The organism is Maritalea mobilis, assembly GCF_019800885.1.
Classification (GTDB): Bacteria; Pseudomonadota; Alphaproteobacteria; order Rhodobacterales; family Rhodobacteraceae; genus Roseibacterium; species Roseibacterium beibuensis.
Window position 1 is genome coordinate 1 of the sequence record NZ_JAHVKE010000005.1, and the last position, 55,785, is coordinate 55,785.

The following is a 55,785-nucleotide window of genomic DNA, read 5'->3' on the forward strand; positions in this document are numbered from 1 at the left end:
TGTCAGACCCCCAGCCGCCGATCAGCACATCGTCGCCCGCCCCGCCACGCAGCAGGTTGCCATTGCCACCCGTCGCATTCAACGTGTCAGAGCCGGTGCCACCCTCCAGCGTGTCGGTCCCGTTGCCGCCTTCCAGCGTGTCGTTGCCGTCGCCGCCGAAAATATAATCGTCGCCGGCCTCTCCGACCAAGGTGTCGTCGTATTCACCGCCTTCCAGCCAATCGTTCCCGGTTGTTCCGAAGATGGTTTTCCCTTCGCTTTCAAGCGGAAGATTGACTGTTGGGATCCTGTTGGGAGCAAAAAGGAATGCGTCGTAGATGTCGCCCTTTGTCAAACCCTGGCCGGTGGCCGTCAGGATTTCCAGACGTTCGTCGCGCCACTCGATCAATGCGCCTGACATGGTTTGTGTCACGCTCAATTGTGTTGGGTCATAGAGCATCGCCCAACCGGAAAGATCGATACGGTCGATGCCCGGTTCAAAGTCGGCAATGACGTCAAGGTCATCATCGGCGCGCAAAATGAAGGTGTCCGTTCCGGCGCCGCCGTATAGCGTATCGCGGCCTGCGCCATCTTCTATCAGGTCGCGCCCACCCTCGCCGAAAAGACTGTCGTGGCCGTTTCCGCCCAGAATAATATCGTCCGCGGCGGTCCCGGTCAGGGTGCAGCCGATATTCGTTGCGATCAATTGCGCCCCTTGGGCTGACAGGTCGACGGCGAGTTCGGTCACTCCGGCTTCGCTTTGCGAGGCGACGAAGATCTCCAAGGTGTAGCCATCGACGGCCGCGGCCATGGCGGTCACGTTCTGCAAACCGATGTCGTACGTGTCGCTGATAACGTCGAGCAGCTGCAATCGCCCGTTTGGCAGCAGGGCAAAAAGGGTCAGCCCATCATCCCCGCCCCCCGCCAGGACATAGAAATGCCCATCTGATTCGATCACTTCGAGGCTGTTGACCATCCCGAAGCGGGTATGAAGCGTGTCCAGGACATGATCCGTGGGCGTCAGGGACCCGTCGGCCGCCAACTCCAGAACGCTGATTGCACCGGATTGCCCTTGGCCATCCCCGGGGGCCGAGGCGACGATGACGAAGCTCCGCCCGCCTAGGGTGACCACCTCCATCCCGGTCGGCACCATGATGCCCAGACCTTCGGCGACGCCCACGCTATCGGTGGCCTCAACCCCGCCAGCCACCATTCTGAAGGCGGTCACGCCGTGCTCGGATTGGCTGGCCGAGATCAGGAAGCTGGTGCCGGCATGCTCGACCGTATCGAGTTTGAAGACATCGGCCGCATAGGTCGTGTCGGTATCTTCGATGTGGACCAGTTGCGTCAGTCCGCCGTCCGCGGCCATCGCATAGACCTGGATCGAGTGCGTTCCGGTGTTCGACAGCACCAAGGTCTCGTCATCCCATTGGTCGATATCGAGGATCTGAGCCGTCGTGGCGTCGAGGCCGGTGTATTGCGCCTGCCCAAGGATGGCACCGTCGCCTGACAGGGTCAGGGCGGTCAACTGGTCTTCGCCATTCCCCGCCACCAGCAACTCGGCGCCGTCGGCGGTCTCGATCAGGGTCAGTTCATGCAGGGCGCCATCGGCCCATTCGGTATCAAAAAGGGTGAAGTCCGCTAAGCTTGGGGTGACGCCTTCAAGTGCGAAGGCGCCGACCCCGCCGGTGGGGCCGGATGTCGTGTAGAGCATCCGGCTCCCGTCGAGCGCGGTTGTTACCATGAGGTCGGTAATGCCGTGATCCAACGCAGCCTGGCCGGTCACGACCGTGCCCCGGACGGTGAAATAGGACATTGATGTTCTCGCGTCGCTCGCGCTCGTGGCGATGACGCCACGCCGCTGATCCACACCCAGGGGTCGACCGGTGAGGGAAGTGCCGACCGACGCCCGTTACCCACCAAGGACTTTCAGGGGAGGGGGGAGCATCTCGGCGGAAACACCGGGGCCAAACCTTGGAGAAAACCCGCAATTGCAGCGGATGCGTTAACGACGTGTCGCCTGTGGCTCAGGTCATCATGTTCGCGGTGTGAACGGCGATCGCTTCGTCGATATCCTTGAAATACGTCATGTGGCCATGCTCCAGCACGATGGCCTCGTCACAGAATTCACGAAGTTCGTTCAGGTTGTGGTTCACCATGATGGCGCCAGATTTGGACATCCGGTCTTCGAAGAGCGCTTTGCTCTTGGCCTTGAAGGCGGCGTCGCCAGCGCTTGTCACCTCGTCCACGAGATATGTGTCGAACTCGATTCCCATCGAGATGCCAAAGGTCAGTCGGCTTCTCATCCCGGAGGAATAGGTGCGCACGGGCATGAAGAAATGCTGCCCGATATCGGCGAAATCCCGTACGAAATCGATCAGCTCCTCGGTGTCGACGCCGTAGACGCGCGCAATGAAGCGGGTGTTTTGTGCGCCGGTCAATTCCGGGTGAAACGACCCGCCAAAGCCAACAGGCCAGGAAATCGTGCCGTCCGTCACGATCTGTCCATAGTCCGGCCGCAGATTGCCTGCGATCATGTTCATCAGCGTCGATTTCCCGGCCCCATTGCGGCCCAGCAACGCCAGCGAAGCGCCCGTTGGAAGGGTCAGGTTCAAGTTGTCGATCACAACCTTGCGCCGACCGTTGACCATGAAGCTCTTTGTCAGGTTCTCGAAGCGGATCATGCCGCACTCACCCTTGGTCGCGCTATTGCCGGTCTCGGATCGAATAGTAGACCAACGCCATGATCGACCACCCCAGCAAAAGAAACAGAGCCGCCACACCTATCGTGACCCAGCGGCGCGGGAATTCCGCGCTTTCCGGCAGGGTGGGCCGGATATAGACGGCGAGATAGCGGCTTTGACGCACGGCATTGGTGCGGGCGACATCGAGCGCAGTCAGCGCGGCGGTGTAGCTTTGCTCTGCAAATTCGCGATCGACGATCAAACCTTCGTATTCCGCCATCAAGGTCGGGTAGTCTTCACCGGCGCTGCCGATGTCATCCAGCGTGAAATTCTCGCGCTCCTGCTGGATGCGGTCCTGGATGACCTCGATGCGACGAGAGGCCTGCAACAGGCGCGGATCGGTCGGGTTCGACGTGTTCTCGGTCAAGAGATCGTATTCGATCAGGGCCTCGGCAAGCTGCTGCTGCAGGTTGTTCAGCACGCCCATGCGCCCTTGCAGATCCGACTCGGGATCGACGATCTGGGTGGTGGTGCGGAAGGTCGTCAAGGCCTCGCGCGCGGCGCGCAGGCGGTCGACCGCCGCCGCAACATCCGCCTCGGCAAAGGTCATCGCATCGGACCGGGCGTTGGCGTTCAACTCGTTCACTAGGGCCGTGCTCTCCTCGATGATCGCGAGGGCGAGCGTCTGGGCCATTTCGGGCGTGAAGGCGAGAACCCGTAGTTCCAGCAGGCCGGACCCGGATTCGAACGATATCCGCACCACCCGGCCCCAGTAATCGGTGAGATCCTCGATGGTGGAATCCGGCGCCAGGCTGAAGAAAGGGTCACGACCGTGCGGTTCCGAGTAGTGGGCGACAAGATCGAGTTCTTCGTTCAGGCGCTGAACCAGCTGCTGGCTGACGATGAATTCATAGAGGATGTCGGCGTCTGTGGCTGCCCCACCCCCGGTGATCTGGGACAATCCGCCCAACAGATCGGTCGCGGCGCCGGTTTCGTTCTGCCGCACCGTGAACCCGGTGGACGACGCGTATTGGTCTTCCGCGAAGACGAACATGTAAAACGCGATGGCGAAAAGTGGAAGCAGGACCACGACCCCCAGAGACGCAAGAAGGCCGAAATGCCTGGGCTTCAACGTCGCGGGTTTCGCGGCCGGTTTGATGCGTGCCTGGAAGGCCTGTTTCGCCTGCCGGCCCATCTGGCCCTGAGGCCGTCCCGCGCCGCCGCCTTTACGCTGTCCTGCACCTTTTCCCGGGCCACCGTCAGCCGTGACCGAGGCCGGGTGTGCCGGCTGGCCAGAGCCTTGGCTTGCGTTTTCGTTGCCTTCTGGAAGCGGTTTGCCGTCCGCTCGCTCGTTTGCGTCGGCGTTTGCCGGGCGTTCTTGTTTCATCTTTGGGGGAAGACTATCGTCCAAGGTGTGGATCGCCAGTGCAGTTGCGTTTGAACCTGCTGGTCCTGTCATACATAAACGCGTCTTTTGACGCCAGCATGATGGTAGCCATAGCTCTGTGACAGTCAGTCCCGACATTCCACCAGCCGTCGGCCGCCCATGCTCGACGAAACGCCGTTTCGCCAGCGGTCGGGCCATCGCGGCCTTGATGCTGAGGGAAATGTCCACGCGCTACGGACGTTCGCCGGGGGGATATGTCTGGGCCATTGCCGAACCGCTCGGGGCATTGGTGTTCATGGCATTCGCATTTTCACTGCTCCTGCGTACACCTTCCCTCGGCAATAGCTTCATCCTGTTCTACGCGTCGGGCTTCCTGCCCTTTCAGGTCATGGCGCAGATCGAAACCGCGGTCACGGGGGCTTTGCGCTTCTCTCGGCCGCTCCTGATCTATCCTGCCGTCTCATGGTTCGACGCCATCGCGGCAAGGTTCCTGCTGAACTTCCTGACCAGCGTGACGGTGATGATCATCGTGCTCGCCGGACTTCTCCAGTTCACCGATACAACGGTCGTTCTCGAATTCGGGCCGATGATCGAAGCCACCATCCTGGCCGGGTTTCTCGGGCTGGGGCTGGGCACGTTGAATGCCGTCCTGACCGGTCTCTATCCTGTCTGGGGAAGCTTTTACGGGATTCTGAACCGCCCGAGGATCATTTATGCCGGCGTCATCTTTATCTACGAGGATCTGAGCGGCATCGTGCAGGACATCATCTGGTACATCCCGTTCGTGCATATCACCGGCTTGTTCCGCGACGGCGTCTACCCAACCTATTCGCCGCAATATATCAGCGAACTGCTTGTCCTGATCTGGGCGGTCGTGACCCTGTTCTTCGGCCTGCTGCTGATGCGACGCTACCGGCAAGACATCCTGATGCGCTAGACGCGGTGATACGGGCTCCCGGCCAGGATCGAGGCGGCGCGATAAAGCTGTTCCGACAGCATGACGCGGGCCAGCATATGCGGCCAGACCATCCGACCAAGGGATATGGCCTTGTCCGCCTCGGACCGCAGCGCAGGATCCAGACCGTCCGCCCCCCCGATCACCAGGGCAAGGTCGCCCCTCCCCTGGTCGCGCAGGCGTGCGATGGCATCGGCGAAGTCGGGGCTTGTTGGCGTCTCTCCGCGCTCGTCCAGAACCCAGGTGGCGGCGCCCTGCGGGATGGCGCGGCGCAGCAGGTCGGCCTCGGCGCCCATGCCGCCGCCCTTGCGATCCTCGACCTCGATCACGCCGCCAAGGGTCAACCCAAGGCCGCGGCCTGTCTTTTCGAAACGTGAGAGATAATCGTCGATCAGGTCCCGTTCGGGCCCCTTCCTGAGGCGCCCGACGGCACAGATATGCACCCGCATGACAGGACGCGCGTTATTGCGCGGTGCCGCTTGCGGGCATCCACATCTTCTCGAGCTGGTAGAAGTCGCGCACTTCGGGGCGGAAAACGTGGACGAGCACATCGCCCGCGTCGATCAGCACCCAATCGCCCGCATCCTTGCCTTCTACCTTGCAGATCAGGCCCATCTCCTGCTTCAGCCGGTCCACCAGCTTCTCGGAAATGGCCGCGACCTGGCGCGACGACCGGCCCGAGGCGATCACCATGAAATCGGCGATCGAAGATTTGCCGCGCAGGTCGATCTGCACGATATCCTCGGCCTTGTCGTCATCGAGAGAGGTCAGAACACGCTCCAGCAGGGCATCGCCTGCGAGGGGTTCGGGGTGTTGCGCAACTTGCGCGTTGGGGGCGGCCGTATGAGCCACCGCTTGGGTCGGTCCGGTCAGGACACTGTCCTCCTTACTGTTTGACGCCACCACGTGGCGCGTACGTTGCAAAGATAGCATTGCAAGGGGCCATTCTCAACGGGGCGGCGTTTTCAAATGTGGAACCGCCCCCCGGTGTGGCCAGGGGGCGGCTCGAGGCGCATCTGAAGGGAGGAGCGATGCGCGATGAATGTCGTCCGGATCAGGCCGCCGCGACAGCGCCTTGCGGCAGCGGACGGAAGTGCTTGGTGGCCAGCATCCACACCAGAACGATCATGGCGATCTGGAAGCCGACGGCCACGGCAGAGATGGCCCAGTAGGCGACCGAGAACTGGGCGACGAGGCCGGCAGCGACGAGGCCCTTGTTCAGCCAGAAGTGGGTCATCACCGAGAGGGCAACACCGGGGCAGACCAGGGCGTAGGACCCGGCCGAGGTTTCGCGCCCCGTGACAAAGCGGGCGAGGTAGCCGACCCGCGACATCACGGCCAGACCGAAGAGGCCGAACAGAACCTGCACCGACAACAGCCGCGTCAGCGTCATCATCGTGGCGGCATCGGTGGTATGGCTGTCAAAATTGACATGCAGGCCGTGACCCTGACGCAGCAGGGCGATCCCGATGACGGTCATGATCGGAATGACAACCATCAGCGTCGGGGCGGCCTCGACATTCACGCCATGCTCCAGCATGGGGCGGATGCTCATCACCAGGACCACCAGCGCGAGAAGCACCGCTGCGGTAATGAAGAAGGTCGACAGCACAAGGCCGATACCGGAGGTGACGACAGTGGTCGACATCGCCGCCGGTGCGGCAAGGCCAACGCCGATCATCGACAGGGCAAAGGCCGGCAGCATCTGCGCAAAGCTGTTGTTGGCCGAGCAGTTGAACCCACCCGAATGCAGCCGCGAGGCGATGAAATGACCCAACTGGCGCAGGGCGATGTAGCCGATTGCCAGGAAGGCGACGATGGCGGCGGGGAACATGTATTCCACGATGCTCCACAGCCCCGGCACGAAGGTCAGGCCAAGGATGAAGCCCACGTTGACCGTCATGGCCAGCGCCAGCGGCATGGCCAGAACCTGGCTGCCCGCGTTCGACTGGGCAAACGCCTCGAACCCTTCCGAGCGCTTGAACTCGGCATATTTGCGCAGGTTGAAGATCAGCAGCTTGATGTTGTGAAACGCGAAGAAGGCGATGCCAGCCCATGCGATCAGGACCATCGCCTGTTGCAGCAGCGTGCCGTCCGTCAGGACCGGCCACACGTCTTCGAAAACCGGGACAGGCTGGCCGGGATGCGGCACCCAGAAGAACAGGTACATGAAGAAGGTGACGGAAAGGCCACCCATTCCCAGCGAAGCAAGGAAATAGAGCGGCGAATACTTCGTAGCTGCATGTGACATGTTTTGCACCTCGGATATTTAACCTTGCAAACTAAATGTCACGGCGCGGGGAGAAATGCAATGCACAATGCGTCGCAGGGGGCAGTGCTATCGTGCGCGGCTGCAGAGCTATCGGCGTAAGCCGACGCCATATTTGGTGAAAAACCACATATCTTGGGGATAAGCGGCCGATATCCGCCATATCCAGTGGGCGCTGATTGACTCAACCGCCTCGCAGCCCGGAAACTGCAAGACCAACGGAATCAGACTTGGCAGGCGGACCCCCGTGCGCTTTTCGCGACTCAGGCTCAATGGCTTCAAATCCTTCGTGGACCCGACGGACCTCGTGATTGCGCAGGGTCTGACGGGGGTCGTGGGGCCGAACGGCTGCGGGAAATCCAACCTCCTCGAAGCGCTGCGCTGGGTGATGGGTGAAAATCGCCCGACCGCGATGCGTGGCGACGGCATGGAAGACGTGATCTTCGCCGGGGCAGCCACGCGCCCGGCTCGCAATTTCGCGGAAGTCTCGGTTCAGATCGACAACACTGACCGTCTCGCGCCTGCGGGGTTCAACGATGCCGACCAGATCGACATCGTGCGCCGCATCACGCGTGACGCAGGCTCGGCCTACAAGCTGAACGGCAAGGATGTGCGCGCCCGCGACGTCCAGATGTTGTTCGCCGATGCCTCGACCGGTGCCCATTCGCCCGCGCTGGTGCGGCAGGGGCAGATCAGCGAGCTGATCAACGCCAAGCCCAAGAACCGCCGCCGCATCCTTGAAGAGGCCGCGGGCATCTCGGGCCTTTATCAACGCCGCCACGAAGCGGAATTGAAGCTGCGCGGGGCCGAGACGAACCTTGCCCGCGTCGAGGATGTTCTGGAGCAGTTGAGCGCACAGCTGTCCACCTTGGCCCGGCAGGCCCGGCAGGCGGCGCGCTATCGCGAGATCAACGCGGAGTTGCGCCATGCCGAGGGGCTGCTTTTGTTCCTGCGCTGGCGCGACGCCGAACAGGGCCGGGCCCGCGCCGAGGAGGTGCTGCGCGAAAGCCTGACCGCGGCCGCCCGCGCCGAGACCGCTGCACGCGAAGCCGCCAAGGCGCGAGAAACGGCCGAGGCCGCGCTGCCCCCTCTGCGCGAGGAAGACTCCATCGCCGCCGCGATCCTCCAGCGGCTTGTGATCGAACGCGACACGCTGGATGACGAGGCGACTCGCGCCGCGCAGGCCGTCGATACGCTGACCGCGCGGATCAGCCAGCTGACACGGGACATCGAACGCGAAACCGCGCTGAACGCGGATGCGGGTGACAGCATCGCCGCCCTGGAAAGCGAACGCACCACCCTGATCGCCGAGAGTGACGGCCATGACGACGCGCTGGCCGCCGCCGCCGCCGCCGCGACAGAGGCCGCCGATATCCTGGGCGAACGAGAAGGCGCGCTGGCCGAGGCGACCGAGCAGGCCGCCGCCCTGTCGGCCCAGCACCAGCAGGCCGAGCGCCGTGTGTCGGAAGCCGAGAAATCCGCTCGCCGCAACACCGAGGACGCGGCCCGCGCAGGTCAGGCCGCGGACGAAGCCGCCACGCGGCTGTCCACCTTGGAGCGCGAACAGCAGGAAGCCGCCGATGCCTTGGCCGCCGCGCAGGACCTCGCGGGTCGCGCCGAGGAAACCCTGGCCGAGACCGAAGCTGCCCGTGCCGCTGTCTTGACCGAGGAAAGCGCGGCCCGTGCCGCCCGGGCCGAGGCCGAGGGGCGCGCCGGAACGCTTGCATCCGAAGTCGCGGCCTTGTCGAAATTGCTCGACCGCGAACGCGGCAAAGGCGACCAGCTTCTCGACCAGATTACCGTTGCGCCGGGGTTCGAGGCCGCCGTCGGCGCGGCGCTGTCCGATGATCTCGAAGCGCCCATGGCGGCGATGCCCGGTGGCACTGGGTGGACGGGCCTCGACCCCTACGCGGCGCCTGCGCCTCTGCCTGGCGGGGCCATGCCGATCACCGATCATGCGCAGGGCCCCGCCGCGCTTGTCCGGCGCTTCTCGCAGATCGGGGTGGTGGAGGCGGCGGACGGCCCGCGCCTGCAAGCCGATCTTCAGCCGGGCCAGCGGCTTGTGTCCCGCGCGGGTGATCTGTGGCGGTGGGATGGCTATTCCGTCGCCGCCGCCGATGCCGTCTCGACCGCCGCACGCCGTCTTGAACAGCAGAACAAGCTGACGGGCCTGCGGGCCGAGGCCGATCGCGCCCGCGCGCAAGCCGATGAGGCCAAGGCGGCGCACGAGGCGCTGGCCGCCCGCCTCGCCGACCTGACCGAAGCGGATCGCGCGGCCCGAAACGCCCGGCGCGATTCCGAAACCCGGCTGGCGCAGGCAAGCCGCGCCCTGTCCAAGGCCGAGGCCGATCGCTCGGTTCTGGAAGGCAAGCTGCAAACCTTGCGCGCCACCGCCGCCCGCCATGGGGACGAAGCCGGCAAGGCGCAGGAGGAATTGCAGGCTGCCCGCAGCGCGCGCGAAGCTCTGGATGATCTGGAGCACGTCCGCGCCCGCCTGAACGACACGCGCACCACGGTCGAGGCCGCGCGCATGGCCATGATGGCCCGCCGGACGGCCCATGACGAGTTGAAGCGCGAGGGCGAATTGCGCGCGGCACGCATCCAGAAGATCGGGCAGGAAATCGAAGGCTGGAAAACCCGCCTCGACAGCGCCACCACCCGGCTTTCCGAACTGGAAAAGCGTCGGGAAGAGGCCGCGTCTCAACTCGACGAGGCAAAAAAGAGGCCCGACCAGATCGCCGAGAAACGCGAAGGTTTGGCCGGCAAGATCACCGACGCCGAGAAACGCCGCGCGATGGCGTCGGATGCCCTGTCAGGGGCCGAACGTGCCCTGCGCGACGCCATCACCGCCGAGCGCGATGCTGAACGGAGCGCCTCCGACGCGCGCGAGGCCCGCGCGGCCGCCGAGGCCCGCCGCGACGCCGCCGCCGAGGCGGTGACCGTAGCCGCCGAGCGCATCATGGAGGAGCAGGAGGTCACGCCCGATGCCCTCCTCGAAAGTCTTGGGGACCTGCCGGACCCGATGCCCTCCGCCGACCGGATCGAGGGCGATGTCGCGCGCCTGCGCCGTCAGCGGGATGCGTTGGGGGCGGTGAACCTGCGCGCCGAAGAGGACTCGCGCGAGGTGCAGGAAGAGCATGATACCCTCGCCACCGAAAAGGCCGACCTGGAAGAGGCGATTGCCAAGCTGCGCTCCGGCATCGCCTCGCTCAATCGCGAGGGGCGTGAACGGTTGCTCAAGGCGTTTGACGAGGTGAATGGCAACTTCTCGCGCCTGTTCACTCATCTGTTCGGCGGCGGCGAGGCGCGGCTGGTACTGGTGGAATCCGACGACCCGCTTGAGGCTGGCCTTGAAATCCTTTGCCAGCCTCCGGGCAAGAAGCTGTCCACGCTCTCGTTGCTGTCGGGCGGCGAACAGACGCTGACCGCGCTGGCGCTGATCTTTGCCGTGTTCCTCGCCAACCCCGCGCCGATCTGCGTGCTGGACGAGGTCGATGCGCCGCTGGACGATGCCAACGTCACCCGGTTCTGCGATCTGCTGGACGAGATGACGCGCCAGACCGACACCCGTTTCCTCATCATCACGCACCACGCAGTGACGATGGCCCGGATGGATCGCCTGTTTGGTGTGACCATGGCCGAACAGGGCGTGTCGCAGCTTGTCAGTGTCGACCTGAAAAAGGCCGAGCAGCTCGTCGCCTGACCCTCAGTCCGGGCAGCGCATTCGGACGGACGCTCCGGCGGTCGATCACCAGACCATTCGTGCTACGGCCTCGATCCGCAAGATCTACGCGCCGCAGAACCGCCCATCAGCTCGGCCAGATACGGGGCTGGCCGCCCAAGGCCAGTCCCGCAAGCGCGGCGGAGGGGGGCGGCTTACAGCGCGTTCAGCAATTGCCAGGTGGGCCAGGCGTCCGCGGGCAAGCCGAGGCGGCGTTGTTCCTCGCGCACGGCCATGCGCGTGCCAGCGCCAAGGATGCCGTCGATCCCGCCGACGTCATGCCCGCGCGCCTGCAAGCGGCGCTGCAAGTCGCGCATCGCGTTGCCGTCCAGGCCGGCATCGGGGTTGCGCGCGTCCATGACCGGTGCGCCTTCCAGCCTCGTGCCGAAATAGGCCGCGGTCAGCACGTAGGTGAAGCTTTCGTTCCATTCGAACAGGACGTTGAAATTCGGGTAGGCAAGGAAAGCGGGCCCGTTGCGCCCCTGCGGCAGCACGACCGAGGCCTGCGCGTTGCGCAGCGGCAGCGCGCCACCGTTGCGCGCCCTTACGCCATCGGCCTCCCACTCGGCCACGCTGCGCGAGGTGTGGATGCCCGTCTGGTACCAATCCAGATCGCCCGGCACGGTGATCTCCACGATCCACGGCTCGCCCGCGCGCCAGCCCAAGGACCGCAGAACGTTCGCCCCGGACATCAGCGCATCGGCGGCAGAGGTTTGCAGGTAGACATGCCCGTCGCCATCCCCGTCGATCCCGTTTTCAAGGATATCCTCGGGCAGCATCTGGACCATGCCGATCTCACCCGCCCATGCGCCCATCGTGTTGACCGGGTCAAAATCGCCATGCTCGTACAGTTCGAGCGCGGCAAAGATCTGCGGGCGGAAGATATGCGGACGGCGGCAGTCATGGGCCAAGGTCACGAGGCTGTCGAGCGTGTTGTAATCGCCCTGGAAGGCCCCGAAATCCGTTTCGAACGCCCAGAAGGACAAGAGGATACCGCGGCTCACACCAAAGCGCCGCTCGATCTCGTCGAAGACAGAGGCATAGCGCTGTCCGTTGGCGCGCCCGTTATCCAGCCTGTTCTGGGAAATCAGCCGCCGCGCGAACTCGGTGAAGGGCACGGTGAAGATGCCCTGCCGCCGGTCCGCGTCGAGCGCGCGTTGGTAATAGTTCGCCTGCGCGAAAAAGCTGTTCACGGCGTCGGGCGAATGGCCCCGGCTCAGCGCCTCGTCCCGCAGGCCTTGCACGAATTGACCGAAATCGCCGCCGCATTGCTGTGCCGATGCCGCCCCGGTCGAAATTCCCAGCGCGCAAAGCCCGGCCATCATCAAACGCTTCATGTTGAAATACCCTGTTGGTCCAGTTTGCCGGCAGAGTATCAAGGTGGCCCTATCCCGCAAGCCTTGTCAGAAGCGCCAGGAGCAGGACGCTGCCCACCATGGCGGCACAGACCCGCCACAGGATCTTGCAGGCCGTCTCGATGTCTTCGGGTGTCGCCGCGCGCCGTCCGGTCGGGTTCAGGATTGGATCATCCGTCATCTGCCCGCCATAGCTGCGGGGGCCCGACAGGGCGAGGTCCAGCGCGCGCGCCATGGCCGCCTCGGGCCAGCCCGCGTTGACCGACCGGTGCAGCGGCCCCTCGCGGCGCGCTGCTTGCCACGCGCCCGGCACGCCAGACACCAGCGCGATGAAGGCGGCTGTCAGGCGGGCGGGGATCCAGTTCAGCACATCATCCAGACGGGCCGCGGCCCAGCCGAATTCCTCGTGGCGTTCGGTCCGGTGCCCGATCATCGAGTCCGCCGTATTCGTGATCTTGTACAAGAAGATACCGGGCAAGCCACCGATCAGGAACCAGAAGGCCGGCGCGACGACCCCGTCCGACAGGTTCTCGGCCGCGCTTTCGATGGCTGCACGGGCGATGGCGCTTTCGTCCAGGTCAGCGGTATCGCGACCGACAAGCATCCTGACTTCGCGCCGCCCCGCGTCCAGCGACTGTCGCAGCCCGTCGGCCACCGCCCGCACATGGTCGACAAGACTTTTCTGCGCCAACAGGATCGCGGCGATCACGATCTCGAACACCGAGCCAAGGGGCAGAGAGGCCACGATCCAGCCAAGGGCCATTGCCAATCCGCCAAGCACCACGATAACGTAAAGCCCATGCGCGCGCCGCAAATCCCCGGTGTTGAAACGCCGGTCGCACCAGTCGATCAACCACCCCATCAGCACCGCAGGATGCGGCGCCCGGTCCCACAGCCAGCGCGGTTCGCCCAAGGCCGCGTCCAGCAGCAATGCGCAGAGCAGGAGAAACGCGTGCTCCGTCATGGAAGCGCTCGCCAAAGTCGGTGCCAGTCGTCTTCTCCGCCCGGAAGGCCGAGACGCAGCCACGTGCCGGAATAGGGAAAGATCCGGGTCCAGATCTGCGCTTGCGCAAGCCTGTCCTGCCATTCGGCGGCATCGGGGACGGCATAGGTTCGGAACAGGGATGTGCCGCCGATCAGCGTGGCCCCTTTTGCCTCCAGCATCGCGTCCAGCCGCGTCGCGTCACGGGCCAGCCGCACACGGGTCATCTCGGCCCAGGCGCGGTCTTCCAGGGCGACGGCTCCGATCTGCAAGGCAGGTCCCGAGACGGACCACGGCCCCAGCGCTTCGGACAGGCTGGCGCAGGTTTCGGGGCGCGCGATCGCGAAGCCAAGGCGCAGCCCGGCCAAACCCCAGAACTTGCCGAAGCTCTTCAGCACCACGACCCCCGGCTCGGTTGCGCGGTCAATGTGGCTTTCCTCAGGGCAGGTGTCGCAAAAGCTTTCGTCGATGATCGTCAGATCCGCACCGGTCAGCTCCGCATCGGTCCATAGCCGCCCGTCGGGATTGTTCGGATGCACGGCCACCCGGGCATTGGCATCGTTGTCCCCCACGTTCCAACCCGCAGCGCGAAAGGCGGCGGCGTGTTCGTTGTAGGTCGGACCTGGGATCGAAACGCGTCCGCGCTGGGCCAAACGTGGCATCTGCGCGATCAGGGCACTCGCCCCGTTCGCAGCGATAATCCCCGCGCCCGCGGGCACGTCCCAGAAGGACCGCGCCGCGGACAAGAGGCGATCCAGCGCCGCCTGATCGGGCAGGGAGGTCCAGGCATGCTCGGGGATGTGGCCGATGGGGTAAGGCACCGGGTTGATGCCGGTCGACAGGTCCAGCCAATCCGCGCGCGCCCCGCCATAGCGGGCGGCGGCGGCATCGATCCCGCCGCCATGGTCGCGCGATTTGTGGGTGTCCTGCATCGGGCGAACTCCGTCTCTCCCGATGCATGAACCCTATTCTCAGGCGGCCTTCAATGCCTCGCGGCCATGTGGCGCCCACCAATCGATCTCGGGATTGATCGGAATGATCCTGTGCGGATTGATGCTGTCGTGGCTGTAGTGGTAATGGCGCACGATATGATCGAAGTGGATGGTGTCCGCCACCCCCGGCCACTGGTAAAGCTCCCGTGCATAGGCCCAGAGGTTCGGATAATCGATGATCCGCGCCCGGTTGCACTTGAAATGCAGGTGATAGACTGCATCGAAGCGCGCCAGCGTCGTGAACAGGCGCCAGTCGGCTTCGGTGATGTGATCCCCGGCGAGATAGCGGCTGTCGGCGAGGATCCCCTCGACCCAGTCCAGCGCGTCGAACAGCGCATGCACGGCCTCGTCATAGGCCGCTTGCGTGGTCGCAAAGCCCGACTTGTAGACGCCGTTGTTGATCTCGTCGTAGACGCGCGCATTGATCGCGTCGACCCGGTCGCGCAACGCCTCGGGGTAGTAGTCGTCGCGGTTGCCGGTGATCCCGTCGAAGGCCGAGTTGAACATGCGGATGATCTCGGCTGACTCGTTCGACACGATGGTGTTTGTTTCCTTGTCCCAAAGGACCGGCACCGTCACACGCCCCGTCATGTCGGGCATGGCGCGCAGGTAGACATCGCGCATGAACGCTGACCCGAACAGCCGGTCGCCCGTCGCCCCGTCGAAATCCGTGTCGAAGGTCCAGCCATCGCCAAGCATGTCGGGATGCACCACCGACACGTCGATATGGTCTTCAAGCCCCTTGAGGGCGCGGAAGATCAGCGTGCGATTGGCCCAGGGGCAGGCGTGGCTGACATAGAGGTGATAGCGTCCGCTTTCGGCCTTGTAGCCCGCATCGCCGGTCGGCCCGGCGCTTCCGTCCGCCGTCACCCAGTTGCGAAAGGCCGCTTCCGAGCGTTCGAATTTGCCGCCGCTTTTCTTGGTGTCATACCATTTGTCGTGCCATTCGCCGTCGATGAGCAGGCCCATGAAACCCTCCAATCACCTGTGAAAAATTCATGGCGATAGATAGCCGAGGGTTCTGTGCGGAAAACCGGCACCGGCGCAGGCCATATCTCGCATCATCGCACAGGCGCGCGTCAGCCTGTGGCGTCCCCGGCGCGTTTGCGGGCACGGAAGCTTTCGGCCTTGGCCCGGTTTCCGCAGCGCGACATGGCGCACCAACGCCGCCCGGGGCCGCGCCCATGATCGAGGAACAGCCGCGTGCAGCGTTTGCATTCCTTCAGGCGCGTCAGGTCGGCCCGCGTCAGCAGATCCAGCGCCGACAAGGCGACGACGTCATGCAGCCCGCCCAAGGGACCGGGGCGAAAACTAGCCCCCGAGACGCGGTCGAGGGTCAAGGTGGCATCTGCCGTCGCCGATTTGATCGCGGATTCCAGCATCAGCGCCTCTTCCCGTCCGGGGCGCCGCTTGGCGGCCATCGCGCCCAGCACTGCATGCGCGGCTTCGCGCAACGACATCAGACTCGCCATCTGCCCGCGCGACGGCGGGGTTTCGTCCGCAGGAATCGGCATGCCGGCCGTGCGGAGGAGGCTCAACAGCTCCGCCCCATCGGCAAAACTGTTTTGCGCGCGGGTCTTGCCGTCATCAGAGACCGTGTTGACGAAATCGAGAAAGGGATGGCCCGTGTCCTCGCCGCTGCGAACGGTTTGGATGCGGCCCGCATCGGGCCCGGGTGGATCGAATGCCATAATGCCTGCCTTTTTTGTTATTTCTTTTGGTGCAAGAGGTTTGGCGAACCCCTTAACCGAAATCTGGCAAATATCGGTTTGCGTCGCAAGCGTTCGGATCAGCGTTGGCGAACTGTTGCCCAAGTGGCACCGGCCCGTGGCTGATCAGCCACGGTTGCACCTGCGGCGAAGGTCATGCGTTGACGGAATCGGGGTAAGCACCATTTCTTCCGACATATCGACCATTTGCAGGTTTTGCGTGCTGCCATGACCGACTTCTTGCCAAAGGAATTGCAGGACGAGCTTGCGCAGGCTCAGCGCCGCGATCGCCGCAAGCGCGCCACGCGTTTCGTCCATGTCGGGGACGAAGCCTTTGCCATCCTCGAATACAGCGACCATGGCTTTGCGGTTGATTCCGAAGAGGCGCCGCGCCTGCGGGGGCTGATCGACATTTTCGACGGGCCGCGCCACCTCTACCAAGCCCTGATCGTGGCGTCGGAAGAAGACGGCGACCTGATGCGCTACGAGTTCAAGCGCAACACCGCGGCCTCGGCGACCGCCCCGGTTGATTTCGAGCGCAGCGCCACCGCGCCGGCGGGTCTTCTTCCCTCGAGCTGAGCTGCTCCGCGCACGGATCTTGTGCGTAACCCTCGCTGCGCGCAAAAATTTCCGTCAAAGCCCCGGTCAGGTGGTGCATTTCCCGAAACACTCGCGTGCGGGCTGTCCTAACCTGCGCCCGACCCGCAAATCGCAGCCCGGAGGCCGCCATGATCGAAACCCCCTATCTCCTTTTCCTCGGTGACGCGCCCGACCAGTTGGCCGCCAAGGTTGCCCAAGGCATCCGCGACTGGCGCCCGGACAATGCTGTCGGCCAGTTCCGGATGGAGGGGTGCAAGGCGAATGTCGGTCTGCCGGACATGGACCTCGAGGCCGCAAAGGCCGCCGGCGCCAAGACGCTGGTGATTGGCGTCGCCAACCGGGGTGGCGTGATTTCGGCCGCCTGGAAAAAGGTGCTGGTGCAGGCGCTTGAGGAAGGGTTCGACCTTGCCAGCGGGTTGCATAACCTGCTGCGCGATGAAGAAGACCTTGCCGCCGTCGCGCGCGCCACGGGGCGGCAGCTCCATGATGTGCGGGTGCCGGACGTGAAGTACCCGATTGCCAATGGTGTGAAGCGCACGGGAAAACGCTGCCTTGCCGTCGGCACGGATTGCTCGGTTGGCAAGATGTATACCTCTCTCGCCGTGGATCGCGAGATGAAGGCGCGCGGGCTGAAATCCAGCTTCCGCGCCACGGGGCAGACCGGCATCCTGATCACCGGCAATGGCGTGCCGCTGGACGCCGTGATCGCCGATTTCATGGCCGGGTCCATCGAATGGCTGACGCCGGACAACGATGACGACCACTGGGATCATATCGAGGGGCAGGGAAGCCTGTTCCACGTCAGCTATTCCGGCGTCACCATGGCGCTGATCCATGGCGGCCAACCCGACGCCCTGATCCTCAGCCATGAACCCACCCGCGAGCACATGCGCGGGCTGCCGGGCTATGACCTTCCAACGCTTGAGGCGCTGCGCGACACCGCCCTGCCGCTGGCCCGCATCGCCAACCCGGCCTGCCAGGTCGTCGGCGTGTCGATCAACACCGCCGCAATGGGCGAGGACGAGGCGCTGTCCTACCTCGCCGAGGTCGAGAAGCGCATGGGCCTGCCCACGGTCGACCCGTTCCGCCAAGGGGCCGCCCGCCTTGCCGACGCGTTGGAGGCGCTATGATCCGGGTCACGCGCGACAGCTTCCCGTTCCGAGAAACCTTCACCATCTCGCGCGGCTCGCGCACGGTGGCCGAGGTTCTGACCGTGACCGTCACCCGCGACGGGGTGACGGGGCATGGCGAATGCGTGCCCTATGCCCGCTACGGTGAAAGCCTAGACAGCGTGACGGACCAAATCCAAGGTTTGCCCGCCGACATCACGCGGGACGCGCTGCAAGATGCCCTGCCAGCCGGGGCGGCGCGCAACGCCTTGGATTGCGCGTTATGGGACCTGGAGGCGAAGGCCGCTGGCAAACCCGCATGGGACCTTGCCGGCCTCTCCGCCCTCGGTCCGGTTACCACCGCCTTCACCCTGTCTCTCGACAGCCCCGAGAACATGCGTGCCGCGGCGGCGAAAAACGCGCAGCGTCCCCTTCTCAAGATCAAGCTTGGCACACCCGATGACATGCCCCGGCTGGAAGCGGTGCGCGCAGGTGCTCCCAAGTCCCGCATCATCGTCGATGCCAACGAGGGCTGGACGGCCGAGGTCTATGCCGAGCTTGCCCCGCACCTGGTGGCGCTGGGCGTCGAACTGGTGGAACAGCCGCTACCTGCGGGCGACGATGATCTTCTACAAGAAATCGAACGCCCCTTGCCCGTCTGCGCCGATGAATCCTGCCATGATCGTGCGACCCTTGCCGGGCTCAAGGGCAAGTATGACATGGTGAACATCAAGCTCGACAAGACCGGCGGCCTGACCGAGGCGCTCGCGCTCAAGTCCGAGGCCGAGGCGCAGGGCTTCGGCATCATGGTCGGCTGCATGGTCGGTTCGTCGCTGGCCATGGCCCCCGCCGTTCTGGTGGCGCAGGGCGCGGCGATCACCGATCTGGACGGCCCCCTGCTGCTGGGCGCCGACCGGGACACGCCCCTCAGGTTCGAGGGCTCCACCGTCTACCCGCCCGATCCCGCGCTTTGGGGCTAACCCTGCGGCGCGCCGTCCCTTGACGTGGGCGCGCCAACCCCCGAAAGCGATGACAGCTTGATAGGAGATCCGCCCATGTCCCGCACCGTCTATGTCAACGGCCAATACCTCCCCGAGGAAGAGGCCAAGGTCTCGATCTTCGACCGTGGGTTCCTGTTTGCCGACGGCGTCTACGAGGTCACCAGCGTGCTTGGCGGCAAGCTGGTCGATTTCGCGGGTCACGCGCGGCGTCTGGAACGCTCCTTGACCGAACTCGACATGGCTTCCCCGGTGGACATGGACGAGTTGCTGGAGATCCATCGCCAGCTTGTCGAAAAGAACGAGATCGACGAGGGGCTGATCTACCTCCAGATCACGCGCGGGGCCGCGGCGGATCGCGACTTCGCCTTCCCGCCCGAAGATACGCCGCCGACCATTGTGTTGTTCACCCAATCCAAGCCCGGCCTTGCCGACAGCCCTGCGGCCAAGACCGGCATCAAGGTCATCTCGATCGAGGATCAGCGCTGGGGCCGCCGCGACATCAAGACGGTGCAGCTGCTCTACCCGTCGATGGGCAAGATGATGGCCAAGGCCGCGGGCGCCGATGATGCGTGGATGGTCGAGGACGGGTTCGTGACCGAGGGCACGTCGAACAACGCCTATATCGTCAAGAACGGGACCATCATCACCCGCCACCTCGGCAACGAGATCCTGCACGGCATCACGCGCGCCGCCGTCCTGCGCTTTGCCCGCGAGGCACAGATGACGGTCGAGGAACGCCCCTTCACCATCGACGAGGCGAAAGATGCGGACGAGGCCTTCATCACCTCGGCGTCCAGCTTCGTCATGCCGGTCGTCGACATGGATGGGCAGGCCATCGGGTCGGGCGCACCGGGCCCCGTCAGCGCCCGCCTGCGCGAGATCTACCTCGACGAGATGCGCAAGGCCGCCGTCTGAAGCTGGCCGCATCGGGTCGCGCGCGCATGGCGCGTTAGGGTTGGCCGGGGCCTGTCGCGCCTCGGGCCATCCCGTCACCGCCCGACACCGTTGGCCGCGCTACACGCCGATCAATCGAAATTTCCCTGCGCGAACCACCCGCCCGAGGCTGCACCGCCATGGGCGTAGAACAGCCATAAACCGGCCCCCTCTGCGGTGGTGATGCGCCAGTAATCCCGCACGCCCGTGCGCCAGTCGGGCTCGTCCAGCCACCATTCCGGGGCGATCCGTTCGGGGCCGCTGGCGGCCTGCATCTTGAATGTCCGGCCACGCCAGCGAAAGGTTTCGGGCGGGGTGGGGCAGTCGGGCGCCATGACGGGTTCGGGGCGAAACAGGGTCAGGGGCCGGGGCCGGGCAGGGCGGGGCCAGTCCCCGGCCGGCTCCGACCATGCGGCGGCCAGGGTCACGCTGGTTTTCTCGGGGATATGGCTGTCGGCGGGGCGCTCGCGGGTGATCGCCTCCAGCCCCACGCGCGCGCCCAGCCGGGCGATCAGGTCTGCCATCGCCTGCGCCTCGCCCCGGGGGGCGTGAGCCTCGGCGCTGACGGCCCATCCGCCCTTGTGCTGGCTGGCATGAAGCGGCTCGGTCACCGTCGCCACCAGCCGCAGCCGGTCGATGCCAAAGCCCGCATCCACCTCGTCCAGCTTCATCGCCAGCAGCGGGCGCAACCGGTCGGGATGATCGGCAGGCCGCGCCAGGCCCACCTCGACCACCTGCGTGCCGCCATCCACCCGCGACAATTCCAACCGCACCCGGCGCGCGCCGCGCCCCGCCCCGCGCAGCTTTTCGCAAAGCGGCGGAAGCAGCCGGTCCAGCCCGGCCAGGATATCCGCCTCCAGCCCGATCGGGTCGGGCAGGCTCAGCCGCAGCGCGAAATGCAGCGGCGCGCGGGCGGGAGAGATCGGCTCGGGCGCCACCCCAAGCGCCTGGTCCAGCCGATGCACCAGTTCGGACCCGAAGCGCCGGGTCAGTCCCGCGCGCGGCATCCCCCAAAGATCGCCCACGCGCCGCAGACCCAGCCGCGCCAGCCCCGTGACCGTCTCTTGCGGCACCCGCAGCGCCGCGATGGGCAGGGGCGCCAAGGCCTGCCGCGTGGCGCCGGGGGGCGCGATGCGCGCGGCCTCTCCCCCGATGACCTGGGCCGCCGGGGCCACGCCGCCGCGCGTCCAGTGCCGCTTTTGCGCGCGGGATCGGGTTGCCCGCGCCTCCTGGTCGATGGCATCGCCCGTGCGCGGCGCGGCAGGCCCGCCCCCGCCAGCATAGCGCGCCAAGGCCCAGGCCGCGCCCGCGGTATCGGCGATGCCCGCCCGCACGCTTAGCCCCAGGTCGGCACAATCCGCGAGGGCGGTGCGAAACAGCGCCTCTTCCCCGCCGAACAGATGCGCGCAGCCGGTCAGGTCCACCATCAGCCCTTCGGGCGCATCCTCGGCCACCCAGGGGCTGAACTTGCCCGCCCACCGCCGCAGCGCCGACAGGAATGCCGCCTCGCCCGCCGGATCGGCGGGCCGCGTGATCAGGCCCGGGCACAGCGTCACCGCCTCGCTCAGGGGCTGGCCCCGTGCCGCGCCCTGTGCCTCGGCCGCCGCACTCAGCGCCGCCACCTTGCGGATGTTCCCCGTTTCACGGATCACGGCCAGCGGCGCCTCGGCCAACCCCGGCTCGGCCCGCAAGAGGCGCTCGGCGGCCAGCCGGGGAAACCACAGCGACAGGATGCGCCGGGTCTTTTTCGGGTCATGCGACGGGGTCGGGGCGGACATGGCAGGGCAGCTCTGCATATGTTCCTGTTTTGTTCACATCTAGCGCCCGTGCGGGTGGGAGTCGAGTCTCCCCCGTCCTATCTTCGGGTCATGGACACGCTTGCCGACCTCATTGCCCGCCACGCGCAGCCCGGCCGCCTCGACTGGATCGGCCTGCGCCCGGACCGGCTGGCACCTCTGACACCCGTCTCCAGCGCGACGCTGACCGAGGCTGGCCTGACGGGCGACCACGCGCGCCCCGGCAAGCGCGCGGTCACCCTGATCCAGGCGGAACACCTGCCGGTCATCGCAGCCCTTGTGGGGCTGGAGGCCCTCACGCCCGAAACGCTCCGCCGCAACCTCGTGATCTCGCGCCTCAACCTCGCGGCCCTGCGCGGCAGGACCATCGCCATCGGCACATCCCGCCTGCGCCTGACCGGCCCCTGCGCTCCCTGTTCCCGGATGGAGCGTGCGCTGGGGCCCGGCGGCTACACCGCCATGCGCGGACACGGCGGCTGGTGTGCCACCGTCGAAACGCCCGGCGAGATCGCCCTCGGAGACGAGGTCATCCCAACCTGACCCGATCTTTATCCTCGAAATATGCTCGGGGGAGCGCGAGGGGGCAGACAGCCCCCTCGCACGGGTCGACCGGCGCAGCCGGGCGAAACCCCTCAGGACCCGCGCAGCTGTTCAAGAACCCGGAGCGAGGCATAACCATCGGGCGTATCGCCGATGGATTGCTGGTAACGGCGCACGGCGTCGATCGTGTTCGGCCCGATGATCCCGTCCACGCCATAGGTGGCGAAGCCCGCAGCGGTCAGCAGGCGCTGCAATTCCCGCCGCTCGTCGCCGCTCAGCACCCGGTCCCCGCGCGGCCATTCGGCGCGAAAACGGGGGCCGCCCATGATCCGGTCGCCCAGATGCCCCACCGCGATGACATAGGCGTCCGCCGGGTTGTAGCGCTCGATCACCCGGAAATTGTCGAAGATCATCAGCGCCACGCCATGCGACCCGGCGGGCAACAGGATCGACGCGTCGCCATGATCCGGCACCTCGCCGCCATCGGCCAGCGTCACGCCGCGGTCCCGCCAGAAGGCGGCGTTGCGCCGGGTCCGCTCGCCCGTCAGGCTGTAGTCGAAGCCGTCGGGCAGGCGGATCTCGACGCCCCAGGGCTGGCCCCGCTCCCACCCGAAATGCGCCAGGTACGCAGCGGTCGAGGCCAAGGCGTCCACCGGGTTGTCCGACCAGATATCGCGCCGCCCGTCGCCGTTGAAATCCTGTGCGTGGTCGAGGTAGCTCGTCGGCATGAACTGCGTATGGCCCATGGCCCCGGCCCAGCTGCCGCGCATGTTGCGCGGGCGCACGTCGCCCGATTGCAGGATGCGCAGCGCCGCGATCAGTTGGTCCTCGAAGAAGTCCCGGCGCCGCCCCTCGTAGGCCAGGCTCGCCATCGCCTCGATGATGTCGGTCGAGCCGCGCATCGCGCCATAGGCACTTTCCAGCCCCCAGATCGCCACGACCACACGCGCATCCACGTCGTAGCGCGCTTCGATCTCGGCCAGCTCGTCGGCATATTCCTCGTAGGCCGCGCGCCCGTTCGAGACACGTTCTGACGATACGGCGGAGTCGAGGTAATCCCACAATGCGCGGGAAAATTCGGATTGGTTCGCATCGCGTTCCAGCACGCGCGTATTCAGTTGCACGCCGGTAAAGGCCGCCTCGAGCGTGCCTTGCGTGATCCCTTGCGCGCGGGCGCGGGCGAAGAACCCGTCGATCCAGCGGCGAAACTCCGGGTCTTCGACCCGGCCCATCCGTTCGGCGGCCATGCGCTCGGTCTCCTCGACGAAACCCTCGGGCGGGGTGCCGCGATATTCCGGCCGCATCGAGGACGCGACGGCCAGCAGGCTCACCGGTTCATCGGGCTCGACCGCCCGTGTCACTTCGGGCTCCGCGACGGGTCGGGCCTGGGCCGGGATTACTGCATCCGGGCCGGGGCGGGGGATGGGCACCAGCGACACCCGCGGCGGTGCGGCAAGTGCCATTCCGGCCCAAAGGGCCAGCGTCAGGGTCGATATCGTTAAGGTGTGCCGCATGCTGGGCCTGTCAGTCTTCGCTCAAGGTCTGCCCGGTTTTGTGGATAATATAGCGGATTCCAAGCGCACTTACATCAACCGCGCGTCAATGCGCGGTCTCTTGCCGTTGCGGTAAGGCGATGTGGTGAAGGGCCGGTTAACGCTGCCGCGCGGTTTTCTTGCGCAGCTTGACCTTTTTCTTGGCCGCTTTCCCTGCCTTCCGGCGTGGCGGAGCGCCCCGCTTGCCCCGTTGCGGACGGCGCGGCAGGCTTCTCCCGTCCAACTCGACAAGGTCCAGCGTCAAACCGCCCGTGACCGGCACGGCCTCGGCCAGTTTGACGGTGACCCGGTCGCCGATCCCGATGGTCAGGCCCGAGTCTGCGCCCATCAGCGTCTGCGTCTCGGCGTCGAAATGGAAATACTCGTGCCCGATCGCCCGCATGGGCAGCAACCCGTCCGCCCCCGTCTCGTCCAGACGCACGAAGGCGCCGAAGCGCTGGATGCCCGAGATGCGCCCCGTGAAGGTCGCGCCCACCCGGTCCGACAGGTAGGCGGCGAGGTAGCGGTCATTGGTGTCGCGTTCCGCGGTCATCGACCGCCGCTCGGTGTCCGAGATATGCTTGGCGGTCTCGTCCAGCCGCTCGATTTCCTCAGGTGACAGCCCGTCACGCCCCCATCCATGGGCCGAGATCAGCGAGCGATGCACCACGAGGTCGGAGTAGCGCCGGATGGGCGAGGTGAAATGCGCGTAATTCTTCAGCGCCAGCCCGAAATGCCCGAAATTCTCGGGGCTGTAATAGGCCTGCGTCATCGACCGCAGCGTGGTCATGTTGATCAGCTCGTCGAACTCGCTCCCCTCGGCCTGGGCCAGCAGCGCGTTCAACTGCCGGGTTTGCAGGACCTGCCCCTTGGCCAGCGAAAACCCCGAGGCCTCGGCGGTTTCGCGCAAGGCCTCGATCTTTTCGGGGTTCGGCTCCTCGTGCACGCGGAACAGCAGGGGGGAGCGTTTCTCGATCAAGGTCTCGGCGGCGGCGACATTGGCCAGCACCATGAATTCCTCGATCATGCGATGCGCATCGAGCCGATCCTTGTAGGCGACCGAGGTGACGTGCCCGTCCTCGGACAGTTCGATCCGCCGCTCCGGCAGGTCGAGGTCCAGCGGCTGGCGCCGGTTGCGCGCATCGCGCAGCGCGCGGTAGGCGGCGTAAAGCGGGGCGATGATCGGCTCGACCAGGGGCGCGGTCTTGTCGTTCGGGCTGCCATCCTCGGCGGCCTGAACCTCCTGGTAGTTGAGCGACGCGGTCGAGCGCATCAGCCCCCGGACAAATCGGTGGCCGATCTTGTTGCCCTGGGCGTCGATGACCATGCGCACGGCGATACAGGCGCGCGGCACGCCTTCGTGCAGGGAACACAGGTCCCCTGACAGGCGGTCGGGCAGCATCGGCACCACGCGGTCGGGGAAATAGGTGGAATTGCCCCGCTTCTTCGCCTCGCGGTCCAGCGCGCTGCCCGCCGGCACGTAATGGGCGACATCGGCAATGGCGACCCAGATGACATGGCCGCCCCTGTTCTTCGGGTCGTCATCGGCGTGGGCATAGCAGGCGTCGTCATGGTCGCGCGCATCGGCCGGGTCGATGGTGACAAGGTCCATGTCGCGCAGATCCTCGCGCCCCGACAGGCCCGCGGGCTTCTTGCTGTCGGCCTCGGCGATGACGGCATCGGGGAACGCGTCGGGAATGCCGTGTTCGTGGATCGCGATCAGGCTGACGGATTTCGGCGCGCCGGGGTCGCCCAGACGGTCGGTGATCCGCGCCCGCGGCAGGCCCATGCGCCCCTTGGGGCCGGCCTGTTCGGCCTCGACCAACTCGCCGTCCTTGGCGCCATGCGTGTCGCTGGCGCGCACCTGCCATTCCTTGTCGGCCCCCTTGGCGATGGGCACGATGCGCCCGCCCTCGGCCCCCTTGCGGTAGATGCCGAGGATCTTTTTAGGGTTCGTCCCGATCCTCCGGATCAGGCGGGCGATATACTGGTGATCCTCGCCCTGAACCTCTTGCAGGCGGGCAAGGATGCGGTCGCCCGCGCCGATGGCCGGGTCGGTCGCGCGGGCGGAAAACAGGATGCGCGGCTCGGCCCCTTCGCCCTGCCATTCCAGCGGGCGGCAGAACACGTCGCCCAGATCGTCCGGCCCGATGACCTGCAACACCGCCACGGGCGGCAGCTTGTCGGGGTCGCGATAGGTTTTCTTGCGCTTCTCGAGGTGGCCCTCGTCCTCCAGCTCCTTGAGCATGCGCTTGAGGTCGATCCGGTCGGCCCCCTTGATCCCGAAGACGCGGGCGATGTCGCGTTTCGAGGTGCTGGCGGGGTTGTCCGAGATCCAGGCGAGGATCTGGTCCTTGGTGGGAAGCGTGCTCATGCGATTGGCGTAACACGGGGCTGGGCGCGCGTCATGCGGGAAGTTGGGCAGGTGTTGCGCCGCGCCTGCGCGCGTCGCCCGGGGAAGCGCGACAAGGGGCATTGAGCCCCTTGTCGCACTGATGCCTCCGGCGGGAGTTTTTGGCCAAGATGAAGGGGCGGCTCAGCCCGTGAAATAGTCGGTCAGGATCTGGGTGTAGATGCGTTTCAGGTCGTGGATGTCCTGCACCCAGACGCGTTCATCGACCTCGTGCATGCGGTGTCCGACAAGGCCGAACTCGACCACCGGGCAATGCGACTTGACGAAACGCGCGTCGGACGTGCCCCCGGTCGTGGACAGCACGGGCTGACGGTTCGTGGCCTTGGCCACCGCCCCCGACACCAGATCGGACAGATCGCCGGGGGGCGTAAGGAAGGCTTCGCCCGAGATATGGGGACGCATCTCGATCCGCGTACCGGTTTCCTCGGCGACCTTGTCAGCCTCGGCGCGCAGCCAGTCGGTCAGGCTGGCGCCGGTGTGCAGGTCGTTGAAGCGCAGGTTGACCGTCATCCGGGTGCGCGCGGGGATGACGTTCGAGGCCGGGTTGCCCGTGTCGATGGTGGTCACCGACAGGGTGGACGGGTCGAAATGGTCGGTGCCCTCGTCCAGCGTGTGACTGGACAGCCGATGCGCCAGCAGCGCCACCGCCGGCATCGGGTTCAGCGTCTTGTGCAGGTAGGCGGAATGGCCCTGCTTGCCGATCACCTCGAAATGCGCGGTCATGGACCCGCGCCGGCCGATCTTGATCATGTCGCCGATCACCTCGGGGCAGGTGGGTTCACCCACGATGCAGACATCCATGCTTTCGCCCGCCTGCTCCATCCAGTCGAGGATGGCGATGGTGCCGTCGCGGCCCGGCCCTTCCTCGTCGCCGGTGATGGTCAGGATGATCGCGCCGTTCGGCGGCGTGTCCTTGACGAAATCCATAGCGGCGGCGGCAAAGGCGGCGACGCCCGATTTCATGTCGGTGGCCCCGCGCCCGTAAAGCCAGCCGTCTTCGAGATGCGCCGAAAAGGGCGGATGCGTCCACGCGCCTTCATCGCCCACGGGCACGACATCGGTGTGACCATTGAAGCCAAAGGTCTTCTCCGCCCCCTTGGCGCCCCAGCGGGCGAACAGGTTTGGCGTGCCGTTCCGATCCACCCGGGTGCAGTCGAAGCCCGCCGCGCCTAGCGTCGCTTCCAGCAGTTGCAGCGCGCCGCCTTCTTCGGGCGTGACCGAGGGGCATTTGACGAGGGCGGCGGTCAGGGCGGCGGGATCGGTGGGCATGGGGGCTCCGTCATGGGCAGGGGTTTCGCCTTGGGTAGCGCCGTGGCGGGAAAGGCACAATGGCGGGCCAAGCAGGCGTGATCGGCGGGCGGGGGATACCAATTCGGATCAGGCCGATCTAATCTTCTGAAAAATTGAATAAAAACCGTCGAGGCAGGCGCGGCAACGACCGTGGGACGGATCACAGGCATGAAAACACCCCCACCCGAGCAGAGGGGGCAATCGCCCGTGCATGACCCCTGCCTCGCCGATACGAGCGAGGGCAGACATGGCGACCGGGCAGGAACTGAACTACGATACGGGCGCAACCGCGACCGAGATGGCCGAAACCATCATGGGCGAGGGCGTCACCGTGGTGGACGCGGATTACGACGGGTGGTCGCAATCCTCGGCAATCTATTCCGGAGGGGACACGATCGCGCCGGGCGCAACACCGTCGGACAGCGGCGTCATACTCTCGACCGGACGGGCGACGAATTTCACGCAATCCTCTGGCGACCCGAACCAGAGTGGCAGCACCTCCACCAATACCCCCGGCGACACCAACAACCCGCTTCTGAACGATGCCGCGAATGCCTCGACCTTTGACGCGTCGATTCTGACGATCGATTTCATTCCGGAAGGCGACACGATGACGATGCAGTTCGTCTTCGCCTCGGAGGAATACCCGGAATACACCGGCACCCAGTTCAACGATGTCGTCGCCGTCTACATCAACGGTGAGCTTGTGACGTCGCCCGTGATCGACGTGACGCAGATCAACTCGGTCAACCAGAACGAGAACGCGAACCTTTTCGTAGACAACACCGGTGACGACTACAACACCGAGATGGACGGGTTCACCGTCACCCTGTCGTTGCAGATGGACGTGAACCCGAACGAGGTGAACGAGCTGATCATCGCCATCGCCGACGTGGCCGACAGCTCTTACGACTCGAACATCCTGATCGCGGCGGACAGCGCGCAGACCGCTTTTGTGGCCAATGACGACGCCATCACGCATTTCGAGGGCCAGACCGCCATCGTCGACGCGCTCGCCAATGACGACTCGGCCGGGGTGATGACCATCACCCATGTGAACGGCCAGGAAATCTCCGTCGGTGAAACCATCACGCTGCCCAGCGGGCACGAGGTGACGCTGCTCGCGGATGGCACCTTGCAGGTGGTGCCGCCCGCCGACCAGACCAACCTGCTGGCCGATGAAACGGTAAACTTCACCTATACCGTCGAGAACGAGGACGGGATCACCGACACCGCCTTTGTCACCGTGACGGCGATCCCCTGTTTCGCGCGCGGGACACTCATTCGCACGCCCGATGGCGATGTTCCGATCGAAACACTCGCCGCGGGCGATCTGGTCGAGACGCGCGACAACGGCCCACAGCCCCTGCGCTGGATCGGATCGCGCCGTGTACCGGCCGAGGGGCGTTTTCGCCCGGTCGTGATCGAGGCCGGAACCTTCGGCCTGCACGCACGCCTCGTGGTGTCGCCGCAGCACCGGGTCCTGCTGCGCCACTGGATGGCCGACTTGATGTTCGGCGAGGACGAAGTGCTGGTCGCCGCGAAGGACCTTGTGAACGAGTGTTCGGTCCGGTTCTGGGACGCGGGCGGCGAGGTCGAGTATTTCCACCTGCTCTTCGACCGTCACCAGATCGTCTGGTCCGAGGGGCTCGAGACCGAAAGCTTCCAGCCCGGGCCATATGTCATGGATGACCTTGAAGCCGCGGTGCGGGACGAGGTTTTGGCGCTGTTCCCGCAGATCGACCCGGAGAATCTGTCGGGGTATGGGCCAGCCGCCCGAACCACGCTCAAGGCACATGAAGCGCGGCTGCTGGCGGGATAGTCGGCATGGTGTGGTCGGCGATCTGGAACGAGGGGAAGGCGGTCCCCATCGGGTACCCCTTCGCGGCCAAGGCCGATGATGGACGGTCGCGCGATGCCTTGACCTTCTGGCTGGAGCTGCCGGTGCCTGCGCCCGGCCGGCGGCCTGTGCGCCTATGGCGGGGGCAGGGGGACGTGGCCTGCGCCTTGTCGATCTACCTGATGCCGGATGGTGCGCTGCGCCTCGTGCATGGGGAAACCGACCTTTCAACCCCGGCGGGGTTCCTGTCGGCCCGTCATGTGCTGGTGTTGCGCCATGTCACCTGCGCGCGGGGGCGGGGCGACGTTCTGGACGTGGCGAACGCGATTACCGGGATGCGCCACCGGATGCGCTCTGCCTTGCCGACACCCGCCCGCTTGTCCGACCTTTTGCCATCAGATGACGGGTACCTGCGCATCGCGACGGTTGCTGCGATCGCCACCCATGCCGTCGCGGCCAGCGACCTGCCGGGCTTGGCATCCGGTGCGCGCGTGCTGACCGACAAGGGGCCCGTCGCCGTGGAGTATCTCAAGGCAGGGGACCGCGTGATTGGAAGGGGCGGCACGCCCCGCACCCTGCGCTGGATCGAGGCGCGCGACCGTCTCTGCCTCGGCCATGCGGCGCCGATCCGGATGCGTGCGCCCTATTACGGGTTGGCGCAGGATGTCTGCCTCACGCCGGAAACACGGATCCTGCGGCGCGGGGCCGAGGTGGAATATCTCGCGGGCACCGACACGGTGCTGGTGCGCGCCAGCGACCTCGTTTCGGGGCAGGCCGCGCGCTTTGACCGGTCGCAGCCGCTGCGCCGGTTCCATCACCTGATGCTGGATGATCCCGATTGCCTGCAACTGGGCCGCTGCCAGATCGAAACGGCGACACTGGCCGAGGTTCTGGCCTCGAAGGACAGTGGCACCCAGTCCCTTGGAATTGCCGAGTGTGACCGCCACCCCTCCTTGCCGCTGCTCGACCGGCCCGCGACCCGCTCGCTTCTGGGTACTGCCGCGTCGGGGCATGGCGCGGTGATCTGAGGCGCGTCTAGCCGCGGTCCTCATCGCCGAAAAACGGCGTCATCTGCACCACGATGACCGCGTTCTCGTCGAAGGCGCGCTGCATCAGCGCGGCGTCCTCGTCCTCGATCGTCTCGCCCTGCGCCTCGCGCTCGGCCCGCGTGCCGTAGCCCGTTACGTCCAGGGGGTTCAGGTCGGCCTGTTTCAACACGGCCACCGTTTCGCGCACCGCCTCCGCCTCGTCCACGCCCGAGGCATAGCAGACAAGGCCGGCCCCGGTCGCGCCGTCGGGCAGGCCGTCGCCGTCCTTGCGGCCGACTTCCACGACCAGCATGTAAACGTCGTGCTTGCGGGGGGATGTCTTGTCCTTCGCCATGGCGCCGGAGTGGTCCTTTGCCCGCGCGCTGTCAAGCGCCGTTGACGTTGGCGTGCGGGCGCGGAATGGTCAGGGTTCCTGTCTCCTCAGCCCCGGTGCGCCGCCCATGTCCCGCCCCTTCACCGCCCCCAAGGGCACGGTCCTGTTCAGCCCCGGTCAGCCTTGCCCGGGCTTCCTGCTGCTGGACGAGGGCTCGATCCGCGTGTCGCTGACCGGGGCCAACGGGCGCGAGGTGGTGCTCTATCGCGTGCAGCCGGGCGGCATCTGCCTGCAGACCTTTGCCTGTCTGACGCTGGATCGCACCTATTCCGCCGAGGGGCTGGTCGAGGCCGACATCACCGGCGAGCTTGTCCCCGCCGGTCAGTTCCGCAGCCGCCTGGCCGAGGATGCGGGGTTTCGCGACCTCGTCTTCGGGTCCGTCGCCCAACGCTTCGGCGAGTTCGAGCAACTGGTCGAGGATGTCGCCCTGACCGGGTTCGACGCGCGGCTGGCCCGTGCCCTTTTGCGCCTGAAAGACGAGGCCGGGTTCGTCGCCGCGACCCATAGCCAACTGGCCGCGGAAACGGCCTCGGGGCGGGCCTTTGTCACCCGGCGGCTGGCGGAATTCGGCAAAACCGGCCTCGTCAGCCAGGAAAAGGGTGGCCTGCGCCTGCTGGATCAGGCCGGACTGGAACGGATTGCCGCAGATCGCCGGTGACTCTGTCACCGTCATCCGGGCCGGGAATGCCTATATCTGAGGGCAGGTTCACATCGAACAGCCACAAGGAGATATTCCATGCCCCGCAACGAAGGCACCATCGACCGCGCCCTGCGCATCATCGCAGGCCTCGTGCTCATCTCGCTCGTGTTTGTCGGCCCCCAGACCGCGTGGGGCTGGGTTGGCCTCGTACCGCTTTTGACCGGCGCGCTCGGCTACTGCCCCTTGTATTCCGTCCTCGGGATCAACACTTGCGGAATGAAGAGCTAAGCAAAGCCGTTTCTCCGGACGGTAAAAAAGGGGGCCTCGGCCCCCTTTTTTGTTTTCCGTCACTCAGCTTGTCCGCCAGATCCCGTGCGTCGGCGGCAGCCTGTTCGCGTCAGTCGCGCAACAGCTCGTTGATCGAGGTCTTGGAGCGCGTCTTTTCATCGACCCGCTTCACGATCACGGCGCAATACAGGTTCACGCCGTTCTTCGACGGCATCGACCCCGACACGACGACCGAGCCTGCGGGCACCTCGCCATACATGACCTCGCCCGTCTCGCGGTCGACGATCTTGGTGGACTGGCCGATGAACACGCCCATGCCGAGGACCGAGCCCTCGCGCACGATCACGCCTTCGACCACCTCGGACCGCGCCCCGATGAAGCAATTGTCCTCGATGATCGTGGGACCGGCCTGCATCGGTTCCAGAACGCCGCCGATGCCGACGCCGCCCGACAGGTGCACGTTCTTGCCGATCTGCGCGCAGGACCCGACCGTGGCCCATGTGTCGACCATCGTGCCTTCGTCGACATAGGCCCCGAGGTTCACGAAGGACGGCATCAGCACCACCCCCGGCGCGATATAGGCCGAGCGGCGCACGATGCAGTTCGGAACCGCGCGAAAGCCCGCGTCCTTCCACTCGGTATCGCCCCAGCCTTTGAACTTGCTGTCGACCTTGTCCCACCAGTGGCCGCCCTGGGGGCCGCCATCCTGCTGTTCCATGTCCTTCAGGCGGAAGCCCAACAGAACCGCCTTCTTGGCCCACTGGTTGACGTGCCAGCTGCCATCCGCCTGCTTTTCGGCGACGCGCAGCTTTCCGCTGTCCAGGGCGTTCAGCGTCTCTTCGATGGCTTCGCGTGTTTCCCCGCCGGTCGACGGCGTGATCTGGTCGCGGGTTTCCCACGCGGCTTCGATGGCGGTTTCCAGCTGGGCGTTGGACATCGGTGGTTCCCCTCGGTCAATCTGTTGGCAGGCCTATATCCGGCGCATCCCCGGCTGGCAATCCGGCAGGGGGCGGGCTAGGTCTGGCAGGCAGTCAACACGAGGGTACAGGTATGGAAGACGATCCCAGATACGCGCCGTTCCGCCAGGCGCAGGACGATGTCGACTCCAGCCGCCACGTGCCCGACACGCCGCAGGCGCGATCGCCTGCCTATCGGCTGGCCTTCGACGACCCGTCCTTCATCAACCGCGACGAGCTGCGCCCGGTGCGCCTGCAACTGGAATTGATGAAGCCGACGCTTCTGATGGACGAGCACGGCATCGAATCCACCGTCGTTCTCTTCGGCGGCGCGCGCATCCCGCGCCCGTCCGAGCGGGACAAGGCCCGCAGCGAAACCCTCAAGGAGCTGTCGCATTTCTACGACGAGGCCCGCGCCTTCGCCCGTGCGATCACCGAACGCTCGGTGGCGTCCGACTGCCGCGAGATGGTCGTCGTCACCGGCGGCGGCCCCGGCGTGATGGAGGCGGGCAACCGCGGCGCCGTGGATGCCGGCGGCTGTTCCATAGGCCTGAACATCGTGCTGCCGCATGAACAGGTGCCGAACGAATACGTGACGCCCGAACTGTGCTTCAACTTCCACTATTTCGGCATCCGCAAGATGCACTTCCTGCTGCGCGCCAAGGCCATCGCGGTTTTCCCCGGCGGGTTTGGCACGCTGGACGAATTGTTCGAAAGCCTGACCCTGATCCAGACCGGCCGGATGGAGCAGGTGCCGGTCTTGCTGTTCGGCGAAAGCTTCTGGCGCAAGATCGTCAACTGGGAGGCTTTGGCCGACGCCGGCACCATCTCGCCCGAGGATCTGGACCTGTTCCACTTCGTCGAAACCGCCGAGGACGCGCTCAAGATCATCGATGGCTGGACATACACGGGCAAGCGGGGCGCGATCCCGGGGCGCTGAGACCGGCGCGTCAGTCCGGCAAGACGTACTCGACCAGCGTGTTCGGCCGCCCGCGGCTCAGGTCATTGTCCGCGATCATGCTGGCGATCAGCCGTCCCTGCCCGTCGCGCCAAAGGCTCAACCCTTCGAGGTTGCCATGCCGGGTGCTGCCCTCGTCCAGCAGCCGCTCGGGCGCGCCAAGGCCACTCGGCCCGACCGCGAAGCGCGTCAGCCGGTTGCCGAAGCCGCCAAGCGAGACGCGACGCTCCAAAAGGTACAGCCGCCCCCGGTCGTCGAAATCGAGCGCGACCGGCCGCAGGCCGCCACCGCTTCCCACCGTCGCGATCACCTCCCAGCCCTGCGCACCGCCACGCCACAGGCGACCGTCGCCGCGTTCGGCCAGCATGTAGAACCGTCCCTGCGCATCGACGGCCAGGGCCTCGTACCCGCCATTCGCCGGCAGGCGCGCGGCCTCGGGCGGCGGGGCGATCACCGTGGCGGCACGGCCTGTCCCGGAGAAGACCGCGACGCGTGCCGCACCTTCGAAGGAAATGGCGAACCGCCCGTCGCGCATCCGGGCAAGCCCTTCGCTGTCGAAGGCCCGGATATCCGGGTCGCGGTTCCCGTCGCCATCGGTCAGCACGGTCTCGGCCGTCAGCCCCGCGCCGGTGACGCGACCGCCCTCGCGCCGGAGCGCAACGGTGAACAGCCGCCCGCGATCCGACAGGACCACCGCCTCCCGCCCGCTCTGCGAGACGTGGATCGCGGACAACCCGCCGAAACCCGGCGCGGCGAAGGGCAGCGCGACCTCGCTCAGCACCTGCGCCTGGGCCAGAAGCGGCGATGCCCAAAGCGCAAGGATGGCCGCGAGGGCAGGCGTGCGGACCCCCGCTTTCATCTCACAGGCTGCTGAGCAGGGACAGGCATTGGCCCGGAACCTGCGACAGGGTCACGCCGTTGCCGCGCGGCGGTTGCGGCGCTGCGGGGCCAGCCGGCGCGGGCGGTTCGCTGCTTGGCGGGGCAGGGTTCAGGATGCGGGCCGCGCGGGCCTCGGCGGCGGCGCAGCCATCGCCTGCCGGCACCGGCTCCTGCTCTTCGCAGTTACGCGACCCGGCGGGGCAAGTCAGCCGCACGTGGAAATGGTAGTGATGGCCGGTCGCCGGGCGAATGCGGCTCAGCCAGTCGCGGTCGCCTTCGGGCGTGTTGCGGCACAGCCAGACCTTCACGCCCGTGGTGACGAAAATGCGCGCGACGCGCGGGTCGGTTGCGGCGGCCCGCAGGACCGTGGCATGTTCGGCCGTCCAGTTCTCGTTGATCCAGGCCCCCCGCTGAGAGCGGACAGAGATCGAAGACAGGTTCTCGCGGTCCTGCCGCGACAAGGTCAGGTCGCGCGCGGGCAGCATCCAGATATCGACATCGAGGCCCGACTGGTGGCTGACATGGCCGGTCAGCATCGGGCCCCCGCGCGGCTGGCTCATGTCGCCGACATAGAGGCCATTCCAGCTGGTGGTGCGAGCAACCTCGCGGCTCAGGTCCTGCACGAAATCGATGGTTTCGGGATGCGCCCAGTTGCGGTTCCGGCTCAGCCGCATGGCCTGCCATGTCGGGCCGGTCTCGGGCAGTTCCTGCGCCCCTGCGACACAGCCGTTCGAGTAGAAGCCGATCACCTCGGGCCGACCGCCGGACGCGACGGCCTCGGACCCGAAAAGGTGGCGCGCTTGCATCGCCGATTGCGTGGCATCGAGGCGGGGGGCGCCACCGCTGACGCAGGCGGCCAGGGCGAGGCTCAGCGCGGCTAGGGCAAGGCGACGGGTCAGCATCGTGTCACTCCCTGGGCGGGGCGCCGTCGTGCCGGCCTTCGGCATCGACGAAGAAAAGCAGGATCAACCCGATCATGAACAAGACAACCAGCGGCGTCACCCCCATCTGCTGACTTCCGGTCGCCTGTGTGACAATTCCGATGGAGAGCGGCGCGATGAAGGACGTGGCCTTGCCCGCCAGCGCATAGAGCCCGAAGGCCTCGGTCATGCGGTCTGGATGGGCCTGGCGCACCATCATCGTGCGCGACGAGGATTGCAGCGCGCCGCCCCCCGCGCCGATCAGCGCGCCAAGCGCGTAGAAGGCGATATCGGGCAGGTTCGAGTCCTCGGCCACCGGGATGCCGAAGACGCTGTCGCGCGCGATGAAGACGACGCCAAGCGCCACCAGCGTCAGCAAAAGGACATTGGTCAGGATCACCGGCTTGGGCCCAAGCGCGCTATCGGCCTTGCCGCCCAGCCACGCGAACAGCGCGCCGGTCAGAACGGCCAGGATCCCGAAGACCCCCACATCGACGACCGACCAGCCCAGGACGCCCGCGGCATAGATCCCGCCAAAGACATACATCCCGTTCAGCGCGTCGCGGTAGAACATCGAGGAGGCGAGATAGGCGAACATGCTGCGCTGCCGGGGCAGGGACCGCAGGGTGCGCCGCAATTCGGGCCATGCGCTCGCCGCCGCCTCGCGCACGGGAATGGCGTCTGCGGGGCGCGGGTCGCGCACCCACAGGAAGAACGGGATCATGAAGGCCGCATACCACAGCGCCGTGCCCGGCCCGACGGCCCGGGTGCCCTCGCGCTCTGCCGGATCGAGCCCGAAAAGCGGGTCCAGCCCGATCAGCGTTTTTCCTGTTTCCGCGTTCTCCGCGAAGAGCAGCAGCATCGCCACCAGCGCCACGAACCCGCCGAGATACCCGAAGGCCCATCCCGACCCCGAGATGCGCCCGAGGTCTTGCCGCCGCCCCAGCGTCGGCAACAGCGCGTTGGTGAAGATCGTCGCGAACTCCATCCCGATCAGGCCGATGGCGAAACTGAACAGGATCAGGAACAGGTTGAAATCGCCCGGTGCGGCCCACCACAGGCCCCAGGCCCCCGCGATGTAAAAGCCCGAGAACAACCAGATGAACGGCATCCGCCGCCCCGCCAGGTCCGCGATTGCGCCAAGGAACGGCGCCATCAGCGCGATGGCCAGTCCCGCCGCGCCCACGCCGTACCCCCAGGCCGTCTGCGCCGCCGTGCCGTCGCCCAGCAGGTCGTTGATATAGGGCCCGAAGATGAAGGTCAGAAGCAGCGTGTTATAAGGCTGGCTCGCCCAGTCGAACGCCCACCATCCCCAGATGCGGCGCTTGCCCTCTGGTCCAAGCTGGCCAATCGGCGGCAGGGGTTTGGGCGAGGTCAGCGTCTTCATGGCGCAGACCATCTGCCCACGCGCCCGGTTTGTAAATGAAAATGCCGGGTCTCAGATCTGGGGCGGCCAGGGGCGTGTCCGATCCGCCTCGGCCCAGTTCTCCGCCCAGTCCGGCAGCGGTGGAGAGGCCCGGTCGACCCCCAGCGCATCGGCGACGCGCAGCGGATCGGTCAACCGCCCCTTCTCGGTCACGCCGGTGCGCAAGAGCGCGTGGTTGCAGACGGTTTCGCCCCGCACCATCGCCTGTTCGATGTAGAAGAACTTGTCGTCCCAGCCCACCAGCCGCGTGCGCAGATCGAACCGTTGCAGGGGCCGGATGCGGGCGCGGTAACGGACCGAACTGCCCGCCACGACAAGGCCCCAGCGTTCCCGCTTCAGCGCGTCCCACAGCCCCGTTCGGATCGACAGCCCGAACCGCCCGAGGTCATAGAGCGTCAGGATGCGCCCGTTGTTCATCTCGAAGAACCCGTCGATATCCCAGGGCAGGCAGGTCAGCCCGAGGTGATGCGTGTCGAGGATGCCAAGGCGCGGTTTGCGCTTTTCGGCGAGGGTCAGGGCAAGGAGACGGGCAAAGGGATACATGGCCCGCAGCCAAAGCCCGCCGCGCGCCGCGCCGCAAGAGGCGTCGTTGCGTCACTCCGCCCCGGCTTGCACCGCGCCCCGCTTGTGCCTATTTGCCGTGCAGTCCCGATGCTACCAAAGGCCCGCAGATGACCTCGCTTTTCCAGATCCTGATGCTGCTGATCGACGTGGCGTTCTTCATCGTCATCGCCCATGTGATCCTCAGCTGGCTGATCAGCTTCGGCGTGCTGAACATGCGCCAGCCCATCGTGGCGCAGATCTGGGACGGCCTGAACCGCCTGCTCGAACCGGTCTACGGCCCGCTCCGCCGCGCGCTGCCGCCGATGGGCGGGCTCGACCTTGCGCCGCTCATCGTGATCATCGGCCTCTACGTGGTCGAGATCATCCTGCGCAACAACGTGGCGTTCTTCCTCTGACCAAGTCCCGCGGGGCGCGTCAGACCGGCGCCTCGTAGCCGAACATCTCGATTTCTTCGCGGCAGAGATCCTGGATCTGTCGGACGGCCCCGGGATAGGCCGCGAAGATCTCTTGCGCGGTTCCGCCCGATTTGGGTCGATGGCCCGACTTCGCCCGGATGTTCTTCTGCGTGTCCCCGACAAAGCCCAGGCCCGCGGCCTCCAGATCGTCCTGCAGATGCTCGTAGCGCAGGTAGACGTCGAGCTTGTCCTCCCCGTGCAGCGGCGCGATGCGCAGGTTTTCCGTCAGCCGCTCGGGAAAGCGTTGATAGAACGCCTCGAAATCGAGGCCCTCGTCCCGGTTGCACGTCTTGGCCCAGAAATACCGCGACACGGCACGGTCATAGGGGCTGCGGACAATCGTGATCCAGCGGTATCCATCCCGGATCTCGGGCGGCAACTTGGAGCGCGCCTCGGCGGCGCGCATGTGCTTCGTGAACACCTTGCCGTTCGGGGACAGAAGACGACGAAAGCCCTTGTGCTTGTAATTCTGCGGCCCGCGAAACTTCAGGGCTGAACGTGTCTGCTCATCCACCTTGGAGATTGGCGTGATGATGCAATCCGGCCCACAATACCTGGAGAGCGCGATCTCGAACGACGTCCCGCCAACCTTCTTCGTCTTGATGAATACCAGATCCAGTTCGTGGCAGACGATCACCTGATCATTCCTCCGGGGCAGCAGCAAAGGCCGGGCCGTCGAGGGGCCCTTGCTACGCATGGGACCACAAGCCACGGGAGGTCAAGCCAGAAGATCGACTGCCGCGCGCCGCGCGGTCGACACCGGCCGGGACCCTCGGTGCCTCAGTACAGGAACGGCGCGTCCGCGCCCCAGACCGCCTCGACCCGGTCGTCGCGTCCGCACGCGTCGCGGTACAGCCCATAGGCCACCGATTTCCGGCGCGGGCCGAACCGTGTCAGGATCAACTCGTCGCTGCGGTAATAGTCCTGGTGATACTCCTCGGCCGGGTAGAAGGTCGCGGCATCGCGCACCGGCGTCACGACATCGGCGCCCAGTTCCGCCTCGGCCTGGGCGATCGCGGCCTCGGCGATGGCGCGTTCCTCGGGCCCGTTCACAAAAATCGCGGTGGTATAGCTAAAGCCCCGGTCGCAGAACTGCCCGCCATCATCCAGCGGATCGATGGAGCGCAGGAACAGGTGCAGCAGTTGTTCGTAAGCCAGCACATCGGCGTCATAGGTGATCTCGACCACCTCCAGATGCCCGGTGCCGCCATTCACCACCTGCCGGTAACTGGGGTTCTCGACCGTGCCCCCGGCAAAGCCCGAGACGACCTCCTGCACGCCCTCGACCCGTTCGAAATCGGCTTCGACGCACCAGAAACAGCCCCCGGCCACCACGGCGGTTCGGATATCCTCGGCATGGGCGCGGCCGGTCTGCATGGCAAGCGCGGCCAGCATGGCCAGTCCAAGCGTGACGGGTTTCAGCGTGTCGCGGATCGGGGCGCGGGGCATGATCAATCTCCTTTCGGTGCCGCCACGGTCGGACGTGGCCCCTTGAAATGCAACGCACAGGGGTGTGAGGTCACGCGGCGGTGAACAGCGGGGACAGGAAAGGGCGAGAATGGTCAGCACGCACCAGTCCGAAGAGGACGCGCGCAACGAGAACATCCTGATCTGGGTGAACGGCGCGCTCAAACCCCGGCCCGAGGCCATGGTCAGCGTCTATGACAGCGGGTTCATGCTGGGCGACGGCGTGTGGGAGGGGCTGCGCCTTTACGATGGCAAATGGGCCTTTCTCGACGATCACCTCGACCGGCTGTTCGAGGCCGCGCTCGCCATTGACCTCGATATCGGTCTCGACCGCGACGGCGTGATCGCCGCGCTGGAGGACACCCGCGCAGCGAACGGCATGACGACCGACGCCCATGCCCGCCTGATGGTCACGCGCGGGGTCAAGATGCGCCCCTTCCAGCACCCGGCGCTGTCCATCTCGGGGCCGACCGTTGTGATCATCATGGAGCATTCCAAACCCTCCATCCCGCGCCCCATTCGCCTTGCCACCGTCCCGCACCAGCGCGGGTTGCCGATGACGCAGGATCCCAAGCTCAACTCCCATTCCAAGCTGAACTGCATCCTCGCCTGCATCGCCGCGGAAAAGGCCGGCGCGGACGAGGCGTTGATGCTGGATGTGCATGGCTTCGTGAACACCACCAACGCCTGCAACTTCTTCATCGTCCGCAAGGGGGAGGTTTGGACCAGCACGGGCGATTACTGCATGAACGGGATCACGCGGCAGAAGGTGATCGACGTGTGCCGCGCCGACGGCATCCCCGTCTTCGAACGGAACTATTCGCTGGTCGAGACCTACGGCGCGGACGAGGCGTTTCTGACCGGCACCTTCGGGGCACAGACCCCGGTGGGCGAGATCGACGGGCGTGTCATCGGCGACGGGCAACCGGGGCCGATGACCAGGCGGATTCGGACGCTTTACAAGGAACTGGTCGACCGGTCCTGAGCGGCCGGCGTGTATGCACGGGGTGTGTACAGGATGTGTACGGGGTGTGACTCATGAAAATCGCGATGTGGTCGGGGCCGCGCAACCTCTCGACGGCCATGATGTACAGCTTCGCCGCGCGGGGCGATTGCGCCGCCTGGGACGAGCCGTTCTACGCCCCCTACCTCGCCGCGACCGGCATGGATCACCCCCTGGCGGAGGAGATCGTCGCCGCCCATGAGGCCGACCCTGAGAAGGTCGCCGCGCGCTGTGCCGGGCCGATCCCGGATGACAAAAAACACTTTTACATGAAGCACATGCCCCATCACATGCTGCCCGGTTTCCCGCTGGATTGGGCCGAGGGTTGCGTGAATGTGCACCTCATCCGCCACCCCGCCCGCGTCATCGCCTCCTATGCCGTCAAGCGGGGCTCGGTGACGCTGGACGACATCGGCTTTCCCCAGCAACTTCGCCTGTGGCAAGCTTTGCCCGGTCCCGTTGTCGACAGCGCCGATATTCGCCGCAACCCACGGGAAATGTTGCAGAAAATCTGCGTTGAGATCGGCCTCGATTTCACCGACTCCATGCTCCGCTGGCCCCCCGGCCCGCGCCCTTATGACGGGGTCTGGGCACGGCATTGGTACGGCGCGGTCCATGCCTCCACCGGCTTTGCCGAGGCCGAGGGGCCGCTACCTGAACTGCCCGCAGAACTCGCCCCGCTACTGGCCCAAGCCCTTCCAATCTACGAAGAGATGCGCGCGCAGGCTCTCGCCGGCTGACGCCGTGTCATGCAATCGTCGCTTGAAGGGGCGCGATGCATCTGAAAACCTTAGACATGGACACGCAAACACCCTTCCCCGCCTGGCCCGACGTCGCCGCCGACCTTGTCGCGGTCGCCGCTGGCCGCACACCCGCCGATCTCGTTCTGACCAATGCGCAGGTCGTCCTCGTCCAGACCCGCGAGGTGATGGAGGGCTGGCAGGTCGCCGTCGCCAAGGGCCGCTTCGCCTATGTCGGCCCGGACGCGGGCCATTGCATCGGGCCGGACACGCAGGTTGTTGACCTGCAAGGGAAATACCTGATCCCCGGCCTGTGCGACGCGCATATGCATATCGAATCCGGCATGCTGACCCCGGCGGAATTCGCCCGTGCCGTGATCCCGCATGGCACGACCAGCATGTTCACCGACCCGCATGAGATCGCCAATGTCTTCGGCCTGCGCGGGGTCAAACTGATGCATGACGAGGCGCTGATGCAGCCGGTCAACATCTTCACCCAGATGCCCTCCTGCGCGCCGTCTGCGCCCGGGCTTGAGACCACGGGGTTCGAGGTCACCCCCGAGGATGTGGCCGAGGCGATGACTTGGCCCGGTATCGTGGGCCTTGGCGAGATGATGAATTATCCCGGCGTGGTCGCGGGTGACCCCAAGATGCTGGCCGAGATTGCCGCGACGCAAGCCGCGCGCAACACGGTTGGCGGCCATTACGCCAGCCCCGATCTTGGCCCGGCCTTTCACGCCTATGCCGCCGGTGGCCCCGCCGACGATCACGAAGGCACCTGCGAGGAAGACGCCATCGCCCGGATGCGGCAGGGCATGCGCGCGATGATCCGGCTGGGCAGCGCGTGGTACGATGTCGAGGCGCAGATCACCGCCGTGACCGAGCGGGGCTTGGATCCGCGCAACATGATCCTCTGCACCGACGATTGCCATTCGGGCACGTTGGTCCATGACGGGCACATGAACCGCTGCGTGCGCCATGCCATCGACTGCGGGGCCGACCCGCTGCTGGCCCTGCAAATGGCCACGATCAACACGGCCACGCATTTCGGGCTGGAGCGTGAATTGGGCCAGATCGCACCGGGCCGCCGCGCGGACATGATCGTGACGAGCGACCTGGGCAGCTTGCCGATCGAGGTGGTCTATGCGCGCGGGCTAAAGGTCGCCGAGGGCGGGGCGTGCCTTGTGGATTGCCCGCATCTGGACTGGCCCGAGGATACGCGAAACTCGGTCCATCTGGGCAAGTTGCTGAAGGCCGCCGATTTCGAGGTGAAGGCCCCGGAAGGCGCCAATGCCGTGACCGTCAAGGTGATCGGAGTGGTCGAGAACCAGGCCCCGACCGAGGCGCTGACCGCCGAGCTGCCGGTGGTCGATGGCGTGGTCGAGGGCGAAGGCGGCGTCTGCCAGATCGCGTTGGTGGAACGTCACCGGGGCACCGGGCATGTCACCAACGGGTTCGTTTCGGGCTTTGGCTACCAAGGGCGTGTCGCCGTCGCCTCGACCGTGGCGCATGACAGCCACCACATGATCGTCGTCGGCACCGACCGGGATAGCATGGCCAAGGCCGCGATGCGGCTAGGCGAGGTGGGCGGTGGTGTCACCGTCTGGAAGGATGGCGAAGAACTTGCGCTGGTGGAACTGCCGATTGCCGGCCTGATGTCGGACCGTCCCGCCGAGGAGGTCGCCGCCAAGGCACAGGCGATGGTCGAGGCGATGGCCGCCTGTGGTTGTACGCTCAACAATGCCTATATGCAGCATTCCCTCCTGGCGCTGGTCGTCATCCCGTCGCTCCGCATTTCGGATCTCGGGATCGTGGACGTGACCCGCTTCGAGGTGACCGATCTGTTCGTGACGGAGGATGAATGACCGCGCCGATGAAGCACCTGCCCGTGGAAACCCCTGACCTGCCGGGCGTAAAGCCCTTTTCAGACGCTGCCAAGGCGGTGGCCTATCTCGAAGAGCTCTACGAGACAGGCACGCGGTTCCTGCGCGACCATTTCTCGGCCGTGGTGCGGGCCGGTGAGGCTCCGGGGGTGCGGTATCGCGCCTTCTATCCCGAGATCCGCGTCACGACGACGACCTACGGCCAGGTGGATACCCGCCTTGCATTCGGCCATGTGGCCGATCCCGGCACCTACGCCACCACCGTCACCCGCCCCGACCTGTTCCGCCATTACCTGACGCAGCAGATCGGCCTGATCCTGTCGAACCATGACGTGCCGATCTATATCGGGCCGTCTCAAACGCCGATCCCGGTGCATTTCGCGGTCCTGAACGACGCCGATGTGCAGATCCCTCAGGAAGGCGCACTGGCCTTTCCGCTGCGCGATGCGTTCGATGTGCCCGACCTGCAAACCACGCATGACGACATCGTCAACGGCTTCGGCTTCACGCATGAAGACGGGGCCGGTGCGCTGGCCCCCTTCACCGCGCAGCGCATCGACTATTCGCTGGCGCGTCTGGCGCATTACACCGCGACAAAGCCCGAGTACTTCCAGAACCACGTGCTGTTCACGAACTACCAGTTCTACATGGACGAGTTCGTGGAATACGCCCGCGCCGCGCTGGCGGATCCCGACAGCGGCTACACGGCGCTGGTGGGGCCCGGCAACGACGTGATCACCGATCATACCCAGGCGCTGAACCCGCCCGCGAAACTGCCGCAGATGCCGACCTATCACCTGACGCGCGAGGGCGGGGGCGGGATCACGCTGGTGAATATTGGCGTGGGGCCGTCGAACGCGAAAACCGCGACTGACCATATCGCCGTTCTGCGCCCGCATGTCTGGCTGATGGTGGGGCATTGCGCGGGCCTGCGGAACACGCAAAGCCTTGGCGATTACGTTCTGGCCCATGCCTACCTGCGCGAAGACCGGGTGCTGGACGATGACCTGCCGGTCTGGGTGCCGATCCCGGCGCTGGCCGAGGTTCAGATCGCGCTGGAAGAGGCGGTCGAGGACGTTTCCGATGTCTCGGGCTACGAGTTGAAGCGGATCATGCGCACCGGCACCGTTGCGACGGTCGACAACCGCAATTGGGAATTGCGGGATCAGACCGGCCCGGTGCAGCGCCTGAGCCAGTCGCGCGCCATCGCGCTCGACATGGAAAGCGCCACGATCGCGGCCAACGGGTTCCGGTTCCGGGTGCCCTACGGCACGCTGCTCTGCGTCTCCGACAAACCGCTTCATGGCGAGTTGAAGCTGCCGGGCATGGCCTCGGCCTTCTACAAGACGCAGGTCTCGCGGCATTTGCTGATCGGAATTCGGGCCATGGAAAAGCTGCGCGAGATGCCTTTGGAGCGCCTCCACAGCCGGAAATTGCGCTCTTTCGAGGAAACAGCCTTCCTTTGACGGTGCAAAAACGCCCCTGAACCCCTGTTTTTAACGCTTTTCTCCCCACGAAGCGTTGTGTGCAGCCACAATATTCGGTTAGCTTCCCGGCAACGAACCCCTAGGGTTCGGGCAGTATCAGGAGAAGAAACACATGGCTCAGAAACCCATGACCAAGACCCAGCTCGTTGCCGCACTGGCCGATGAGATGGGCAGCGACAAGAAAACCGCAGCCGCCGCGCTCGATGCCGTGACCGCTGTCGTGACCAAGGAAGTCGCCAATGGCGGCGCCGTGACCCTTCCGGGCATCGGCAAGGTCTACTGCCGCGAGCGCCCCGAGCGCATGGTGCGCAACCCCGCCACCGGTGAGCAGATCAAGAAAGAGGCCGACAAGCAGGTGAAAGTCACCGTTGCGAAGGCTCTGAAGGACAGCGTGAACGGCTGATTGCCGACCGCATGGAATTCTGAAAGGGTCGCGCCCGACGGGCTGCGGCCCTTTTCTTTTTGACGGTATCTCGATGGATCTTCGCGCGTTGGCGATGGGGCTGCTGTTTGCCCTGATCTGGTCTTCGGCCTTTACCTCGGCCCGTATCATCGTCGAGGCGGCGCCCCCCCTGATGGCGCTGTCGCTGCGGTTTTTCCTGTCGGGGGTCCTGGGCATCGGCATCGCGCTCGGCATGGGGCAGAGCTTTCGCCTGACCCGCGTGCAATGGGTGTCGGTCCTTGTCTTCGGTATCTGCCAGAACGCGCTTTACCTGGGCCTGAACTTCATCGCGATGCAGACGGTCGAGGCGTCGCTGGCCGCGATCATCGCCTCGACCATGCCGCTGATGGTGGCGACGGCCAGTTGGCTGGTGTTCCGCGAACGGCTGCCGATGATGGGTGTGGCCGGGCTGGTTGTCGGGTTCGGGGGCGTGGCCCTGATCATGGCGCAGCGGTTTTCGGGCGGGGCGGATATGTTCGGCGTCGCGCTCTGCCTGGTCGCGTCCGTCGCGCTGACGGCTGCGACGCTGGCGGTGAAGGGCGCGTCCAAGGACGGGGCGAACCTGTTGATGATCGTCGGGCTGCAACTGATGGTGGGCAGCCTTGCGCTGGCCCCCTTCGCCGCACTGTTCGAGACCTATCAGGTCAGCTGGTCGACCTCTCTGGTCGTTGCGTTCCTCTATACCACGCTGATGCCCGGCCTTTTCGCGACATTCCTCTGGTTCCGCCTTGTTGGCCGGATCGGGGCAACGCGCGCGGCGACCTTCCATTTCCTGAACCCGTTTTTCGGCGTAGCCATCGCCGCCGTTCTGCTGGGCGAGGCGCTGACCTGGGCCGATGCCTTGGGCGTGACGATCATCGCGGCGGGCATCCTTGCGGTGCAGATGGCGCGCCAACGCCCGCGCCCCGCGCCCTGACATATGGCTCACGCGGACGTTTGATGACTGTGTTCGCGCTTTGGCGCATCACAGGCGCATGGAATTGATCCTGTCATACGGTGCGGGGCTGCTGACCCTTATCAATCCCTGCGTCTTGCCGGTGCTCCCCATCGTTCTGGCGGGGGCCTTGCAGGCCAGCCGCTGGGGGCCGGTTGCCCTGGCCGCCGGGATGGGGCTGGCCTTTGTCACGCTTGGATTTGGCGTCATCGCGGCGGGGCACCTGGTGGGCCTGACCGAGCAGACGGTCGCGCGGGCCGGTGCCGTTTTGATGATCCTTTTCGGTTTGGTGTTGCTGGTCCCGCAGGCGTCGGCCCGGTTCGCGACGGCCACAGCCGGAATGTCGGCCCGCGCCGATCAGGAGATGCACGGGATCGAGGCGCAGGGGTGGCAGGGGCAGTTTCTTGGCGGCCTCCTCCTTGGCGCGGTCTGGAGCCCTTGCGTCGGCCCGACGCTTGGCGGGGCCATTTCGCTGGCCAGCCAAGGGGAGGAGTTGGGGCGCGCCTTCGCCATCATGGTGGCCTTCGCCCTTGGCATCGGCACGGTGATCGTCGCGCTTGGCTATGGTGCGCGCTCCCTGCTGCAACGGCGTATGGGACTGCTGCGCCGGTTCGCCCAATCATCCCGCCCCGTTCTTGGGGGCGTCTTCGTTTTCGTCGGCGTGGCGATCCTGCTGCGCTGGCACCACATGGCCGAGGCCTGGCTGCTGGATCACATGCCGATCTGGCTTCAGGACCTGTCGGTCGCCCTTTGAGATCATCCGGGAGGAACAGACATGACGCGACGCGAGATTTTCCTGGGCGCTTCGGCGCTGGTTTTGGCACCAATGGCGGCGTCGGCGCAAAGTGCCGCGATGATCGACTATGAACCGGGCCTGCCCGAGCGGCTTCTGGCCGAGGGGCACACGGTGCTTCTCGACTTTGCGGCAAGCTGGTGCAGCACCTGTCGCGCCCAAGGCCGTATCATCGAGGCGTTGCGCGCCCAGAATCCCGCCTATGACGCCGCCATCACCTTTGTTCGCGTCGATTGGGACACCTACGGCCAGTCGGAGTTTGCGATACTTCTGGGGGTGCCGCGCCGGTCGACCCTGATCATGCTGCGTGGCGAGGACGAGTTGGGCCGGATCATCGCGTCGACCCGCGAGGATGACATCCGAGCCCTGCTCGACACCGCCGTGGGCGAGGCCTGATCCCTAGGCGTTCGGCGCGGGAAGGCTGACAATCAGCGACAGGTTGTCGATGGCCCACTGGCCATCGCCCTGGCCTGTGATGGCCAGCTCCAGCGTGTCACCAGGCGCGGCCACAGGGACGACAAGGTGTTGGAGGGTTGCGCCGTCGGCGAGGGTGCGCACCTGCGATACGTTCGGTAAGACGGGTGCCCCGTTGATCGTGATGTCCGGTGCCGTGGCGCCGTCCCAGAGAATGAGATCGAAGCCGAGGCGCGCGGACGTCGCCCCATCGGTAAGCGGAAACTGCCGATCCAGCGTTTCGCCAGACAAGGGACCGAGCATGCGGCCAAGGCCATCGACGTCGCTGGCCTGCTCGGCCCATTCCGGCGCGGCGAACCTGTCGTCTTCAAGCGCAACGATACGCTCGGCCGGTGACAAAAGGTGCAACCCGCCAGACCGGGCAAGCGCCACGTCCGGGTCGATTTCTGACCGGATGGTCGTCAGGGCCACAAGGACCAGACCTGCCGCCGCCAAGGCAACGTAAGTCCAGTCGAGGGTGATCCCTCGGGCCAAAGTGGTTGAGCTGGCAGGCCGCCCCATCGCAAATACGTCCATTTTTCCCCAAGTGTGTCCAAACTTGGGGTCAAATGTGGCAGGATCATGGCGCGGATGGGGCTGATTTGTTGCATTGTTCCATGCTTCGCGCCAACACGGCAATGAAAGGTGGAACTAGACCCGGCTCGGCAACAGCCAGAGAGATTTTCCAACAATCGACACGCCCCGGCCTCGGGTCAGCCTCGAAATCGTCACAATCCGAGAGTTGCCCCGAATCGGGTGCGGCTTAGCCGATCTGGCCTTGGTTCTCGCCCACATGCCCGCGGTGCCACAGCAAATGGTCCAGGATCACGCAGGCCGCCATCGCTTCGGCCACGGGGACCGCGCGGATGCCGACGCAGGGATCATGGCGCCCCTTGGTGACGATCTCGGTCGGTTCGCCCGACTTGGTGATCGTCTTGCGGGGCGTGAGGATCGAGCTGGTTGGCTTGACCGCAAACCGCACGACCACGTCCTGCCCGGTCGAGATCCCGCCGAGGATGCCGCCCGCGTGGTTGGAACTGTAGTCCGGCCCGTCCGGCCCCATCGTGATCTCGTCGGCATTCTCGGTGCCGGTCAGGGCGGCGGCGGCCATGCCCTCGCCGATCTCGACGCCCTTCACGGCGTTGATCGACATCATCGCGGCCGCGAGGTCGGTGTCCAGCTTGCCATAGACAGGCGCACCAAGGCCCGCCGGCACACCGCGTGCGGTCACTTCGATCACCGCGCCCACGCTGTCACCGGATTTGCGCAGCGCGTCGAGGTACTCGGCCCAATCCTCGGCCGCCTTGGCGTCGGGTGACCAGAACGGGTTTTTCTCGATCTCGTCCCAGTTGAAGCGCGCGCGGTCGATGCCATGCGGCCCCATCTGGACCATGTAGCCGGTGATCCGCAGCTTCGGCGCCAGTTTCGCCAGCGCGGCTCGCGCCACGCCGCCGGCTGCGACCCGCGCAGCGGTTTCCCGCGCGCTGGAGCGTCCGCCGCCGCGATAGTCGCGGATGCCGTATTTCTGCCAATAGGTGATGTCGGCATGGCCGGGGCGGAATTTCTCGGCGATGTCGCCGTAATCCTTGGACCTCTGGTCGGTGTTGCGGATCATCAACTGGATCGGGTGCCCGGTGCTGACGCCCTCGAACACGCCAGACAGGATTTCCACCGCGTCGGGTTCGCGCCGCTGCGTGGTGAACTTGTTCTGCCCGGGTTTGCGCAGGTCCAGCCAGTGTTGCAATGCCTCTTCGGTCACCGGCACGCCCGGCGGGCAGCCATCGACGGTCGCGCCAAGAGCCGGCCCGTGGCTTTCGCCCCAGGTGGTGACGCGGAAGATATGACCGAAGGTGTTGAAGCTCATTTGCACTGCCCCGTTGCTGTCGTCCTTCGGTTAGCGGCCCACGCGCGAAATGCCAAGTCGCAAGGCCCTTGCCGAGCGTCTCGGTCTGCCATACCTCTTTCCCTACCTCGGGGTGGCCGGTTGCGGCCTGAGATGCGTGGGATGCCACGCGAACCCGTTGAACCTGAACCGGTTAGGACCGGCGGAGGGAAGGTTTCGGGACCATACAGATGCCCCGGCTTCACTTCGCCCGTCGCAAGGAGGAGTGAGATGAGACACACCATCATTGCCGCGGGATTGACCATGATCGCAGGGGTGGCGCAGGCGCAGACCCCGGTGCTGACGGTCTATACCTACGACAGTTTCAACACCGAATGGGGCCCGGGCCCGGCCGTCGAGGCCGCGTTTGAAGATATCTGCGGATGCGACCTGCAATTCGTCACCGCGGGTGACGGCGCGGCGCTTCTGTCCCGCCTGCGGCTGGAGGGCGCGCGCAGCGATGCCGATATCGTGCTTGGCCTCGACACCAACCTGACCGCGGCGGCGGTCGAAACCGGCCTGATCGCCGAGCATGGCCTGATGGCCGAGGGGCTGAGCCTGCCCGTCGCGTGGGAGGATATGCATTTCCTGCCCTATGACTGGGGGTATTTCGCCTTCGTCCATCGCACCGACCTTGCCGATGTGCCGACCAGTTTCGAGGTTCTTGCGGCCAGCGATGTGTCCATCGTCGTACAGGACCCGCGCAGTTCGACCCCGGGCCTTGGCCTGCTGTTGTGGGTGCAGAACGCCTATGGCGATCGCGCCGCCGAGATCTGGGAGGGGTTGTCCGACAACATCGTGACGGTGACCCCGGGCTGGTCAGAAAGCTATGACCTGTTCCTCGAAGGCGAAGCGGACATGGTGCTGAGCTACACCACCTCGCCCGCCTATCACCTGATCGCCGAAGAGGATGATGGCTTCACCGCCGCCGCCTTCGACGAGGGGCATTACATGCAGATCGAGGTGGCCGGCGTGCTGGCCAATAGCGACCAGCCGGAGCTTGCGCGCGATTTCCTCACCTTCATGCTGAGCGGCGCATTCCAGTCGGTCATCCCGACCACCAACTGGATGTATCCCGCCGCGCTGCCCGCTTCGGAGTGGCCAGAGGGGTTCGAGACGCTGATCCAGCCTGAAACCGCGCTTGTCTACGACGCCGAGGAGGCCGCCGCGATCCGCGACGCGGCCTTGGCCACATGGCAAAGCGCGCTCAGCAACTGAGACCCATGGATTGGGCGGGCGCGGCCCTGGCCGCGCTCGTCTGCCTTGCCCTTCTGGGGCCTCTTCTGGCCGTCATGCTGCGCGCCGAGGCCCCGGGCCGTCTGGGCGCCGCCGATTGGGCGGCCATTCGTTTTACCCTGATCCAGGCCGTTCTATCGGCAGCGGTCAGCGTCACGCTGGCCATCCCCGTTGCCCGCGCGCTGGCGCGGCGACGGTTCGTCGGGCGCAGCCTGTTCGTGACGCTGACAGGCGCGCCTTTCATCCTGCCGGTGATCGTCGCTGTTCTCGGGCTTCTCGCGATCTTTGGGCGAGCCGGGTGGCTGAACGCGGCCTTGTCGGGCATCGGCCTTGGGACACTCGACATCTACGGGCTTAGCGGCGTGGTTCTGGCCCACGTTTTCCTGAACCTGCCGCTTGCCGTGCGCCTCATCTTGCAGGCGTGGTTGTCTCTTCCGTCCGAGCGAATCCGGCTGGCCGCTTCGCTCGGGTTTTCGGGTGCGGATATGCGGCGACATTTCGAACGCCCCCTGCTGCGCGAGGTGCTGCCCGGGGCCGCCTTGGTTATTTTTCTGATCTGCACGACCAGTTTCGCCGTCGCCTTGACGCTTGGGGGCGGGCCGCGTGCGACGACCGTCGAACTGGCGATTTACCAAGCGTTTAGGTTCGAGTTCGATCTCGGGCGGGCCGCGTTGCTGGGTTTGGTGCAGGTCGCCATCTGCCTTGCCGCTGGTTTGATCGCGCTACGTGCTGCGCGGGTCGAACCGATGGGCGCGGGCCTCGATCGTCCACCGCTGTCCTGGCCGGGGGATGGCCTGCGCGCGCGCATCACCGACGGGGCCGCCATCGTCGGCGCGGGCGCGTTCCTGTTGCTGCCGCTTGCCGCCGTGATCGGCGAGGGCGCTTTGGCCATCTGGTCGCTGCCCGAAAGCGTCTGGTGGGCGGCGGGGCGGTCGATCCTTGTCGCAGTTGCGTCCTCGGCCCTGTCGGTGGCCCTTGCCTTGCCCATTGCCCTTTTCGCGGCCCGGGGGCGGGGACGCGGCGCGGTGGAACTGGTCGGGTTCCTTTCCATCGCGATCTCGCCGCTGGTGGTCGGCACCGGGTTGTTCATCATCATCTATCCTATCGCCGATCCGGTCGCCTTGAGCCTGCCCATAACCGGGCTGGTCAACGCGCTGGTCGCGCTCCCGTTTCTGTTGCGCGCGCTGGTGCCGGCTGCGCGGGCGGCCGAGACGACGCAAGGCCGCTTAGCCGATGCACTGGGAATGCGGGGTGTTTCGCGCCTTCGTCTTGCGATCCTGCCCCGGTTGCGGCGTCCGCTCGGGTTCGGTGGCGGGCTCGCGGCGGCGTTCTCGATGGGAGATCTCGGGGTGATCGCCCTGTTCTCGGCCCCGTCGCAATCCACCTTGCCGCTTGAGATGTATCGCCTGATGGGGGCCTACAGGACCGACGATGCGCAAGGGGCGGCGGTGTTGCTGCTGGTGCTCAGCCTTGGGTTGTTCTGGATCTTCGACAGGGGAGGGCGCGTCAATGCTGCGGCTTGAGAACACCGTCACGCGGTGGGGGGATTTCGTCCTGAGCGCCGATCTGTCCGTCGCGCGGGGAGAGCGTGTTGCGCTGCTCGGGGCGTCGGGCTCGGGCAAGAGCAGCCTTCTGTCCCTGATCGCGGGGTTTCAACGCCCCGATGAGGGGCGCATCCTCATCGACGGGCGGGACATGACCGATACGACCGTCGCGGGTCGGCCGCTGTCGATTCTCTTTCAGGACGGCAACCTGTTTCCGCACCTGAGCGTCTTTCAGAACGTCGCGCTTGGGGTGCGGCCCGATTTGCGCTTGGCGCCGTCCGATACGCAGCGTGTCGAGAGCGCTTTGGAGAAGGTCGGTCTTGCGGGCATGGGCGCGCGGGCGCCGTCCGAACTGTCGGGTGGGCAGCAAAGCCGCGTGGCGCTGGCCCGGATGCTGCTGCGGGATCGGCCGCTGGTGTTGCTCGACGAACCTTTCGCGGCCCTCGACCCGGGTCTCAGATCCGAGATGCTGGGATTGATGGCCGATCTTTGCGACGAGGCCGGGCTGACGCTGGTCATGGCCAGTCACGATCTGCGGGATGCCGAACGGTTGTGCGACCGGCTGATCCTGCTGTCCGAGGGGGCTGTGGTTCTCGACATGGCGCTGGCCGATGCGCTGCGCGATCCGCCCGAGATCCTGAAACCCTGGACATGAAAAAAGCGCGCCCGAAGGCGCGCTTTTCAATGGTTGTCTGCGTGGCTTACTCGGCTGGTTGCCGTGCCTTTGCGGCTTTCTTGACCGGCGCCCAGAGACGCTTGTTGGTCAGGTACAGCAGGGCCGACAGAAGGATCAGCAGCATCACGGCGGTGAAGCCCATCTGCTTGCGGTCCATCAGGTGCGGTTCGGCGGCCCACATCAGGAAGGCCGAGACGTCCACGGCCATGCTCTCGATGTCGTTGGGCGACCCGTCGGCATATTCCACCTGACCGTCCCACAGTGGCGGGGCCATCTGGGTCCAGCCACCGTCGAAGGTTTCGTTCCCGTAAAGGTAGGTGCCGTACTGCTCCATCTCCTCACCGGTGTAGTGGGTGAGGTAGGACGCGATGTACTCGGGTCCGCCGATGCCGTTGACGAGCGGGCTTAAGCCCAGGCCGTAGGGGCCGTGGAAGCCCGCGCGTGCCTTGGCCATGACCGACAGGTCCGGTGCACCTTCGTAGCTGCCCTCCGGGAAGTGGTCGTTGGGCGTGGCAGGGCGCCAATCCTGCAGCTCGTCATCGTACACCTCGATGAAGTTCATCTCGATATACGCGCGAACCTCTTCATCGGTGAGGCCGGGTCCGTCCGGGTCACTGAGCGAGCGGATGGGCACCAGCGTCATGCCGTGACAGGCGGCGCAGACCTCGGTGTAGACCTGAAGGCCACGCTGCAACTGCGTCTGGTCGTAGGTGCCGAAGGGCCCCTCGAACGTGAAGTCGTAGTCCGTGACGTGCCCGCCGCCGCCGGCGGCCAGCGCAGCCCCCGTTCCCAGGGACAGCGCCGTTGCGGTGGTGATGGCTAGTTTCCTGAACATTGCGATATGTCCTTTCCGCGTCACTCGGCCGGGGTGGGAATGCGCTCACCCGAAGGCGTGCCACCCGAGGCGTCGTCGTCGCCGTAGTGCTCGTTGAAGTCGTCTTCGATCGTGGCAGGCTGCGGCAGCGGTTTCTCGATCACGCCCAGAAGCGGGATGATCACGAGGAAATACGCGAACCAGACGGCCGAGCCGATCAGGGCGATGTAGGGGTAGATCCCTTCGGCCGGCATTGCGCCAACCCACATCAGCACGAAGAAGTCGATGAAGAAGACCCAGAACCAGAACTTGAACATCGGGCGGTAACGACCAGAGCGCACCGACGAGGTATCAAGCCACGGCAGCAGTGCCATCACCACGATCGAGCCGAACATTGCCAGCACGCCGAAGAACTTGGCGTCGACGATGCCGCCGGTGATGAAGCTGGCGAGCTGCACGACCCAGACTTCGCCATCGAAGGCGCGCAGGATCGCGTAGAACGGCAGGAAGTACCATTCCGGCACGATGTGTGCAGGGGTCACCAGCGGGTTGGCCGGGATGTAGTTGTCCGGGTGCCCGAGGTAGTTCGGCATGAAGCCCACGACCGCGAAGAACACGACCAGGATCACCGCCAGGGCGAAGAGATCCTTGATCACGAAGTAGGGCCAGAAGGGCAGGGTGTCTGCCTCGGCTTCCTTCTTCGAGGTGCGGCGCACTTCGACCCCGGTGGGGTTGTTGTTGCCGGTCGTGTGGAACGCCCAGATGTGCACCAGCGCCAGCGCGAGGATGACGAAGGGCAGCAGGTAGTGGAGCGACAGGAAGCGGTTTAGCGTGGCGTTGTCCACCGACGGCCCGCCGAGCAGCCAAGTCTGCAGCGCTTCACCCACGAAGGGGATGGCGCCGAACAGGCCGGTGATCACGGTGGCCCCCCAGAAGGACATCTGGCCCCAGGGCAGAACGTAGCCCATGAATGCCGTGCCCATCATGCAGAGGTAGATCAGCATGCCGATGATCCAGGTCACCTCGCGCGGGGCCTTGTAGGACCCGTAGTAGATGCCGCGGAAGATGTGCAGATACACCGCGATGAAGAACAGCGATGCGCCGTTGGCGTGGATGTAGCGCATGGCCCACCCGCCGTTGACGTTGCGCATGATGTGCTCGACCGACTCGAAGGCCAGGTCGACATGCGGCGTGTAGTGCATGACCAGCACGATGCCGGTGACGATCTGCAACACGAGGCAGAACATCAGCACGATGCCCCAGATCCACATCCAGTTGAGGTTCTTGGGGGTGGGAATCATGATCGTGTCGTAGATGAGCGACACGACCGGAAGACGGCGATGAAGCCATTTTTCGGCGCCGGTCTTCGGTTCGTAGTGGTCGTGGGGAATGCCAGACATTGTCGAGTTCTCCCTCGCGGTTAACCGAGCAGGATCGTGGTTTCGTCCACGAACGCTGCGACCGGAATGTGAAGGTTTTCAGGGGCGGGGCCGCGACGAATGCGTCCCGCGGCGTCGTAGTGCGAGCCGTGGCAGGGGCAGAACCAGCCACCGAAGTCACCGGCACCGTTGCCGATGGGAACGCAGCCGAGGTGCGTGCAAACACCGATCTGCACCAGCCATTCGCCGGTATTCTCGCCCTCGTAGGGGGGGAGAGTACGGCTCAGGTCGGTTGCGGGCGCGTCGAACTCCGCGTTGGGGTTGCGCGAGATCGGGTCCACCAGATCGTCCACGTCCGTTTCAGCGGCGGAAGCGATCTGTTCCGGCGTGCGGCGGCTGATGAAAACCGGCTTGCCGAGGAAAAGAATGGTCAACTGGGTGCCTTCCAAGACGCCCGACACATCGACGCGCATCTGGCTGGCGGCCTGGACATCTGCCGACGGGTTCATCTGATCGATCAGTGGCCATACCGCGGCCCCGGTTGCAACAGTACCCACACCTGCGGTCGCGTAGTACAGGAAGTCGCGGCGGGTACCGGAATGGTCTTCTGCGTGTGACACTTGAAGCGTCCCCCTTGTCTGGGCCCGAGCGGACTATCAGGGCCTGGAAAAACCACATCGGGCCACGGTGCACCCGCCGTAACCCGACGCCTGCTGTCTATGGCGCATTACTCTAGTCGTCCAGCGGACAAACGCGCGCAGGAATGATCAAATGTCGCAGTGTTTGGTGCGAAAATTCACGAAAACGTGAGATTTTGACGCGCTTTTGGCGAGCCATTCACCGAAAGCAATCGCCGTGATTGAAAATTCCGATGCGCAACTGGCCGGCAATTACTCGAATCGAAGGTCATTGCGCAACGGTGGCACTGGTCTGGGCGCGCCGAAATCCAAGCGCCATGTAGCGGTGCAGGATGCCCGAGCCATCGTCGAACTCGGGGCCTTCGGCGGTGAAGCCGAGGCGCTCGTAAAAAGGGATCGCGTAAAGCTGTGCTTCCAGCTCGGCGCCCGCAAAGCCCGATTGCCGCGCATGCTGGAGGCAGAACTGCACCAGATCGCGTCCGAGGCCCGTGCCGCGAAACTCGGGCAGGACGGCGACGCGCCCGATCTTCGCCATGTCGCCCTTGCCGATGATGCGGGCCGTTCCAGCCGGCTGACCGGACGGGGCGGAGGCCAACACATGCGTGCAGCTGTCGTCGAACGCGTCCCATTCCTCGGCTTCGGGAATGCGTTGCTCGTCGATGAACACTGCACGGCGGATGTCGAAACAGGCCTGCCGGGCCGAGTTGGTGCGGGCGAGGGAGATCTGCATCAGGGGGCGGTGTCCACCATCGACGGGCGCGCATTGAACTGGGCGAACCAGTCGGCCAGGGCAGGGTGCCCGTTGCGCCACCCCTTGTC

54 protein-coding genes and 1 riboswitch (1 of these 55 only partly in view) are annotated in these 55,785 nt (G+C 65.8%); of the genes, 24 read left to right on the forward strand and 30 right to left on the reverse strand.

The genetic code is table 11. The annotated features are described in order from the left end of the window. From KUV65_RS15930 to KUV65_RS15940, 3 genes are all read right to left on the reverse strand, one after another. Positions 1 to 1,795, reverse strand: a 1,795-nt coding sequence (locus KUV65_RS15930; RefSeq protein WP_374107084.1) for a calcium-binding protein, incomplete at its 3' end; no start/stop codon positions are given. A gap of 211 nt (positions 1,796 to 2,006) precedes the next feature. Further along, positions 2,007 to 2,663 carry an ABC transporter ATP-binding protein gene (locus KUV65_RS15935; RefSeq protein ID WP_222191724.1) on the reverse strand — a complete coding sequence of 219 codons (657 nt, stop codon included), beginning with the start codon at positions 2,661 to 2,663 and terminating at the stop codon, positions 2,007 to 2,009. Between the two features lie 22 nt (positions 2,664 to 2,685). Then, entirely contained in the window at positions 2,686 to 3,753 is a 1,068-nt protein-coding gene (locus KUV65_RS15940) for a hypothetical protein (protein WP_222191725.1), read from the reverse strand. 505 nt (positions 3,754 to 4,258) lie between these two features. Between KUV65_RS15940 and KUV65_RS15945 the strand changes: the two genes are divergently transcribed. Then, positions 4,259 to 4,987 (forward strand): ABC transporter permease, encoded by a 729-nt coding sequence (locus KUV65_RS15945; protein ID WP_374107085.1) that lies wholly within the window; start codon positions 4,259 to 4,261, stop codon positions 4,985 to 4,987. Here the strand turns inward: KUV65_RS15945 and rlmH are convergent. From rlmH to KUV65_RS15960, 3 genes are all read right to left on the reverse strand, one after another. Then, positions 4,984 to 5,454 (reverse strand): 23S rRNA (pseudouridine(1915)-N(3))-methyltransferase RlmH, encoded by a 471-nt coding sequence (gene rlmH, locus KUV65_RS15950; protein WP_222191727.1) that lies wholly within the window; start codon positions 5,452 to 5,454, stop codon positions 4,984 to 4,986. The genes KUV65_RS15945 and rlmH overlap by 4 nt on opposite strands. Positions 5,455 to 5,467: 13 nt before the next feature. Then, positions 5,468 to 5,908, reverse strand: a complete 441-nt coding sequence (gene rsfS / locus KUV65_RS15955) for a ribosome silencing factor (protein WP_445159135.1) — start codon at positions 5,906 to 5,908, stop codon at positions 5,468 to 5,470. Positions 5,909 to 6,059: 151 nt separating this feature from the next. Next, a complete protein-coding gene (locus tag KUV65_RS15960; protein ID WP_222191729.1) occupies positions 6,060 to 7,256 on the reverse strand; it encodes a TsoY family (seleno)protein in 1,197 nt (398 codons plus the stop codon). A 265-nt stretch (positions 7,257 to 7,521) separates the two neighbouring features. On the opposite strand from KUV65_RS15960, the gene KUV65_RS15965 reads away from it, so the two are divergent. After that, positions 7,522 to 10,977, forward strand: a complete 3,456-nt coding sequence (locus KUV65_RS15965; protein WP_222191730.1) for a chromosome segregation SMC family protein — start codon at positions 7,522 to 7,524, stop codon at positions 10,975 to 10,977. Between the two features lie 173 nt (positions 10,978 to 11,150). On the opposite strand, the gene KUV65_RS15970 is transcribed toward KUV65_RS15965, so the two are convergent. The 5 genes from KUV65_RS15970 to KUV65_RS15990 all read right to left on the reverse strand — a co-directional run bounded on the left by KUV65_RS15970 (position 11,151) and on the right by KUV65_RS15990 (position 16,015). After that, positions 11,151 to 12,332, reverse strand: coding sequence for a lytic murein transglycosylase (locus KUV65_RS15970; protein ID WP_222191731.1), 1,182 nt, complete (start codon positions 12,330 to 12,332; stop codon positions 11,151 to 11,153). 49 nt (positions 12,333 to 12,381) lie between these two features. Beyond that, on the reverse strand, positions 12,382 to 13,314 hold the full coding sequence (gene cbiB / locus KUV65_RS15975; RefSeq protein ID WP_222191732.1) for an adenosylcobinamide-phosphate synthase CbiB: 933 nt from the start codon (positions 13,312 to 13,314) through the stop codon (positions 12,382 to 12,384). Then, the gene (cobD, locus tag KUV65_RS15980; RefSeq protein ID WP_222191733.1) at positions 13,311 to 14,264 is read right to left on the reverse strand and encodes a threonine-phosphate decarboxylase CobD; all 954 of its coding nucleotides are present in this window, start codon (positions 14,262 to 14,264) and stop codon (positions 13,311 to 13,313) included. The genes cbiB and cobD overlap by 4 nt, the downstream gene beginning before the upstream one ends. A 39-nt stretch (positions 14,265 to 14,303) precedes the next feature. Continuing rightward, positions 14,304 to 15,293, reverse strand: a complete 990-nt coding sequence (locus KUV65_RS15985) for a glutathione S-transferase family protein (protein ID WP_222191734.1) — start codon at positions 15,291 to 15,293, stop codon at positions 14,304 to 14,306. Positions 15,294 to 15,403: 110 nt separating this feature from the next. Next, positions 15,404 to 16,015, reverse strand: coding sequence for a CGNR zinc finger domain-containing protein (locus KUV65_RS15990; RefSeq protein ID WP_222191735.1), 612 nt, complete (start codon positions 16,013 to 16,015; stop codon positions 15,404 to 15,406). 246 nt (positions 16,016 to 16,261) lie between these two features. Here KUV65_RS15990 and KUV65_RS15995 point away from each other — a divergent pair, with 246 nt between their 5' ends. From KUV65_RS15995 to KUV65_RS16010, 4 genes are all read left to right on the forward strand, one after another. After that, the gene (locus tag KUV65_RS15995) at positions 16,262 to 16,612 is read left to right on the forward strand and encodes a hypothetical protein (RefSeq protein WP_222191736.1); all 351 of its coding nucleotides are present in this window, start codon (positions 16,262 to 16,264) and stop codon (positions 16,610 to 16,612) included. Positions 16,613 to 16,761: 149 nt separating this feature from the next. Then, entirely contained in the window at positions 16,762 to 17,763 is a 1,002-nt protein-coding gene (gene dgcN / locus KUV65_RS16000; protein WP_222191737.1) for an N-acetyltransferase DgcN, read from the forward strand. After that, on the forward strand, positions 17,760 to 18,722 hold the full coding sequence (gene dgcA / locus KUV65_RS16005; RefSeq protein WP_222191738.1) for an N-acetyl-D-Glu racemase DgcA: 963 nt from the start codon (positions 17,760 to 17,762) through the stop codon (positions 18,720 to 18,722). Before dgcN ends, dgcA begins: the two co-directional genes overlap by 4 nt. 75 nt (positions 18,723 to 18,797) lie before the next feature. Continuing rightward, positions 18,798 to 19,658: a D-amino-acid transaminase gene (locus KUV65_RS16010; RefSeq protein WP_222191739.1), complete on the forward strand. Its 861-nt coding sequence runs from the start codon at positions 18,798 to 18,800 to the stop codon at positions 19,656 to 19,658. 110 nt (positions 19,659 to 19,768) lie between these two features. On the opposite strand, the gene KUV65_RS16015 is transcribed toward KUV65_RS16010, so the two are convergent. Beyond that, complete coding sequence (locus KUV65_RS16015; protein ID WP_222191740.1) at positions 19,769 to 21,454, reverse strand: Y-family DNA polymerase; 1,686 nt, start codon at positions 21,452 to 21,454, stop codon at positions 19,769 to 19,771. Positions 21,455 to 21,544: 90 nt separating this feature from the next. Between KUV65_RS16015 and KUV65_RS16020 the strand changes: the two genes are divergently transcribed. Further along, entirely contained in the window at positions 21,545 to 22,012 is a 468-nt protein-coding gene (locus KUV65_RS16020) for an MOSC domain-containing protein (RefSeq protein WP_222191741.1), read from the forward strand. A 92-nt stretch (positions 22,013 to 22,104) separates the two neighbouring features. Here the strand turns inward: KUV65_RS16020 and KUV65_RS16025 are convergent, their stop codons facing one another. From KUV65_RS16025 to dapE, 3 genes are all read right to left on the reverse strand, one after another. Then, complete coding sequence (locus KUV65_RS16025) at positions 22,105 to 23,526, reverse strand: lytic murein transglycosylase (protein ID WP_222191742.1); 1,422 nt, start codon at positions 23,524 to 23,526, stop codon at positions 22,105 to 22,107. A 136-nt stretch (positions 23,527 to 23,662) separates the two neighbouring features. After that, positions 23,663 to 25,918 (reverse strand): ribonuclease R, encoded by a 2,256-nt coding sequence (gene rnr, locus KUV65_RS16030; protein WP_222191743.1) that lies wholly within the window; start codon positions 25,916 to 25,918, stop codon positions 23,663 to 23,665. Between the two features lie 162 nt (positions 25,919 to 26,080). Next, positions 26,081 to 27,226: a succinyl-diaminopimelate desuccinylase gene (dapE, locus tag KUV65_RS16035; RefSeq protein ID WP_222191744.1), complete on the reverse strand. Its 1,146-nt coding sequence runs from the start codon at positions 27,224 to 27,226 to the stop codon at positions 26,081 to 26,083. Between the two features lie 268 nt (positions 27,227 to 27,494). Here dapE and KUV65_RS16040 point away from each other — a divergent pair, with 268 nt between their 5' ends. Beyond that, complete coding sequence (locus KUV65_RS16040; protein ID WP_222191745.1) at positions 27,495 to 29,069, forward strand: Hint domain-containing protein; 1,575 nt, start codon at positions 27,495 to 27,497, stop codon at positions 29,067 to 29,069. 5 nt (positions 29,070 to 29,074) lie between these two features. Further along, positions 29,075 to 30,115: a Hint domain-containing protein gene (locus KUV65_RS16045; RefSeq protein ID WP_222191746.1), complete on the forward strand. Its 1,041-nt coding sequence runs from the start codon at positions 29,075 to 29,077 to the stop codon at positions 30,113 to 30,115. Between the two features lie 7 nt (positions 30,116 to 30,122). On the opposite strand, the gene KUV65_RS16050 is transcribed toward KUV65_RS16045, so the two are convergent. After that, a complete protein-coding gene (locus tag KUV65_RS16050; RefSeq protein ID WP_222191747.1) occupies positions 30,123 to 30,470 on the reverse strand; it encodes a hypothetical protein in 348 nt (115 codons plus the stop codon). 106 nt (positions 30,471 to 30,576) lie between these two features. On the opposite strand from KUV65_RS16050, the gene KUV65_RS16055 reads away from it, so the two are divergent. Then, a complete protein-coding gene (locus KUV65_RS16055; RefSeq protein ID WP_222191748.1) occupies positions 30,577 to 31,167 on the forward strand; it encodes a Crp/Fnr family transcriptional regulator in 591 nt (196 codons plus the stop codon). A gap of 78 nt (positions 31,168 to 31,245) precedes the next feature. Continuing rightward, on the forward strand, positions 31,246 to 31,437 hold the full coding sequence (locus tag KUV65_RS16060) for a YgaP family membrane protein (protein ID WP_025311201.1): 192 nt from the start codon (positions 31,246 to 31,248) through the stop codon (positions 31,435 to 31,437). A 109-nt stretch (positions 31,438 to 31,546) separates the two neighbouring features. Here KUV65_RS16060 and dapD read toward each other — a convergent pair whose 3' ends face one another. Next, complete coding sequence (gene dapD / locus KUV65_RS16065) at positions 31,547 to 32,374, reverse strand: 2,3,4,5-tetrahydropyridine-2,6-dicarboxylate N-succinyltransferase (RefSeq protein ID WP_222191749.1); 828 nt, start codon at positions 32,372 to 32,374, stop codon at positions 31,547 to 31,549. Positions 32,375 to 32,487: 113 nt separating this feature from the next. Here dapD and KUV65_RS16070 point away from each other — a divergent pair, with 113 nt between their 5' ends. After that, positions 32,488 to 33,333 (forward strand): LOG family protein, encoded by an 846-nt coding sequence (locus tag KUV65_RS16070; protein WP_222191750.1) that lies wholly within the window; start codon positions 32,488 to 32,490, stop codon positions 33,331 to 33,333. Between the two features lie 10 nt (positions 33,334 to 33,343). Here the strand turns inward: KUV65_RS16070 and KUV65_RS16075 are convergent, their stop codons facing one another. From KUV65_RS16075 to KUV65_RS16090, 4 genes are read right to left on the reverse strand one after another with little or no spacing between them, the layout of a single operon-like run. After that, positions 33,344 to 34,210: an esterase-like activity of phytase family protein gene (locus KUV65_RS16075; RefSeq protein ID WP_222191751.1), complete on the reverse strand. Its 867-nt coding sequence runs from the start codon at positions 34,208 to 34,210 to the stop codon at positions 33,344 to 33,346. A 1-nt stretch (position 34,211) separates the two neighbouring features. Continuing rightward, entirely contained in the window at positions 34,212 to 35,132 is a 921-nt protein-coding gene (gene mepA / locus KUV65_RS16080; RefSeq protein ID WP_222191752.1) for a penicillin-insensitive murein endopeptidase, read from the reverse strand. A gap of 4 nt (positions 35,133 to 35,136) precedes the next feature. Continuing rightward, positions 35,137 to 36,537, reverse strand: coding sequence for an MFS transporter (locus KUV65_RS16085; RefSeq protein WP_222191753.1), 1,401 nt, complete (start codon positions 36,535 to 36,537; stop codon positions 35,137 to 35,139). A gap of 51 nt (positions 36,538 to 36,588) precedes the next feature. Next, positions 36,589 to 37,119 carry an acyl-CoA thioesterase gene (locus tag KUV65_RS16090; protein ID WP_222191754.1) on the reverse strand — a complete coding sequence of 177 codons (531 nt, stop codon included), beginning with the start codon at positions 37,117 to 37,119 and terminating at the stop codon, positions 36,589 to 36,591. 128 nt (positions 37,120 to 37,247) lie between these two features. Between KUV65_RS16090 and KUV65_RS16095 the strand changes: the two genes are divergently transcribed. Continuing rightward, on the forward strand, positions 37,248 to 37,535 hold the full coding sequence (locus KUV65_RS16095) for a YggT family protein (protein WP_222191755.1): 288 nt from the start codon (positions 37,248 to 37,250) through the stop codon (positions 37,533 to 37,535). 19 nt (positions 37,536 to 37,554) lie between these two features. On the opposite strand, the gene KUV65_RS16100 is transcribed toward KUV65_RS16095, so the two are convergent. Together KUV65_RS16100 and msrA are read right to left on the reverse strand one after the other, a co-directional pair. Beyond that, complete coding sequence (locus tag KUV65_RS16100) at positions 37,555 to 38,292, reverse strand: sulfotransferase family 2 domain-containing protein (RefSeq protein WP_222191756.1); 738 nt, start codon at positions 38,290 to 38,292, stop codon at positions 37,555 to 37,557. Between the two features lie 83 nt (positions 38,293 to 38,375). After that, positions 38,376 to 39,044, reverse strand: a complete 669-nt coding sequence (msrA, locus tag KUV65_RS16105) for a peptide-methionine (S)-S-oxide reductase MsrA (protein ID WP_222191757.1) — start codon at positions 39,042 to 39,044, stop codon at positions 38,376 to 38,378. A 109-nt stretch (positions 39,045 to 39,153) separates the two neighbouring features. Between msrA and KUV65_RS16110 the strand changes: the two genes are divergently transcribed. The 8 genes from KUV65_RS16110 (at position 39,154) to KUV65_RS16145 (ending at position 46,740) form a co-directional block, all read left to right on the forward strand. Beyond that, entirely contained in the window at positions 39,154 to 40,047 is an 894-nt protein-coding gene (locus KUV65_RS16110; RefSeq protein ID WP_222191758.1) for a D-amino acid aminotransferase, read from the forward strand. A gap of 53 nt (positions 40,048 to 40,100) precedes the next feature. Beyond that, a complete protein-coding gene (locus tag KUV65_RS16115; RefSeq protein ID WP_222191759.1) occupies positions 40,101 to 40,805 on the forward strand; it encodes a sulfotransferase-like domain-containing protein in 705 nt (234 codons plus the stop codon). A gap of 56 nt (positions 40,806 to 40,861) precedes the next feature. Next, positions 40,862 to 42,670 (forward strand): adenine deaminase, encoded by a 1,809-nt coding sequence (locus tag KUV65_RS16120; RefSeq protein ID WP_222191760.1) that lies wholly within the window; start codon positions 40,862 to 40,864, stop codon positions 42,668 to 42,670. Then, on the forward strand, positions 42,667 to 44,154 hold the full coding sequence (locus tag KUV65_RS16125) for an AMP nucleosidase (RefSeq protein ID WP_222191761.1): 1,488 nt from the start codon (positions 42,667 to 42,669) through the stop codon (positions 44,152 to 44,154). Before KUV65_RS16120 ends, KUV65_RS16125 begins: the two co-directional genes overlap by 4 nt. A 133-nt stretch (positions 44,155 to 44,287) precedes the next feature. Next, a complete protein-coding gene (locus tag KUV65_RS16130) occupies positions 44,288 to 44,578 on the forward strand; it encodes an HU family DNA-binding protein (protein ID WP_222191762.1) in 291 nt (96 codons plus the stop codon). 94 nt (positions 44,579 to 44,672) lie between these two features. Beyond that, entirely contained in the window at positions 44,673 to 45,533 is an 861-nt protein-coding gene (locus KUV65_RS16135; RefSeq protein WP_222191763.1) for a DMT family transporter, read from the forward strand. 58 nt (positions 45,534 to 45,591) lie between these two features. After that, positions 45,592 to 46,305: a cytochrome c biogenesis CcdA family protein gene (locus tag KUV65_RS16140; RefSeq protein WP_222191764.1), complete on the forward strand. Its 714-nt coding sequence runs from the start codon at positions 45,592 to 45,594 to the stop codon at positions 46,303 to 46,305. Positions 46,306 to 46,326: 21 nt separating this feature from the next. Further along, positions 46,327 to 46,740: a thioredoxin family protein gene (locus KUV65_RS16145; RefSeq protein WP_222191765.1), complete on the forward strand. Its 414-nt coding sequence runs from the start codon at positions 46,327 to 46,329 to the stop codon at positions 46,738 to 46,740. Between the two features lie 3 nt (positions 46,741 to 46,743). On the opposite strand, the gene KUV65_RS16150 is transcribed toward KUV65_RS16145, so the two are convergent. Next, positions 46,744 to 47,334: a hypothetical protein gene (locus tag KUV65_RS16150; RefSeq protein WP_222191766.1), complete on the reverse strand. Its 591-nt coding sequence runs from the start codon at positions 47,332 to 47,334 to the stop codon at positions 46,744 to 46,746. Between the two features lie 226 nt (positions 47,335 to 47,560). Next, positions 47,561 to 48,661 carry a chorismate synthase gene (gene aroC / locus KUV65_RS16155; RefSeq protein ID WP_222191767.1) on the reverse strand — a complete coding sequence of 367 codons (1,101 nt, stop codon included), beginning with the start codon at positions 48,659 to 48,661 and terminating at the stop codon, positions 47,561 to 47,563. Between the two features lie 98 nt (positions 48,662 to 48,759). Continuing rightward, positions 48,760 to 48,868: riboswitch (TPP riboswitch) on the forward strand. Positions 48,869 to 48,910: 42 nt separating this feature from the next. Between aroC and thiB the strand changes: the two genes are divergently transcribed. From thiB to KUV65_RS16170, 3 genes are read left to right on the forward strand one after another with little or no spacing between them, the layout of a single operon-like run. Further along, entirely contained in the window at positions 48,911 to 49,897 is a 987-nt protein-coding gene (gene thiB, locus KUV65_RS16160; RefSeq protein ID WP_222191768.1) for a thiamine ABC transporter substrate binding subunit, read from the forward strand. Between the two features lie 5 nt (positions 49,898 to 49,902). After that, the gene (locus KUV65_RS16165; protein WP_222191769.1) at positions 49,903 to 51,438 is read left to right on the forward strand and encodes a thiamine/thiamine pyrophosphate ABC transporter permease ThiP; all 1,536 of its coding nucleotides are present in this window, start codon (positions 49,903 to 49,905) and stop codon (positions 51,436 to 51,438) included. Further along, positions 51,425 to 52,114, forward strand: a complete 690-nt coding sequence (locus KUV65_RS16170) for a thiamine ABC transporter ATP-binding protein (RefSeq protein WP_222191770.1) — start codon at positions 51,425 to 51,427, stop codon at positions 52,112 to 52,114. The genes KUV65_RS16165 and KUV65_RS16170 overlap by 14 nt, the downstream gene beginning before the upstream one ends. Before the next feature lie 46 nt (positions 52,115 to 52,160). Here the strand turns inward: KUV65_RS16170 and KUV65_RS16175 are convergent, their stop codons facing one another. The 5 genes from KUV65_RS16175 to KUV65_RS16195 form a co-directional block, all read right to left on the reverse strand. After that, complete coding sequence (locus KUV65_RS16175; protein ID WP_222191771.1) at positions 52,161 to 52,970, reverse strand: cytochrome c1; 810 nt, start codon at positions 52,968 to 52,970, stop codon at positions 52,161 to 52,163. Between the two features lie 20 nt (positions 52,971 to 52,990). Further along, on the reverse strand, positions 52,991 to 54,349 hold the full coding sequence (gene petB, locus KUV65_RS16180) for a cytochrome b (protein ID WP_222191772.1): 1,359 nt from the start codon (positions 54,347 to 54,349) through the stop codon (positions 52,991 to 52,993). Between the two features lie 20 nt (positions 54,350 to 54,369). Then, positions 54,370 to 54,948 carry a ubiquinol-cytochrome c reductase iron-sulfur subunit gene (petA, locus tag KUV65_RS16185; protein ID WP_222191773.1) on the reverse strand — a complete coding sequence of 193 codons (579 nt, stop codon included), beginning with the start codon at positions 54,946 to 54,948 and terminating at the stop codon, positions 54,370 to 54,372. Positions 54,949 to 55,234: 286 nt separating this feature from the next. Then, a complete protein-coding gene (locus tag KUV65_RS16190) occupies positions 55,235 to 55,696 on the reverse strand; it encodes a GNAT family N-acetyltransferase (RefSeq protein ID WP_222191774.1) in 462 nt (153 codons plus the stop codon). After that, positions 55,696 to 55,785: the 3' end of a glutathione S-transferase gene (locus tag KUV65_RS16195; RefSeq protein ID WP_222191775.1), read on the reverse strand. It continues 510 nt past the right edge of the window; the window shows 90 of its 600 coding nt (coding positions 511-600); its start codon lies beyond the right edge, outside the window; it ends in the stop codon at positions 55,696 to 55,698. Before KUV65_RS16195 ends, KUV65_RS16190 begins: the two co-directional genes overlap by 1 nt.

Excerpts from the sequence above, each read along its gene's own strand:
- KUV65_RS15935 (WP_222191724.1), bottom strand. The coding sequence starts at position 2,663 with ATGATCCGCTTCGAGAACCTGACAAAGAGCTTCATGGTCAACGGTCGG.
- KUV65_RS15945 (WP_374107085.1), top strand. The coding sequence starts at position 4,259 with ATGCTGAGGGAAATGTCCACGCGCTACGGACGTTCGCCGGGGGGATAT.
- rlmH (WP_222191727.1), bottom strand. The coding sequence starts at position 5,454 with ATGCGGGTGCATATCTGTGCCGTCGGGCGCCTCAGGAAGGGGCCCGAA.
- KUV65_RS15960 (WP_222191729.1), bottom strand. The coding sequence starts at position 7,256 with ATGTCACATGCAGCTACGAAGTATTCGCCGCTCTATTTCCTTGCTTCG.
- KUV65_RS15970 (WP_222191731.1), bottom strand. The coding sequence starts at position 12,332 with ATGAAGCGTTTGATGATGGCCGGGCTTTGCGCGCTGGGAATTTCGACC.
- cbiB (WP_222191732.1), bottom strand. The coding sequence starts at position 13,314 with ATGACGGAGCACGCGTTTCTCCTGCTCTGCGCATTGCTGCTGGACGCG.
- cobD (WP_222191733.1), bottom strand. The coding sequence starts at position 14,264 with ATGCAGGACACCCACAAATCGCGCGACCATGGCGGCGGGATCGATGCC.
- KUV65_RS15985 (WP_222191734.1), bottom strand. The coding sequence starts at position 15,293 with ATGGGCCTGCTCATCGACGGCGAATGGCACGACAAATGGTATGACACC.
- KUV65_RS15990 (WP_222191735.1), bottom strand. The coding sequence starts at position 16,015 with ATGGCATTCGATCCACCCGGGCCCGATGCGGGCCGCATCCAAACCGTT.
- KUV65_RS15995 (WP_222191736.1), top strand. The coding sequence starts at position 16,262 with ATGACCGACTTCTTGCCAAAGGAATTGCAGGACGAGCTTGCGCAGGCT.
- dgcN (WP_222191737.1), top strand. The coding sequence starts at position 16,762 with ATGATCGAAACCCCCTATCTCCTTTTCCTCGGTGACGCGCCCGACCAG.
- dgcA (WP_222191738.1), top strand. The coding sequence starts at position 17,760 with ATGATCCGGGTCACGCGCGACAGCTTCCCGTTCCGAGAAACCTTCACC.
- KUV65_RS16010 (WP_222191739.1), top strand. The coding sequence starts at position 18,798 with ATGTCCCGCACCGTCTATGTCAACGGCCAATACCTCCCCGAGGAAGAG.
- KUV65_RS16015 (WP_222191740.1), bottom strand. The coding sequence starts at position 21,454 with ATGTCCGCCCCGACCCCGTCGCATGACCCGAAAAAGACCCGGCGCATC.
- KUV65_RS16020 (WP_222191741.1), top strand. The coding sequence starts at position 21,545 with ATGGACACGCTTGCCGACCTCATTGCCCGCCACGCGCAGCCCGGCCGC.
- KUV65_RS16025 (WP_222191742.1), bottom strand. The coding sequence starts at position 23,526 with ATGCGGCACACCTTAACGATATCGACCCTGACGCTGGCCCTTTGGGCC.
- rnr (WP_222191743.1), bottom strand. The coding sequence starts at position 25,918 with ATGAGCACGCTTCCCACCAAGGACCAGATCCTCGCCTGGATCTCGGAC.
- dapE (WP_222191744.1), bottom strand. The coding sequence starts at position 27,226 with ATGCCCACCGATCCCGCCGCCCTGACCGCCGCCCTCGTCAAATGCCCC.
- KUV65_RS16040 (WP_222191745.1), top strand. The coding sequence starts at position 27,495 with ATGGCGACCGGGCAGGAACTGAACTACGATACGGGCGCAACCGCGACC.
- KUV65_RS16045 (WP_222191746.1), top strand. The coding sequence starts at position 29,075 with ATGGTGTGGTCGGCGATCTGGAACGAGGGGAAGGCGGTCCCCATCGGG.
- KUV65_RS16050 (WP_222191747.1), bottom strand. The coding sequence starts at position 30,470 with ATGGCGAAGGACAAGACATCCCCCCGCAAGCACGACGTTTACATGCTG.
- KUV65_RS16055 (WP_222191748.1), top strand. The coding sequence starts at position 30,577 with ATGTCCCGCCCCTTCACCGCCCCCAAGGGCACGGTCCTGTTCAGCCCC.
- KUV65_RS16060 (WP_025311201.1), top strand. The coding sequence starts at position 31,246 with ATGCCCCGCAACGAAGGCACCATCGACCGCGCCCTGCGCATCATCGCA.
- dapD (WP_222191749.1), bottom strand. The coding sequence starts at position 32,374 with ATGTCCAACGCCCAGCTGGAAACCGCCATCGAAGCCGCGTGGGAAACC.
- KUV65_RS16070 (WP_222191750.1), top strand. The coding sequence starts at position 32,488 with ATGGAAGACGATCCCAGATACGCGCCGTTCCGCCAGGCGCAGGACGAT.
- KUV65_RS16075 (WP_222191751.1), bottom strand. The coding sequence starts at position 34,210 with ATGAAAGCGGGGGTCCGCACGCCTGCCCTCGCGGCCATCCTTGCGCTT.
- mepA (WP_222191752.1), bottom strand. The coding sequence starts at position 35,132 with ATGCTGACCCGTCGCCTTGCCCTAGCCGCGCTGAGCCTCGCCCTGGCC.
- KUV65_RS16085 (WP_222191753.1), bottom strand. The coding sequence starts at position 36,537 with ATGAAGACGCTGACCTCGCCCAAACCCCTGCCGCCGATTGGCCAGCTT.
- KUV65_RS16090 (WP_222191754.1), bottom strand. The coding sequence starts at position 37,119 with ATGTATCCCTTTGCCCGTCTCCTTGCCCTGACCCTCGCCGAAAAGCGC.
- KUV65_RS16095 (WP_222191755.1), top strand. The coding sequence starts at position 37,248 with ATGACCTCGCTTTTCCAGATCCTGATGCTGCTGATCGACGTGGCGTTC.
- KUV65_RS16100 (WP_222191756.1), bottom strand. The coding sequence starts at position 38,292 with ATGCGTAGCAAGGGCCCCTCGACGGCCCGGCCTTTGCTGCTGCCCCGG.
- msrA (WP_222191757.1), bottom strand. The coding sequence starts at position 39,044 with ATGCCCCGCGCCCCGATCCGCGACACGCTGAAACCCGTCACGCTTGGA.
- KUV65_RS16110 (WP_222191758.1), top strand. The coding sequence starts at position 39,154 with ATGGTCAGCACGCACCAGTCCGAAGAGGACGCGCGCAACGAGAACATC.
- KUV65_RS16115 (WP_222191759.1), top strand. The coding sequence starts at position 40,101 with ATGAAAATCGCGATGTGGTCGGGGCCGCGCAACCTCTCGACGGCCATG.
- KUV65_RS16120 (WP_222191760.1), top strand. The coding sequence starts at position 40,862 with ATGGACACGCAAACACCCTTCCCCGCCTGGCCCGACGTCGCCGCCGAC.
- KUV65_RS16125 (WP_222191761.1), top strand. The coding sequence starts at position 42,667 with ATGACCGCGCCGATGAAGCACCTGCCCGTGGAAACCCCTGACCTGCCG.
- KUV65_RS16130 (WP_222191762.1), top strand. The coding sequence starts at position 44,288 with ATGGCTCAGAAACCCATGACCAAGACCCAGCTCGTTGCCGCACTGGCC.
- KUV65_RS16135 (WP_222191763.1), top strand. The coding sequence starts at position 44,673 with ATGGGGCTGCTGTTTGCCCTGATCTGGTCTTCGGCCTTTACCTCGGCC.
- KUV65_RS16140 (WP_222191764.1), top strand. The coding sequence starts at position 45,592 with ATGGAATTGATCCTGTCATACGGTGCGGGGCTGCTGACCCTTATCAAT.
- KUV65_RS16145 (WP_222191765.1), top strand. The coding sequence starts at position 46,327 with ATGACGCGACGCGAGATTTTCCTGGGCGCTTCGGCGCTGGTTTTGGCA.
- KUV65_RS16150 (WP_222191766.1), bottom strand. The coding sequence starts at position 47,334 with ATGGACGTATTTGCGATGGGGCGGCCTGCCAGCTCAACCACTTTGGCC.
- aroC (WP_222191767.1), bottom strand. The coding sequence starts at position 48,661 with ATGAGCTTCAACACCTTCGGTCATATCTTCCGCGTCACCACCTGGGGC.
- thiB (WP_222191768.1), top strand. The coding sequence starts at position 48,911 with ATGAGACACACCATCATTGCCGCGGGATTGACCATGATCGCAGGGGTG.
- KUV65_RS16165 (WP_222191769.1), top strand. The coding sequence starts at position 49,903 with ATGGATTGGGCGGGCGCGGCCCTGGCCGCGCTCGTCTGCCTTGCCCTT.
- KUV65_RS16170 (WP_222191770.1), top strand. The coding sequence starts at position 51,425 with ATGCTGCGGCTTGAGAACACCGTCACGCGGTGGGGGGATTTCGTCCTG.
- KUV65_RS16175 (WP_222191771.1), bottom strand. The coding sequence starts at position 52,970 with ATGTTCAGGAAACTAGCCATCACCACCGCAACGGCGCTGTCCCTGGGA.
- petB (WP_222191772.1), bottom strand. The coding sequence starts at position 54,349 with ATGTCTGGCATTCCCCACGACCACTACGAACCGAAGACCGGCGCCGAA.
- KUV65_RS16190 (WP_222191774.1), bottom strand. The coding sequence starts at position 55,696 with ATGCAGATCTCCCTCGCCCGCACCAACTCGGCCCGGCAGGCCTGTTTC.